The 55,185-nt window shown below is 72.2% G+C and carries 53 protein-coding genes, 5 tRNA genes and 1 other RNA gene (1 of these 59 cut by a window edge); 27 read left to right on the top strand and 32 right to left on the bottom strand.

Annotated features, from left to right (window positions below):
- A protein-coding gene (locus tag ABT070_RS18830; protein ID WP_351761678.1) for a DUF2637 domain-containing protein crosses the window boundary here: on the top strand, nucleotides 1-561 show its 3' portion. Its footprint begins 210 nt before the window's first position; only the last 561 of its 771 coding nucleotides appear in the window; the start codon falls outside the window, past its left edge; its stop codon occupies nucleotides 559-561.
- A 117-nt stretch (nucleotides 562-678) separates the two neighbouring features.
- Nucleotides 679-1,050 carry a VOC family protein gene (locus ABT070_RS18825; protein WP_351761676.1) on the top strand — a complete coding sequence of 124 codons (372 nt, stop codon included), beginning with the start codon at nucleotides 679-681 and terminating at the stop codon, nucleotides 1,048-1,050.
- Between the two features lie 88 nt (nucleotides 1,051-1,138).
- On the opposite strand, the gene ABT070_RS18820 is transcribed toward ABT070_RS18825, so the two are convergent.
- Complete coding sequence (locus ABT070_RS18820; protein WP_351761673.1) at nucleotides 1,139-1,636, bottom strand: MarR family winged helix-turn-helix transcriptional regulator; 498 nt, start codon at nucleotides 1,634-1,636, stop codon at nucleotides 1,139-1,141.
- Between the two features lie 138 nt (nucleotides 1,637-1,774).
- Here ABT070_RS18820 and ABT070_RS18815 point away from each other — a divergent pair, with 138 nt between their 5' ends.
- The 9 genes from ABT070_RS18815 to ABT070_RS18775 all read left to right on the top strand — a co-directional run bounded on the left by ABT070_RS18815 (nucleotide 1,775) and on the right by ABT070_RS18775 (nucleotide 12,471).
- On the top strand, nucleotides 1,775-2,200 hold the full coding sequence (locus ABT070_RS18815) for an HGxxPAAW family protein (protein ID WP_351761670.1): 426 nt from the start codon (nucleotides 1,775-1,777) through the stop codon (nucleotides 2,198-2,200).
- Nucleotides 2,121-2,996 (top strand): DUF2797 domain-containing protein, encoded by an 876-nt coding sequence (locus ABT070_RS18810; protein WP_351761668.1) that lies wholly within the window; start codon nucleotides 2,121-2,123, stop codon nucleotides 2,994-2,996. Before ABT070_RS18815 ends, ABT070_RS18810 begins: the two co-directional genes overlap by 80 nt.
- Before the next feature lie 130 nt (nucleotides 2,997-3,126).
- Nucleotides 3,127-3,501 carry an antibiotic biosynthesis monooxygenase family protein gene (locus ABT070_RS18805; RefSeq protein WP_351761665.1) on the top strand — a complete coding sequence of 125 codons (375 nt, stop codon included), beginning with the start codon at nucleotides 3,127-3,129 and terminating at the stop codon, nucleotides 3,499-3,501.
- A gap of 156 nt (nucleotides 3,502-3,657) precedes the next feature.
- Nucleotides 3,658-4,398, top strand: a complete 741-nt coding sequence (locus tag ABT070_RS18800; RefSeq protein WP_020131327.1) for a response regulator transcription factor — start codon at nucleotides 3,658-3,660, stop codon at nucleotides 4,396-4,398.
- Complete coding sequence (locus ABT070_RS18795) at nucleotides 4,395-6,020, top strand: sensor histidine kinase (protein WP_351761663.1); 1,626 nt, start codon at nucleotides 4,395-4,397, stop codon at nucleotides 6,018-6,020. Before ABT070_RS18800 ends, ABT070_RS18795 begins: the two co-directional genes overlap by 4 nt.
- Before the next feature lie 14 nt (nucleotides 6,021-6,034).
- Nucleotides 6,035-7,588, top strand: a complete 1,554-nt coding sequence (locus tag ABT070_RS18790; protein ID WP_351761661.1) for a bifunctional glycosyltransferase family 2/GtrA family protein — start codon at nucleotides 6,035-6,037, stop codon at nucleotides 7,586-7,588.
- On the top strand, nucleotides 7,585-9,828 hold the full coding sequence (locus ABT070_RS18785) for an ArnT family glycosyltransferase (RefSeq protein ID WP_351761658.1): 2,244 nt from the start codon (nucleotides 7,585-7,587) through the stop codon (nucleotides 9,826-9,828). Before ABT070_RS18790 ends, ABT070_RS18785 begins: the two co-directional genes overlap by 4 nt.
- 153 nt (nucleotides 9,829-9,981) lie before the next feature.
- A complete protein-coding gene (locus ABT070_RS18780) occupies nucleotides 9,982-11,466 on the top strand; it encodes an MFS transporter (RefSeq protein WP_351761656.1) in 1,485 nt (494 codons plus the stop codon).
- A 240-nt stretch (nucleotides 11,467-11,706) separates the two neighbouring features.
- Nucleotides 11,707-12,471: a TetR/AcrR family transcriptional regulator gene (locus tag ABT070_RS18775; RefSeq protein ID WP_351761653.1), complete on the top strand. Its 765-nt coding sequence runs from the start codon at nucleotides 11,707-11,709 to the stop codon at nucleotides 12,469-12,471.
- A 163-nt stretch (nucleotides 12,472-12,634) separates the two neighbouring features.
- On the opposite strand, the gene ABT070_RS18770 is transcribed toward ABT070_RS18775, so the two are convergent.
- From ABT070_RS18770 to ABT070_RS18755, 4 genes are all read right to left on the bottom strand, one after another.
- Nucleotides 12,635-13,105, bottom strand: coding sequence for a PPOX class F420-dependent oxidoreductase (locus tag ABT070_RS18770; RefSeq protein WP_351761650.1), 471 nt, complete (start codon nucleotides 13,103-13,105; stop codon nucleotides 12,635-12,637).
- 49 nt (nucleotides 13,106-13,154) lie between these two features.
- Complete coding sequence (locus ABT070_RS18765) at nucleotides 13,155-13,976, bottom strand: YceI family protein (RefSeq protein ID WP_351761647.1); 822 nt, start codon at nucleotides 13,974-13,976, stop codon at nucleotides 13,155-13,157.
- Between the two features lie 78 nt (nucleotides 13,977-14,054).
- Complete coding sequence (locus ABT070_RS18760; protein WP_502990168.1) at nucleotides 14,055-16,517, bottom strand: MFS transporter; 2,463 nt, start codon at nucleotides 16,515-16,517, stop codon at nucleotides 14,055-14,057.
- A gap of 94 nt (nucleotides 16,518-16,611) precedes the next feature.
- Nucleotides 16,612-17,139 (bottom strand): MarR family winged helix-turn-helix transcriptional regulator, encoded by a 528-nt coding sequence (locus ABT070_RS18755; RefSeq protein ID WP_351761643.1) that lies wholly within the window; start codon nucleotides 17,137-17,139, stop codon nucleotides 16,612-16,614.
- Nucleotides 17,140-17,606: 467 nt separating this feature from the next.
- Between ABT070_RS18755 and ABT070_RS18750 the strand changes: the two genes are divergently transcribed.
- Nucleotides 17,607-17,804, top strand: coding sequence for a hypothetical protein (locus ABT070_RS18750; RefSeq protein WP_054242212.1), 198 nt, complete (start codon nucleotides 17,607-17,609; stop codon nucleotides 17,802-17,804).
- A 218-nt stretch (nucleotides 17,805-18,022) separates the two neighbouring features.
- Here the strand turns inward: ABT070_RS18750 and ABT070_RS18745 are convergent, their stop codons facing one another.
- From ABT070_RS18745 to ABT070_RS18725, 5 genes are all read right to left on the bottom strand, one after another.
- The gene (locus ABT070_RS18745; RefSeq protein ID WP_351761640.1) at nucleotides 18,023-18,817 is read right to left on the bottom strand and encodes a hypothetical protein; all 795 of its coding nucleotides are present in this window, start codon (nucleotides 18,815-18,817) and stop codon (nucleotides 18,023-18,025) included.
- A 54-nt stretch (nucleotides 18,818-18,871) separates the two neighbouring features.
- Nucleotides 18,872-19,783: an RNA polymerase sigma factor SigF gene (locus ABT070_RS18740; protein ID WP_351761638.1), complete on the bottom strand. Its 912-nt coding sequence runs from the start codon at nucleotides 19,781-19,783 to the stop codon at nucleotides 18,872-18,874.
- A gap of 304 nt (nucleotides 19,784-20,087) precedes the next feature.
- Nucleotides 20,088-21,008 carry an RNA polymerase sigma factor SigF gene (locus ABT070_RS18735; RefSeq protein ID WP_451101109.1) on the bottom strand — a complete coding sequence of 307 codons (921 nt, stop codon included), beginning with the start codon at nucleotides 21,006-21,008 and terminating at the stop codon, nucleotides 20,088-20,090.
- Nucleotides 21,009-21,215: 207 nt separating this feature from the next.
- Nucleotides 21,216-21,509, bottom strand: a complete 294-nt coding sequence (locus tag ABT070_RS18730; RefSeq protein ID WP_171398159.1) for a Dabb family protein — start codon at nucleotides 21,507-21,509, stop codon at nucleotides 21,216-21,218.
- A 17-nt stretch (nucleotides 21,510-21,526) separates the two neighbouring features.
- Complete coding sequence (locus ABT070_RS18725) at nucleotides 21,527-21,697, bottom strand: hypothetical protein (protein WP_351762218.1); 171 nt, start codon at nucleotides 21,695-21,697, stop codon at nucleotides 21,527-21,529.
- Nucleotides 21,698-21,888: 191 nt separating this feature from the next.
- Between ABT070_RS18725 and ABT070_RS18720 the strand changes: the two genes are divergently transcribed.
- Entirely contained in the window at nucleotides 21,889-22,203 is a 315-nt protein-coding gene (locus ABT070_RS18720; protein WP_351761633.1) for a PLD nuclease N-terminal domain-containing protein, read from the top strand.
- On the opposite strand, the gene ABT070_RS18715 is transcribed toward ABT070_RS18720, so the two are convergent.
- From ABT070_RS18715 to ABT070_RS18700, 4 genes are all read right to left on the bottom strand, one after another.
- Nucleotides 22,198-22,282, bottom strand: a tRNA-Ser gene (locus ABT070_RS18715). The two genes, ABT070_RS18720 and ABT070_RS18715, sit on opposite strands and share 6 nt — an antisense overlap.
- 57 nt (nucleotides 22,283-22,339) lie before the next feature.
- Complete coding sequence (gene tadA, locus ABT070_RS18710) at nucleotides 22,340-22,771, bottom strand: tRNA adenosine(34) deaminase TadA (protein WP_171398157.1); 432 nt, start codon at nucleotides 22,769-22,771, stop codon at nucleotides 22,340-22,342.
- A 50-nt stretch (nucleotides 22,772-22,821) separates the two neighbouring features.
- Nucleotides 22,822-23,370, bottom strand: coding sequence for a tRNA adenosine deaminase-associated protein (locus tag ABT070_RS18705; protein WP_351761631.1), 549 nt, complete (start codon nucleotides 23,368-23,370; stop codon nucleotides 22,822-22,824).
- A 345-nt stretch (nucleotides 23,371-23,715) separates the two neighbouring features.
- On the bottom strand, nucleotides 23,716-23,919 hold the full coding sequence (locus tag ABT070_RS18700) for a hypothetical protein (RefSeq protein ID WP_351761629.1): 204 nt from the start codon (nucleotides 23,917-23,919) through the stop codon (nucleotides 23,716-23,718).
- A gap of 168 nt (nucleotides 23,920-24,087) precedes the next feature.
- On the opposite strand from ABT070_RS18700, the gene upp reads away from it, so the two are divergent.
- Nucleotides 24,088-24,723 carry a uracil phosphoribosyltransferase gene (upp, locus tag ABT070_RS18695; protein ID WP_351761628.1) on the top strand — a complete coding sequence of 212 codons (636 nt, stop codon included), beginning with the start codon at nucleotides 24,088-24,090 and terminating at the stop codon, nucleotides 24,721-24,723.
- A 99-nt stretch (nucleotides 24,724-24,822) separates the two neighbouring features.
- On the opposite strand, the gene ABT070_RS18690 is transcribed toward upp, so the two are convergent.
- Together ABT070_RS18690 and ABT070_RS18685 are read right to left on the bottom strand one after the other, a co-directional pair.
- Nucleotides 24,823-25,458 carry a LytR C-terminal domain-containing protein gene (locus ABT070_RS18690; protein ID WP_351762199.1) on the bottom strand — a complete coding sequence of 212 codons (636 nt, stop codon included), beginning with the start codon at nucleotides 25,456-25,458 and terminating at the stop codon, nucleotides 24,823-24,825.
- A gap of 157 nt (nucleotides 25,459-25,615) precedes the next feature.
- Nucleotides 25,616-25,912, bottom strand: coding sequence for a type II toxin-antitoxin system VapB family antitoxin (locus ABT070_RS18685; protein ID WP_004943146.1), 297 nt, complete (start codon nucleotides 25,910-25,912; stop codon nucleotides 25,616-25,618).
- A gap of 105 nt (nucleotides 25,913-26,017) precedes the next feature.
- Between ABT070_RS18685 and ABT070_RS18680 the strand changes: the two genes are divergently transcribed.
- Nucleotides 26,018-27,580 carry a helicase HerA-like domain-containing protein gene (locus ABT070_RS18680; RefSeq protein ID WP_351761625.1) on the top strand — a complete coding sequence of 521 codons (1,563 nt, stop codon included), beginning with the start codon at nucleotides 26,018-26,020 and terminating at the stop codon, nucleotides 27,578-27,580.
- Nucleotides 27,581-27,598: 18 nt separating this feature from the next.
- Here the strand turns inward: ABT070_RS18680 and ABT070_RS18675 are convergent, their stop codons facing one another.
- The 4 genes from ABT070_RS18675 to ABT070_RS18660 form a co-directional block, all read right to left on the bottom strand.
- Nucleotides 27,599-27,721, bottom strand: coding sequence for a hypothetical protein (locus tag ABT070_RS18675; protein ID WP_351761623.1), 123 nt, complete (start codon nucleotides 27,719-27,721; stop codon nucleotides 27,599-27,601).
- 79 nt (nucleotides 27,722-27,800) lie between these two features.
- Entirely contained in the window at nucleotides 27,801-28,109 is a 309-nt protein-coding gene (locus ABT070_RS18670; protein WP_351761620.1) for a hypothetical protein, read from the bottom strand.
- 301 nt (nucleotides 28,110-28,410) lie between these two features.
- Nucleotides 28,411-29,013 (bottom strand): HhH-GPD-type base excision DNA repair protein, encoded by a 603-nt coding sequence (locus ABT070_RS18665; RefSeq protein ID WP_351761617.1) that lies wholly within the window; start codon nucleotides 29,011-29,013, stop codon nucleotides 28,411-28,413.
- A gap of 24 nt (nucleotides 29,014-29,037) precedes the next feature.
- Nucleotides 29,038-29,781 (bottom strand): siderophore-interacting protein, encoded by a 744-nt coding sequence (locus ABT070_RS18660; protein ID WP_351761615.1) that lies wholly within the window; start codon nucleotides 29,779-29,781, stop codon nucleotides 29,038-29,040.
- Nucleotides 29,782-29,858: 77 nt separating this feature from the next.
- Between ABT070_RS18660 and ABT070_RS18655 the strand changes: the two genes are divergently transcribed.
- From ABT070_RS18655 to ABT070_RS18635, 5 genes are all read left to right on the top strand, one after another.
- Nucleotides 29,859-31,925, top strand: coding sequence for a penicillin acylase family protein (locus ABT070_RS18655; protein WP_351761613.1), 2,067 nt, complete (start codon nucleotides 29,859-29,861; stop codon nucleotides 31,923-31,925).
- Nucleotides 31,918-32,574 carry a GNAT family N-acetyltransferase gene (locus ABT070_RS18650; RefSeq protein WP_351761610.1) on the top strand — a complete coding sequence of 219 codons (657 nt, stop codon included), beginning with the start codon at nucleotides 31,918-31,920 and terminating at the stop codon, nucleotides 32,572-32,574. The genes ABT070_RS18655 and ABT070_RS18650 overlap by 8 nt, the downstream gene beginning before the upstream one ends.
- Nucleotides 32,571-33,056 (top strand): cupin domain-containing protein, encoded by a 486-nt coding sequence (locus ABT070_RS18645; RefSeq protein WP_351761608.1) that lies wholly within the window; start codon nucleotides 32,571-32,573, stop codon nucleotides 33,054-33,056. The genes ABT070_RS18650 and ABT070_RS18645 overlap by 4 nt, the downstream gene beginning before the upstream one ends.
- Complete coding sequence (locus tag ABT070_RS18640; protein ID WP_351761605.1) at nucleotides 33,053-33,817, top strand: SDR family NAD(P)-dependent oxidoreductase; 765 nt, start codon at nucleotides 33,053-33,055, stop codon at nucleotides 33,815-33,817. The genes ABT070_RS18645 and ABT070_RS18640 overlap by 4 nt, the downstream gene beginning before the upstream one ends.
- A gap of 164 nt (nucleotides 33,818-33,981) precedes the next feature.
- A complete protein-coding gene (locus ABT070_RS18635) occupies nucleotides 33,982-35,949 on the top strand; it encodes a copper resistance CopC/CopD family protein (protein ID WP_351761603.1) in 1,968 nt (655 codons plus the stop codon).
- Between the two features lie 30 nt (nucleotides 35,950-35,979).
- Here the strand turns inward: ABT070_RS18635 and ABT070_RS18630 are convergent, their stop codons facing one another.
- Both ABT070_RS18630 and ABT070_RS18625 read right to left on the bottom strand, forming a co-directional pair.
- Nucleotides 35,980-36,471 carry an acyl-CoA thioesterase gene (locus ABT070_RS18630; protein WP_351761600.1) on the bottom strand — a complete coding sequence of 164 codons (492 nt, stop codon included), beginning with the start codon at nucleotides 36,469-36,471 and terminating at the stop codon, nucleotides 35,980-35,982.
- Nucleotides 36,472-36,585: 114 nt separating this feature from the next.
- Nucleotides 36,586-37,758: a macrolide family glycosyltransferase gene (locus tag ABT070_RS18625; RefSeq protein WP_351761597.1), complete on the bottom strand. Its 1,173-nt coding sequence runs from the start codon at nucleotides 37,756-37,758 to the stop codon at nucleotides 36,586-36,588.
- A 331-nt stretch (nucleotides 37,759-38,089) separates the two neighbouring features.
- On the opposite strand from ABT070_RS18625, the gene ABT070_RS18620 reads away from it, so the two are divergent.
- A complete protein-coding gene (locus ABT070_RS18620; protein ID WP_351761594.1) occupies nucleotides 38,090-39,406 on the top strand; it encodes a wax ester/triacylglycerol synthase domain-containing protein in 1,317 nt (438 codons plus the stop codon).
- Between the two features lie 335 nt (nucleotides 39,407-39,741).
- On the opposite strand, the gene ABT070_RS18615 is transcribed toward ABT070_RS18620, so the two are convergent.
- A complete protein-coding gene (locus ABT070_RS18615) occupies nucleotides 39,742-39,963 on the bottom strand; it encodes a hypothetical protein (RefSeq protein ID WP_028807083.1) in 222 nt (73 codons plus the stop codon).
- Nucleotides 39,964-40,546: 583 nt separating this feature from the next.
- A tRNA-Ser gene (locus ABT070_RS18610) sits at nucleotides 40,547-40,634 on the bottom strand.
- Between the two features lie 71 nt (nucleotides 40,635-40,705).
- Between ABT070_RS18610 and ffs the strand changes: the two genes are divergently transcribed.
- The 6 genes from ffs to ABT070_RS18580 all read left to right on the top strand — a co-directional run bounded on the left by ffs (nucleotide 40,706) and on the right by ABT070_RS18580 (nucleotide 50,148).
- An RNA gene (ffs, locus tag ABT070_RS18605) (signal recognition particle sRNA small type) lies at nucleotides 40,706-40,804 on the top strand.
- A 71-nt stretch (nucleotides 40,805-40,875) separates the two neighbouring features.
- Complete coding sequence (locus tag ABT070_RS18600) at nucleotides 40,876-43,266, top strand: DNA polymerase III subunit gamma and tau (RefSeq protein WP_351761591.1); 2,391 nt, start codon at nucleotides 40,876-40,878, stop codon at nucleotides 43,264-43,266.
- Between the two features lie 182 nt (nucleotides 43,267-43,448).
- Nucleotides 43,449-44,711, top strand: a complete 1,263-nt coding sequence (gene purD, locus ABT070_RS18595) for a phosphoribosylamine--glycine ligase (protein WP_351761588.1) — start codon at nucleotides 43,449-43,451, stop codon at nucleotides 44,709-44,711.
- 335 nt (nucleotides 44,712-45,046) lie between these two features.
- Nucleotides 45,047-47,356 carry a collagen-like domain-containing protein gene (locus tag ABT070_RS18590; protein WP_451101132.1) on the top strand — a complete coding sequence of 770 codons (2,310 nt, stop codon included), beginning with the start codon at nucleotides 45,047-45,049 and terminating at the stop codon, nucleotides 47,354-47,356.
- A 285-nt stretch (nucleotides 47,357-47,641) separates the two neighbouring features.
- Nucleotides 47,642-49,153, top strand: a complete 1,512-nt coding sequence (locus tag ABT070_RS18585) for a N,N-dimethylformamidase beta subunit family domain-containing protein (RefSeq protein ID WP_351761582.1) — start codon at nucleotides 47,642-47,644, stop codon at nucleotides 49,151-49,153.
- Nucleotides 49,154-49,248: 95 nt separating this feature from the next.
- Entirely contained in the window at nucleotides 49,249-50,148 is a 900-nt protein-coding gene (locus tag ABT070_RS18580) for a phosphoribosylaminoimidazolesuccinocarboxamide synthase (protein WP_351761579.1), read from the top strand.
- 37 nt (nucleotides 50,149-50,185) lie between these two features.
- Here ABT070_RS18580 and ABT070_RS18575 read toward each other — a convergent pair.
- The 8 genes from ABT070_RS18575 to ABT070_RS18540 form a co-directional block, all read right to left on the bottom strand.
- A tRNA-Gly gene (locus ABT070_RS18575) sits at nucleotides 50,186-50,261 on the bottom strand.
- A 23-nt stretch (nucleotides 50,262-50,284) separates the two neighbouring features.
- Entirely contained in the window at nucleotides 50,285-50,893 is a 609-nt protein-coding gene (locus tag ABT070_RS18570; RefSeq protein WP_351761576.1) for a response regulator, read from the bottom strand.
- Nucleotides 50,890-52,143, bottom strand: a complete 1,254-nt coding sequence (locus tag ABT070_RS18565) for a sensor histidine kinase (RefSeq protein WP_351761573.1) — start codon at nucleotides 52,141-52,143, stop codon at nucleotides 50,890-50,892. The genes ABT070_RS18570 and ABT070_RS18565 overlap by 4 nt, the downstream gene beginning before the upstream one ends.
- A 65-nt stretch (nucleotides 52,144-52,208) precedes the next feature.
- Nucleotides 52,209-52,952: an ABC transporter permease gene (locus ABT070_RS18560; protein WP_351762197.1), complete on the bottom strand. Its 744-nt coding sequence runs from the start codon at nucleotides 52,950-52,952 to the stop codon at nucleotides 52,209-52,211.
- 80 nt (nucleotides 52,953-53,032) lie between these two features.
- Nucleotides 53,033-53,986, bottom strand: coding sequence for an ABC transporter ATP-binding protein (locus ABT070_RS18555; protein WP_351761570.1), 954 nt, complete (start codon nucleotides 53,984-53,986; stop codon nucleotides 53,033-53,035).
- Between the two features lie 269 nt (nucleotides 53,987-54,255).
- A tRNA-Gly gene (locus ABT070_RS18550) sits at nucleotides 54,256-54,328 on the bottom strand.
- An 80-nt stretch (nucleotides 54,329-54,408) separates the two neighbouring features.
- Nucleotides 54,409-54,480: transfer RNA gene (locus tag ABT070_RS18545), tRNA-Gly, on the bottom strand.
- A 153-nt stretch (nucleotides 54,481-54,633) separates the two neighbouring features.
- Nucleotides 54,634-54,951 carry a histone-like nucleoid-structuring protein Lsr2 gene (locus tag ABT070_RS18540; protein WP_062644605.1) on the bottom strand — a complete coding sequence of 106 codons (318 nt, stop codon included), beginning with the start codon at nucleotides 54,949-54,951 and terminating at the stop codon, nucleotides 54,634-54,636.
- Between the last annotated feature and the right edge of the window lie 234 nt (nucleotides 54,952-55,185).

The following is a 55,185-nucleotide window of genomic DNA, read 5'->3' as shown; positions in this document are numbered from 1 at the left end:
GTGCCGCCACCTCGCAGTGAGTCCTCGTCCGGCGTCGACTTCAGCGATCCGATGGAAGGCCTGGCGCAGATCACCGCGCAGCTGCCGCCTCCCCGACGCTCTTCCGCCGGGCACCGGAAGATGCGAGGTGGAAAATTCCGCCGCAAGTGGTTGCAGACCGGCAGCTTCGTCATCGTCGCACTCGTTGCCGTCATCGTGGCGATGGTCAGCGTCTTCGGCGGCATGGTGGCTTACGCGCCACTCCAGAACATCACCTCCAAAACCGGAGGTGGAATGGTCTCGTCGTGGCCCCTTCTCGTCTACGGCCCCTGGATGGTGGCCTCTCTCTCCATCCTCAGGACCGCCCTGCATCAGCGCCGAGCTGTGCACTCGTGGTTCATCGTTCTGCTCTTCTCCTCCGTCGCGATAATGCTGTGCGTCGCGCAGGCGGACAAGACCTTCACCGGTATCGCGGGGGCTTCCTTGCCCGCTCTCGCGTCCCTCGCGTGCTTCCAGCAACTCGTCCGGCAAATCACCTTGACCCTGCCGCCGCGACAGGGCACGCGCCGCCACCGCCAGTAGCGTCCGGGTCCGGCGGTATTTCGATCGGCGTCCTGCCCGATACGCCCTCTGCTCTGCTCGGCTCTCTTTCCTGCTCGTGTCTGTTCGTGAGGTGCGAGGGGAGGGACACTGTCCGGCATGCCTGTTTCGTTGCATCACATCGTGATCGACGCTCATGATCTGCCCGGCCTCGCCCGCTTCTGGGCCGGGGTGTTGAGGTGGCGGATCCTGTCCGAGCGGGAGCGGGAGGTGGTGATCGGGGCGGACGAGACGTCCCCGGTGGGGATCTGCTTCATGCCGGTGTCGGACCGCAAGGTCGTCAAGAACCGGCTGCACCTGGATCTGACCTCCGCGGCGGAGGACCGGGAGGCCGAGATCGAGCGCATCCTCGCGCTCGGCGCTCGTAGGGCGGACGTCGGCCAGAGCGGTGACGAGTCGTGGACCGTGCTGGCCGATCCGGAGGGGAACGAGTTCTGCGTGGTGCGCCCGAAAGAGAACCTCGTTCGGTAGACGACGGCTCCCCGTCCCGTACGCGCGCCGGTGCTGATCGGGGCGCCGTTCGGTCCTGCCGTACGGAGGCGAAGGGCGGCGGCCGCAATCAGCTGTCGTGGAGGCGGAGTTCCTCCCGGTAGGTGTGGGCCAGCGTGGTGGCGCGGGTGAACCAGTCCGTCAGGACGGCGGTCTCCTGGGGGGAGTAGTCCGCGAAGAGGGCGTCGAGGCGGGCGTAGTACGGCTCGTAGAGGGCGTGGACGCGGGCGACCGCGGAGGGGATCGCCTCGACGCGGACCCGGCGGCGGTCCTCGGGGTCGGGGCGGCGGGTGACGTAGCCGGCGCGTTCCAGGCGGTTGAGGATGCCGGTCACGGCGCCCGTCGTGACGTGGACGCGGGTCGCGAGGTCGCCGGCGGTGAGGAGGTTCTCGCCGGCCTGGATGACGTAGGCGAAGCAGGTCAGGTCGGTGACGCTCAGGCCCAGGCGCTGGGCCATCTCCTGCTGGCCGACCATGCTGGCCGCGATGAGGTCGTCCATCGCCGCGAGCGCTTGCGCGGGGGTGGCGGCGGGGCGGCCGTGGTGCGGCGGTGTCGGCTCGGCTGGCATCTCGGGGCTCTCTTGTTCCTGTGTTCTGGCGCGGCGGTCCGCGGACGTGGGTTTGTGCTGGGTCCTTGTTATCCGCTTTCGGTTTCTCTTACCCTCTAAGAGGTTCAGTACTGCAACTTCTTAGAGGGTGAGGGAAGCGTGGCGGGTCATCTGTACGACGAGGGGCACACGGTCGCCGGCTGGACCGGCGTCGGCATCGTGACCGTCGGGACCGCCCTGGCGGGGGTGGGGGTGTGTGCCGTCTCCGGGGTCCTGCTGGCCGGCGGGCTCGTGATCGTGGGGCTGGGCGCGCTGGTCACCTGGGGGCTGCATCTCACCGGGTGGGGCAAGCCGCCGGGGGTGCGGCCGAGGGCGGAGTGGGGGATGCGGGTCCGGGATCCGTGGGCCCGCGGCGGGCATCCCGGGTGTGTCGGATGCCGGCTCGCGGGGCGCTCGCCCAAGGCCCGGCCCGTGGTGTCAGTGCCTGGGCCTACCGTGGTGGGTGATGGCACAGGCATGGAAGTGCGCGGGGCTGCGGTGGTCGGCGGAGGGGCCGGAGCTGAGGTGGGACGGGGGGCGTCGTAGCCCGCTGTCCTGGGGGAAGCGGGTCTCCTTCGCGGTGGTGGAGGGGGGTGTGCGGGAGTGCGCGGGGGCTCGCGGGCACGCCTGCCCCTGGCGGGTGGTTGTACCGGCGAGGAGCGCGGGCGGGCGGTGCGAGGAGTGCGCGCGGCTGGACCGGGCGCACTCCGTCGCCGCGGACCGGGTCGCCGACGACCCGCGCCCGTACCGGGTGTACCTCGCCTGGTTCGGTCCCGGTCTGGTCAAGGTCGGGATCACGGCGGTCGAGCGGGGCTCGGTACGGCTGCTCGAACAGGGCGCCGTCTGCTTCAGCTGGCTCGGCAGCGGGCCGCTGATGGCCGCCCGGCGTACCGAGGAACTGCTGCGGGCCGCGCTGCGGGTGCCGGACCGGATCCCGTACGCCGAGAAGCGGGCGGTGCGGGCCGCGCTGCCGGAATCGGAGGGGGAACGGGCCGAGGAGATACGCGAGGTGTACGCGCGGGCCGTGGAACTGGGCGGCTGGCCCGATTCGTTGGAGCGTGCGCCCTTCCGTCCGGTCGATCACGTACGGGCGTTCGGGCTGACCGGGGCGCCGGCCGCCCTCGGGGAGATCGGTGAGCTCGTCCCCGGGGGCGCGGTGAGCGGGGAGCTCGTGGCCGCCGCCGGGCCCGATCTGCATCTCGCCGCTCCGGGCGGGGTGGTCGTGCTCGACACGCGGTTGATGAGGGGGTGGCGGCTGGTTCCGGTGTCCGGGGGCGAACCCGCCTTTCCCGTACGGCACTTCGAGGTCGGGGCGGACCATCTTCAGGACGGGCTGTTCTGAGGGGCGGCGCGGCGGGCAAAGGGGTGTGTCCGGGCAAAAGGCGCGGCCGGGTAAAGAGTTGGATCCCGCCGGGATCCCTTTCGGCAAGGAGGCTGGACCCGGGCGGGGCGCACGGCTGATCGTGGGCGACATGAGCGAACAGCGCATTGCACCTGTTGCCGCGTTCCAACCCCCCTACTACGCCGTGGTCTTCACCTCCCTGCGCACCGAGGGGGACGCCGGGTACGGCGAGACCGCCGAGCGGCTGGGCGAGCTGGTGAAGGACGTCCCCGGGTTCCTGGGGGAGGACTCGGCCCGCACCCCCGGCGGACTCGCGATCACCGTCGCCTACTTCCGCGATCTCGACGGGATCGAGCAGTGGCGGGCGCACGCCGAGCACCGGGCGGCCAAGGAGCACGGACGGGCGCACTGGTACGAGCGGTACTCCCTGCACATCGCCAAGGTGGAACACAGCCACGGCTTCGAGCGGACGTCCCAGGCGATTCTCACGGAGCCCGTGTCCTGAGGGCCGCACAGTGTGTCGTACCGGACATACGACCCCGCGAAGCCGACAGGGAGCAAGGGCTTCCCAGGTGTTGCCTGAGAGGCGCCTGTGCGTTTCTCAGGGAAATCACAGATTAGTGAAAGAGTGCTCTCAGGGGACCCGGCCAAGGTGTTCACCATGACCACGACCTCGCCCCAGGGGCGCACCGAACTGCTGAGGCCGGACGGGAGCCCCGTCCGAGTGCTTGTGGTGGACGACGAGCTGTCGATCACCGAACTGCTGTCCATGGCCCTGCGCTATGAGGGATGGCAGATCCGGAGTGCGGGAGACGGCACGGGCGCCATCCAGACCGCGCGGGAGTTCCGCCCCGACGCCGTCGTCCTGGACATGATGCTGCCCGACATGGACGGGCTGACCGTCCTGGGGCGCCTGCGTCGTGAACTGCCCGAGGTCCCGGTGCTGTTCCTGACGGCCAAGGACGCGGTCGAGGACCGTATCGCCGGCCTCACCGCCGGCGGCGACGACTACGTCACCAAGCCGTTCAGCCTCGAAGAGGTCGTGGCCCGGCTGCGTGGGCTGATCCGGCGCTCCGGCGCGGCCGACCGGCGCTCCGACTCGGTGCTCGTCGTCGGGGACCTCACCCTCGACGAGGACAGTCACGAGGTGTCGCGGGCCGGGGACAACATCCACCTGACCGCCACCGAGTTCGAGCTGCTGCGCTTCCTCATGCGCAACCCGCGGCGCGTGCTCAGCAAGGCCCAGATACTCGACCGCGTCTGGTCGTACGACTTCGGCGGCCAGGCCAACGTCGTCGAGCTGTACATCTCCTACCTGCGGCGGAAGATCGACGCGGGACGGGAACCGATGATCCACACCCGGCGTGGCGCCGGGTACCTGATCAAGCCCGCCGTGTCATGAGCGGGCGACGACGGCCGCGTGCGCAGAAGAGACGAGCGGGACAGCCGCGCACCCTGCGGACGCGGCTCGTCGTCGTGTCCGTGACCCTGATCGCCGTGATCTGCGCGGTGATCGGCACCGTGACCACCCTGGTGCTGCGGGACCACCTCTACGGGCAGCTGGACGGCTCCCTGAAGGAGGCCACCATGCGCCTCTCCGGCGGCCCCGCCGGAGGACCCGGTGGCAAGGACGTGGCCAAGAACAGCAACAGCAACGCGCCCCAGAAGCAGATGACGCTCGACGAGTTCGTCAGCCAGGGCCCCGGGCCGCAGCGTGCCCTCGCCGCCCAGGTCGAGAACGGCTCGATCACCAGCGGCCAGGTCGGCGAGAAGAAGAACGACGACAACAACATCCCGCGGATGGACCCCGAGGACCTCACCGAGGCCCAGATCAAGGTGCTCGGCTCGGTCGCCCAGGACGGGAAACGGCACAGCGTCGAGATCCCCGGTCTCGGCACCTACCGGGTCCAGTACATCAACGGCAACAACGGTGACTACTACGTAGGCATCCCGACCTCCGACGTCGACAACACCATCAACACCCTGATCCTCGTCGAGATCAGCCTCACCGTCGCGGGCCTCATCGCCGCCACCCTCGCGGGCACCGTCATGGTCGGTGTCGCCACCCGGCCCCTGCGCAGGGTCGCCGCGACCGCCACCCGGGTCTCCGAACTCCCCCTGCACACCGGTGAGGTCAATCTCAGCGAGCGGGTCGCCGAGGCCGAGACCGATCCGCACACCGAGGTCGGGCAGGTCGGGGCCGCGCTCAACCGGATGCTGAACCACGTCCACGGCGCCCTGCACGCCCGCCAGGAGAGCGAGATGCGGGTCCGCCAGTTCGTCGCGGACGCCAGTCACGAGCTCCGTACGCCGCTCGCCTCCATCAGGGGCTACGCCGAGCTGACCCGGCGCGGCCGGGAGGAGGTCGGGCCCGACACCCGGCACGCCCTCGGGCGTATCGAGTCCGAGGCCGGCCGGATGACCTTCCTCGTCGAGGATCTGCTCCTGCTCGCCCGGCTCGACGCGGGCCGCCCCCTGCAGTTCGAGCAGACCGACCTGGTCCCCCTGGTCATCGACACCATCAGCGATGCCCGCGCCGCCGGACGTGACCACGTCTGGCGCCTCGAACTTCCCGACGAGCCCGCGCTCGTCTCCGCCGACGCGGCACGCCTGCAACAGGTCCTCGTCAACCTGCTCGCCAACGCCCGGACGCACACCGCGCCCGGCACGACCGTCACCGCACGCGTGCAGCGCCGTGGTCCGTGGCTGTGCGTGGACGTCCAGGACAACGGTCAGGGCATCCCGGCCGATCTGCTCCCGCATGTGTTCGAACGTTTCGCCCGCGGCGACTCGGCGCGCTCCCGTACCACCGGTTCGACCGGTCTCGGGCTCGCCATCGTGCAGGCCGTGGCGACCGCGCACGGCGGCGCCGTGACGGTGGACAGCGTGCCCGGGCAGACCGTCTTTACGGTGCATTTGCCGGCTCTTGCCCCCGCCGTTCCCCAGCCGTCCCCCGAAACGAACTGGCAACTCGACTCACAGGTCGAGCACAGTGCCACCACATGGGTGCAACAGGGCGCCTGACGAAAGTCGATGCCATGCGAACCGACTCTTCTCCCGGCACCCTGCCGGCGCGGGAGCACCTCCCGGCCGCCACAGCCGGTACGCCTGTCCTGGACGTAGTGATCCCCGTCTACAACGAGGAGAAGGACCTCCAGCCGTGCGTCCAGAGACTGCACGCCCATCTGACGCGTACGTTCCCGTACTCCTTCCGCATCACGATCGCGGACAACGCGTCGACGGACACCACCCCCCTGGTGGCGCAGCGCCTGGAGGCGCGCATCCCGGAGGTCAGGAACTTCCGGCTCGAGCAGAAGGGCCGCGGCCGAGCGCTGCGGACCGTCTGGTCGGCCTCGGACGCCCCGATCCTCGCGTACATGGACGTGGATCTGTCCACCGACCTCAACGCGCTGCTGCCGCTGGTGGCACCGCTGATCTCCGGCCACTCGGACCTGGCGATCGGCTCCCGGCTGGCCCGTAGCTCCCGCGTGGTGCGCGGGCCGAAGCGGGAGTTCATCAGCCGCGCCTACAACCTCATCCTGCGCGGCTCGCTCCAGGCCCGCTTCTCGGACGCGCAGTGCGGGTTCAAGGCGATCCGGCGTGATGTCGCACAGATCCTGCTCCCCCTGGTGGAAGACACCGGCTGGTTCTTCGACACTGAGATGCTGGTGCTCGCCGAACGTGCCGGCCTCCGTATCCACGAGGTGCCGGTCGACTGGGTCGACGACCCGAACTCCACGGTGCACATCGTGAAGACGGCGACCGACGACCTGAAGGGGGTATGGCGCGTGGGCCGGGCGCTGGCCACCGGTTCGCTCTCCCTGGACCGGCTGACCAGGCCGTTCGGCGACGACCCCCGCGACCGCGACATCATGGACGTACCCAAGGGCCTGGCCCGCCAGCTTGTCGGCTTCTGTGTCGTGGGTGGCCTCTCCACCCTCTTCTACCTGCTGCTCTACACCGTGTTCCGCCAGTTCGGCGGATCCCAGCTCGCCAACGCGCTGGCGCTGCTGGTGTCGGCCGTCGCCAACACCGCCGCCAACCGCCGGCTCACCTTCGGGGTGCGCGGCCGCGGCGGGGCCGTCAAGCACCAGGCCCAGGGTCTGGTCGTCTTCGGCATCGGTCTCGCGCTGACCAGCGGCTCGCTCTTCGCCCTGAACACGGCGACGTCCAGCCCCGCGCACTCCACCGAGCTGGCGGTGCTCATCGCCGCCAACCTCGCGGCGACCGTGCTGCGCTTCCTGCTCTTCCGCGTCTGGGTGTTCTCCGACCGGCGCGAGGGCGACGAGCCGGCGAACGGCGTGACGGCCGCCCCCCGCGCCTCCGCCCCCGGCGTCTCCTTCCCCCACGCCTCCTCACCGACGTACCCGACCGGCGCTGCGCAGCCCGGCGCTCCGCAGGCCGGCGGCCCGTCCGTGCCGCACCCCCAGACGCAGCCGCTGCCGCAGCGGCACATCGTGCACCCGCACGACCACAACACGACCACCCAGTTCCGCGCCGGCGAAGCCGCGGACGGCACCTGGAGGGACGCGACCATGCAGATGCTGCCGGTGCGCCGCCCCCATGACACCGACCCGGGGGACGCCCGATGACCACCGACCTCGACCCGACGACGACCTGGGATCCGCCGCCGACCGCGGCGCCGGTCGGCACGAACCCCGACGCCCGGGAGACGGCCGTCCCGTCCCCCGAATCGGGTGAGCCGAAGCAGCCCCTGCACCGCAGACTGTGGCGCGGCCGCCCCGAGGACCCCCGCTGGGCGCGCCCGGCCTTCCTCGGCCTGCTGGCCGCCACCCTGCTGCTCTACCTGTACAACCTGAGCGCCTCCGGCTACGCCAACTCCTTCTACTCCGCGGCCGTCCAGGCCGGCAGCCAGAGCTGGAAGGCCCTGTTCTTCGGCTCGCTGGACGCGGGCAACGCCATCACCGTCGACAAGCCCCCGGCCTCGCTGTGGCCGATGGCGCTGTCGGTCAAGGTCTTCGGCCTGAACTCGTGGGCGATCCTCGTCCCCGAGGTGCTGATGGGTGTCGGCTCGGTCGCCGTCGTGTACGCCTCGGTGCGCCGCCGGTTCAGTGCCGCGGCCGGTCTGATCGCGGGCGCCGTGCTGGCGCTGACGCCGGTCGCCGCGCTGATGTTCCGGTTCAACAACCCGGACGCGATGCTGGCCCTGCTGATGGCCGTGGCCTGCTACATGGTGGCCCGCGCGCTGGAGGACGGCCGGACGAAGTGGCTGGTGTGGGCCGGGGTCGCGATCGGTTTCGCGTTCCTCGCCAAGACCCTCCAGGCGTTCCTGATCCTGCCGCCGCTGGCGATCGTGTACGCGGTGTGCGCCCCGGTGGGCCTGAAGAAGCGGTTCGGCCAGCTGGCCGTCGCCACCGGCGCGCTGATCGTGTCCGGCGGCTGGTGGGTGGCGATCGTCGAGCTGTGGCCGGCCTCCTCCCGCCCGTACATCGGCGGCTCGCAGAACAACTCCTTCCTGGAGCTGACCTTCGGCTACAACGGTCTCGGCCGCCTGAACGGCGAGGAGACCGGCAGCGTCGGCGGCGGCGGTGGCGGCGGAGGCACCGGCCAGTGGGGCGAGACCGGCTGGGACCGGATGTTCAACTCCGAGATCGGCGGCCAGATCTCCTGGCTGCTGCCGGCCGCGCTGATCCTGCTGGCCGGCGGTCTGGTGGCCACGCGGAAGCTGAAGCGGACGTCGGCGACCCGCGGTCTGTTCCTGGTGTGGGGCGGCTCGCTGCTCATCACCACGGTCGTCTTCAGCTACATGGCGGGCATCTTCCACCAGTACTACACGGTGGCCCTGGCCCCCTACATGGCGGCCGTGATCGGCATGGGCGCGGGTCTGCTGTGGGAGAAGCGGTCCGAGCTGTGGGCCTCGATCACCCTCGCGGCCTCGGTCGTCGCCGCGGCGTCCTGGTCGTACGTCCTGCTCAACCGCACCTCCGACTACCTGCCCTGGCTGAAGTGGCTGGTGCTGATCGGCGGCCTGGCCGCCGCGCTCGGCCTGACCTTCGCGGGCCGGATCGACCGCCGGCTCGCCCTCGCGGCGGCCTCCGTGGGCCTGGTGTCCGCGCTGGCCGGACCGACGGCGTACACCATCAGCACCCTTCAGGAGGGCCACACCGGTTCCATCGTGACCGCCGGTCCGTCCGGCGCGAGCATGATGGGCGGCGGGGGCCCGGGCGGTGGCGGTGGCCGAGGCGGCTTCGGCGGCGGCCAGAACGGCAACGGCAACACGCAGAACCAGGGTCAGGGTCAGGGCCAGAACCAGCAGGGCGGCGGCACCGGCGGCTTCCCCGGCGGGGGCATGCCCGGCCAGAACCAGCAGAACGGCAACGGCGGCACCCAGAACGGCAACGGCGGCACGCAGGGCCAGGGCCAGGGTCAGAACCAGCAGGCCGGTCCCGGCGGCCAGACCGGCGACGGCGGCGGCATGGGCGGCGGTGGCGGTGCCGGCGGTCTGCTCAACGGCGCCTCGGTCACCGACGAGGCCAAGAAGCTGCTGGAGGCCGACTCCGGCGAGTACACCTGGGCGGCGGCCGCGATCGGCGCCCAGAACGCCGCGAGCTACCAGCTCGCCACGGGTGACGCGGTGATGGCGATCGGCGGCTTCAACGGCACCGACCCGTCCCCGACGCTGGCGCAGTTCAAGCAGTACGTGACCGACGGCAAGATCCACTACTTCATCAGCAGTGGCTCCGGCGGCGGTATGAGCGGCAGCAGCAGCGGCACGTCCTCGCAGATCAGCACCTGGGTCGAGGCCAACTTCAAGAAGGTGACGGTCGGTTCGGCCACCTTCTACGACCTGACGCAGAAGGCGAGCAGCTGAGGCACCGCGGGTGAGCGCCTGAGTGCGTGAGCGGGTGAGGAAGGGCGGTGACCACGGTCGCCGCCCTTCCTCGCGTCCGCTCCCGATGCCCCCACCTCATGTCCCGAACAACTTTGTTGTACAGCGTATGGGGGAAGTTCTACGGTGTAGAACATGACTACGTCCCCGTCCCTCCCGGGCAGTTCCCCAGGACACCCCCAACGCTGGCTGATCCTCGGCGTCATCTGCCTCGCGCAGCTCACCGTGCTGCTCGACAACACCGTCCTGAACGTCGCGATCCCCTCGCTCACCCGGGAGCTGGACGCGGCCACCTCCGACATCCAGTGGATGATCAACGCGTACTCGCTGGTGCAGTCCGGTCTGCTGCTCACCGCCGGCAGCGCCGCCGACCGCTACGGCCGTAAGAAGATGCTGGTCGCGGGCCTGGCGCTGTTCGGCGCCGGCTCCCTGGCGGCCGGCCTCTCGGACACCACCGCCCAGCTGATCGCGGCGCGGGCCGGCATGGGCGTGGGCGGGGCGCTGCTGTTCACCACCACCCTCGCCGTGGTGATGCAGGTCTTCGTGTCCGAGGAGCAGCCGAAGGCGATCGGCATCTGGGCCGCGGTGAACTCGCTGGGCTTCGCGACCGGTCCGCTCATCGGCGGCTTCGTGCTCAACCACTTCTGGTGGGGCGCGATCTTCCTGATCAACCTGCCGGTGGCGGCGCTGGGTCTGGTGGCCGTCGTCGCCCTGGTCCCCGAGACGAAGAACCCGCGGGGCGACCGTCCCGACCTGCTCGGCGCCTTCCTGTCCACCGTCGGCATGACCTCGCTGGTCTTCGCGATCATCTCCGGCCCCTCGCACGGCTGGACGTCGTCGCGGGTCCTGGTGAGCGCGGGGCTGGCGGTCGCCGTCCTCGCCCTGTTCGCCCACTGGGAGTCGAGAGTCCCGTATCCCATGCTCGACCTGGCCTTCTTCCGCGACCGACGGTTCACGGGCGCGGTCGCCGGCGCGGTGCTGGTCACCTTCGGGATGGGCGGCGCGCTGTTCCTGCTCACCCAGCAGCTTCAGTTCGTCCTCGGTTACGGCCCCCTGGAGGCGGGCCTGCGGACCGCGCCGCTGGCGCTGGCCGTGGTGGCCCTCAACTTCACCGGACTGTCGGCGAAGGTGATGGCCAGGCTCGGCGGGCCGGTGTCGGTGCTGGTGGGGATGGCACTGGTGGCGGCGGGCCTGACGGCCGTCGCCACGCTCGCCTCCGGCGGCTACTCGGGGATGCTGGCCGGGCTGCTGCTCATCGGGGCGGGAACGGCGGTCGCCAGCCCGGCGATGGCGTACGCGATCATGAGTTCGATCCCGCCGGCGAAGGCGGGGGTGGGCGCGGGGATCAACGGGACGCTGGCCGAGTTCGGCACCGGGCTGGGGGTCGCCGTGCTCGGCGCCGTGCTGAACGCGCGGTTCGCGGCGGTGTCCCTGCCGGTCGCGCTGGCGGCGGCGAACTCGGTGGCGGAGAAGGCGCGGGTGATCGACTCGTTCTCGTCCGGGTTGGAGGTCAGCCTTCTGATCGGGGCGGCCGCCGTGCTGCTCGGCGGGGTGGTGGCCGCGGTCCTGTTGACCCGGGCGGAGCGCGTGGGGGAGCCGCGGGTGCCGGCCGCCCGGTGAGGAGCGGGGCTCCGCCGAGCCGAGCCGCGCCCGGTGCCCGGCCCGGTGCCCGGCCCGGTGCCGAGGCCGGTGCCGAGGCCGGTGCCGAGCCCGAGCGGTTCGGCGGCGCGGTTCCTCGGGACGGTTCGTCGGGGCGGCTCGTCGGGGTGGCGGAGCCGCATGTCAGGGCGGTCCCCCGCGCCACGGCGGCGGACCGCGGCCTAGCATCTTCCCCAGTTACCGGAAGGAAGGTGCCTTGCCATGGCCGAGACCGCCAGGGGCGCCGCGCATCACAGTGTGTGGCTGGAAGGCAAGGCGCGTCGGCGTGGCCGCGGCGGGGGGCAGCCCTCCGGACTGGACCGGGACCGGATCACCGAGGCCACCGTGCGGCTGCTGGACGCGGAGGGCCTCGCCAAGTTCTCCATGCGGCGGCTGGCGGCCGAGCTGAACGTGACGGCGATGTCCGTGTACTGGTACGTCGACACCAAGGACGACCTGCTCGAACTCGCCCTGGACACCGCCTTCGGCGAGCTGGCGGCGCTGCCCGACCCGACGGACGAGGACGCGGACTGGCGTGAGCAGTTGCGCGCGCTGGCCACGGAGTACCGCGGGCTGCTGGTCCGTCACCCGTGGCTGTCCCCGCTGGCCGGCAACTACCTCAACATCGGCCCGAACTCGCTCGTCTTCTCCCGCACGGTCCAGCAGGTCGTCCTGCGCACCGGCCTGCCCGCGCACGGCATCACCGGCGCGATCTCGGCCGTCTTCCAGTTCGTGTACGGCTACGGCACGATCGAGGGCCACTTCTTCGCGCGGGTCGCCGACACCGGTCTGACCCCGGACGAGTACTTCCGGCAGGCCATGACGGCGACGGCGGGCGCTCCGCAGACCGCCGAGATCATCGAGCAGTCGAAGACCCTCATGGCGGCCCGCGGCGGCGACACGGTCGAGGAGATGATGAGCCGCGACTTCACCTTCGCCCTGGACCTGCTGATCGCGGGCATCGAGGCCATGGTGAAACGCGGCTGACCCCCGGCCTCTTCTGGCCCGCCAGCACCAGGGCCCCGGCCCGCCAGCACCAGGGCCCCGGCCCGCCAGCACCAGGGCCCCGGCCCGCCAGCACCAGGGCCCCGGCCCGGGAGCACCAGGGCCCCGGCCGGGCCGCCCCGGGCTCCTGGCCGGGGGCCCGGCCCTACTGGTCGGTGACCAGGCGGGCCGGGAAACCGCCGGTGGCGATCGGGCCCCAGCGGTCCGGCGTGACCCGGATGATCGACTTGCCCTGCTTCAGCATGGCCCGGCGGTACTCGTCCCAGTCCGGGTGTTCGCCGGCGATGTTGCGGTAGTACTCCACGAGCGGCTCGACGGAGTCGGGCGTGTCGATCACCTCGGCCGTGCCGTCGATCTGGACCCACGGCCCGTTCCAGTCGTCGCTGAGCACGAGGACGCCGACCCGGTCGTCCCGCTTGGCGTTGCGGGTCTTGGCCCGTTCGGGGTAGGTGGAGACGACGATCCGCCCCGAGTCGTCGACCCCGCAGGTCAGCGGCGAGGCCTGGGGGCTGCCGTCGGCGCGCCGGGTCAGCAGGATCGCGCGGTGCCGGGGCCGTACGAAGTCCAGCAACTCGTCCAGGGAGACCTTGGTGTTCGTCGCGATGTTCGGTGCCATGGAGCCAGCGTAGGCGCAGCGGCGCCCGTTCCGGCCGACCCTGCCGTGCCTACGCCCGGGGCAGCGCGTCGCCCTGCACCGCCTGGACGTCCAGCTCCACCTTCAGGGTCGTGCCGATGGCCGCGATGCCCGCCTGGACGACCTGGTTGTAGTTCATCGCGAAGTCCTCGCGGTGCAGCTCGGCCGTCGCCCGGAAGGCCGCCCGGGTGCCGCCCCAGGGGTCGGGGCCGGTGCCCAGGTAGGCGAGGTCCAGGTCGACGGGGCGGGCGACACCGTGCAGGGAGAGTTCGCCGTGCACGGTCCAGCGGTCCGGGCCCGCCGGGGTCAGACCGCCGGAGCGGTAGGCGATCTCCGGGTACGTCTCGACGTCCAGGAAGTCCGCCGAGCGCAGGTGGGTGTCGCGCATGGCGTTGCCGGTGTCGATGGAGGCCGCCCGGATCACCGCCTGCACGCGGGACTCGGCGATGTCGTCCGGGGCGACCTCGATCGCCGCCGAGAACTCCGTGAACCGCCCGCGCACGCTGGAGATGCCCAGGTGCCGGACGACCGCGCCGACGGCGGAGTGCGCCGGGTCGACGGTCCAGGGCCCGGGCGGGGGCAGTTCCGTGCCGCCCTGCCGGGCCAGGATCACGCTCCCCACCTCGGCGCGTCCGCTCGCCGTCACGATCGCGCTGGAGGCCGCGGGCGCGTACCCGACGGCCGTGACGATGACGGTGTACGCCCCCGGTGCGAGCGCGGTCGCGTCCCGTACGGCTCCTTCCGCGTCCGCCTCGGCGCGCAGCACCTGGCCGCCCGCCGTGTCGGTCACCGTGACGACCGCGTGCGACACGGCCCACCCGTCCCGCGTACGGATCTTCGCGGTCAGTCCCATCTCATGTACTCCTCGAACTGGAACCGGCCCGGTGCGGGGCGAACCCCCGCACCGGGCCGGAGCCGATAACTGTCGGAACTACTCGCCGGGGTGGGCGAGTTCGATGTCGTGGCCGTCGACGCCCGCGCCCGCCACGGTGAGCGCGGTGGCCACCGGCGGGTAGCCGGTCGCGATGACCGTGTACTCGCCGCCGTCGAGGTCGGCGAAGGCGTACGCCCCGTCCACACCGGTGGTGGCGGTGCCGACCACGTTGCCCGCCGCGTCCACGAGCGTCACGCGCGCGTCGGACAGCGGACCGTACGGCGCCCGGACGACCCCCTGGAGCTGGGCGCCCGCCTCGAGGACGACGTCCGCGCGGGTCACGCCCGTCGCGCCGATCTCGACGGGCAGGGCGCGCGGCCGGAACCCGACGGCGTTCACCGCGACGGTCACGGCGCCCGGCACGAGCTCGGCGAAGGAGAACTCGCCCTGCTCACCGCTGGCCGCGGTGGCCAGCAGATCGCCGCGCACATCGGTGACGATCACCATCGCGTCCTTGACGAACTCGCCCGACCCGGCGGCGCGCACGACACCGCTGAGTCCGCTGGTCCCGCTGAGCAGGACGTCGTACGCGACCGGCTCGCCGTTCACGACGATCGTGGACGCCTGCGGCTGGAAGCCGTCGGCGGAGGCGATCAGCACGTACGAACCCGTGCCGGGCGCGTCCAGTCCGTAGGAACCGTCGGCCTGCGCGACCGAGCGGCCGAGCTGGCGGCCGGCGAGCGAGATCAGCGTGACGGCGGCCTGCGGGACGGGCGCGCTCTCCGCGCCGCGGACGAAGCCGTGCACGGGGATGCCGACCGAGGGCGCCTGGAGGGGTTCGGCGGTGGCGACGGCGGCGAGCCGCTGCGTGCCCTGGGTGCCGGCCTCCCGGCCGGGCTCGGCAGCCGCCTCGGCGACCGCCCAGCTGGGGACGTGCTCCTCGGCGGGAGCGGTGGCCGCGGCCGGAGCGGTGGCCGCGGCCGGGGTCTCCGCCTCCGCCGAGGCCGCCTGCGCCAGCGCGCCCTTGGTCCGCAGCGGGACCTCCTTGATGAACAGGGTGATCAGGAAGGCGAGCAGCGCCAGGACGGACGCGATCAGGAAGACGTCCGCGATGCCGTGGCCGTACGCGCTCTCCATGACCGTGCGCAGCGGCGCGGGCAGCTTGTCCATGTCCGGGATCGAGCTGGAGGAGCTCGAACCGGAGGCGAGGGAGGCGTACTTGGGGCCGAGGTCGGTGATGCCGTCCTTGGCGTAGTCGGTGATCCGGTTGGCCATGACGGCGCCCAGCGCCGAGACGCCCATCGCACCGCCCAGGGACCGGAAGAAGGTGACGGTGGAGCTGGCGGAACCGAGGTCCTTCGGCTCGACCTGGTTCTGCGTCGACAGCACCAGGTTCTGCATCATCATGCCGACGCCGAGGCCCAGCAGGGCCATGAAGACGGCGGTCTTCCAGTAGTCCGTGTCGTAGCGGATGGTGCCCAGCAGACCGAGGCCGGCCGTGATGAGCACACCGCCGCTGACCAGCCAGGCCTTCCACTTGCCGGTCTTGGTGATGAACTGACCGGAGACGGTGGAGGAGATGAACAGTCCACCGATCATCGGGATCGTCATGACGCCCGACATGGTCGGGGACTTGTCCCGGGCCAGCTGGAAGTACTGGGCGAAGAACACCGTGCCGGAGAACATCGCGACGCCGACGAACATCGAGGCGATGGAGGACAGGGTGATGGTGCGGTTGCGGAAGAGGCGCAGCGGGATGATCGGCTCGGTGGCCTTCGACTCGACGAGCACGAAGATCAGCCCAAGCGCGATCGAGCCCGCGACCATCGCGTACGTCTGCCACGACAGCCAGTCGTACTTGTCACCGGCGAAGGTGACCCAGACCAGCAGCAGCGACACCGCGGCGGAGATGAAGAACGCGCCGGCCCAGTCGACCTTCACGTCCCGCTTCACCGTGGGCAGGTGCAGGGTCTTCTGGAGCACGATCAGCGCGATGACGGCGAAGGGGACGCCGACGTAGAAGCACCAGCGCCAGCCGAGCCAGCTGGTGTCGGTGATGACCCCGCCGAGCAGCGGACCGCCGACGGTGGCGACGGCGAAGGTCGCGCCGAGGTAGCCGGAGTAACGGCCGCGCTCACGCGGGGAGATCATCGCCGCCATGACGATCTGCGCGAGGGCGGACAGACCGCCGACGCCGACGCCCTGCACGACACGGCAGGCGATCAGCATGCCGGGGTTCTGCGAGAGACCTGCGGCCGCGGACCCGAGCACATAGATGACGAGCGCTATCTGGACGAGCGCCTTCTTGGGGTACAGGTCGGCGAGCTTGCCCCAGAGCGGGGTGGTCGCCGTCATCGACAGCAGGGTGGCGGTCACGACCCAGGTGTAGGCGGACTGGCCGCCGCCGAGGTCGCCGATGATCTCCGGCAGGGCGTTCGAGACGATCGTGGACGAGAGGATCGCCACGAACATCCCGAGCAGCAGCCCGGAGAGGGCCTCCATGATCTGCCGGTGGGTCATCGGAGCGGCCTCGGCGGAGCCGTGGGACCCTCCGCCGTGCTTCGCGTGAGCCCGCACACCGGCTGGTGTGGTCGTTGCCATGGGCTTCCTTTTCCTATGTTGCTTGTGCGGGTGTACGGGTGGTCTGTGTGTGTTCGCTTACGGGAACGGGAGGCGGCGGCGCGGGCGGGGCCGGCGGCCGGTGCGTGACCGTGCGGCAGTCGCCGAAGCTGGCGCGCAGCCGGGTCAGCAGGGCGATGAGCCGGCCGACCTCGGCGTCGGTCCAGTCGCCGAGCCGTTCCGCCAGCAGCTCGGTGCTCCGGCGTGACAGCTCGACGAGCATCGCGTGGCCCTCGGGGGTGAGGTGCAGGATGCGGGAGCGCTTGTCCGCCGGGTCGGGGGAGCGTTCGATCCAGCCCCGGTCGGCGAGGTGGGCGGCGTGTCGGCTGGTCACGGACATGTCGACGGCGAGCAGCTCGGAGAGAGCGCTCATGCGCATGTCGCCATGGCGGCCGAGGAGTGCCAGTACACCGGCCGAGCCGGCGGAGCAGTCGGGCGGCAGGATCCGCCCGAGGTCACGCTTCACCGCCCCGACGGCGGTGAGCTGACGCACCAGCTCCTCGTACTGCGCCTGCCCTGCCATCACACCTCCCAGTTTGTTGCTTAGGGCAACCATAGGAGCGGTTGGTTGCTACAGGCAAATAAAACGCCCGTGAGGCCCGCAAAAAGTTGGCAAAGGCAAGTATTGCGAGGGTAAATGTGCAGGTGAGGCCATTGAGGGACCCGGCCGACAGGGTCGGCGCCGCCCGGACGGAGGGGTGAAGGCGGCCGGTACGGGCCTGATCCGTTCCCGGCGTGCGACGAACCACCCGGCCGGACCGGGCCCCGCGATGTCGCTGCCGGATGCCCGTGTATGCCCCGCAAGGTGGTCGCCGGATGCCCGACGAGGCGGCCGGCGAGGCGGTCGGCAACGTGGCCGGCGAGGTGTCCGGCGGGGCGGCGGGCGCGCCTCGGGCCTCAAGTGGCCGGTCGGGCCAGGAGGGTTCCGGCCGTCCGGACTTCCCACCCCCACTTGGGCCGCCCCGCGCGTTTTCGCTAGTGTCTCGGCCCATGGCTAACACGCAGGGCCCCCAGGGCAACCACGACCCCGCCGGCAGCACCCAGATGTTCCGCGCGTTCGTCGACGACGGCGCCCCCCGGGCCGCCCAGCCGGCTCCCACGCAGTCCGGGCCTCGCATCGGCCTGATCGTCGGCATCGTCGCCGCGGTCGTGATCGTCGCGGCGGTCGCCTGGCTGGCGCTGAAGTAACCGCCCGCCCGCACCGGACGGGGTGACGGGGTGACCGGGCGCGTCAACCGCCGTACGTCACGGCGGGACCGGCGCGCACGCCCCCGTCCCTTCGCATGTCCGGCGCTCGTACGTCCGGTCGCCGTATGTCCGGTTCTCCTGCGCCCGGTCCTCGTGCGTCCGGTTCTCCTACGTCCGGTCCTCGTACGTCCGGTTCTCGGACGTCCGCCGTCGCCCGATCACTCCCACCGGACCGACACGTCCCGCGTCTCGATGTGCATGCCCAGCGGTACGCGCCACGCGTCGACGCAGACCGTCCAGGTCTTCTCCCCGCGCGCTCCCGCGGCGATCGGTGTCGGGAGCGCGGCCGTCGATTCACGGGTCGCCCAGTCGATGCCGAGCAGGTCGACGACATGGGTCCCGAAGGTGACCGTGCCGGAACGCACCGCGCTGCCGCCGGAGTTGCGGAACGCGAGGGTCACCTCCTCGCACCACCGCTGATCCGTGCCCGCGCGGACGGGATCGCTCACCGCGAGCGAGGCCGGTCCGGCGGGCGCGGTGCTCGGCGGGGCCGTGGGCGCCGGTGAGGGGGTGTCCGCGGGCGAACCGCCCGCGGAGGATCCGGAGGAGCCGCTCTCGGCGCCCGGCGCTTGCGAGGCGTCAGGGGCACCCGTGACGCCCGTGACGCCCGGGGCGGTGGTCGATGGAGTGCCGGACCCGGTGCCGCCTCCCGCTGTGCCCCGCGAGCCGTTTCCGGCCGTTCCTCCGGCCGAGCCTCCCGGACCTGGCGTGTCCGCGGGGGAGCCGCTCACGTCGTCCAGCGGGAAGAGCCGCACCCCGCCCGTCGGATCCGCCGGGTCGCCCGTGCGCGTATCCGGGAGCGCCGTGTCGCCCGCTCCGCCGATGGCGACGTAGCCGCCCGTGTGCCCGTCTCCCCCGCAGCCGGCGGACAGACCCGCCGCCAGCACGACGGCGGCCGCCGACGCGCCCCATACGGCGCCCCGGCGGCCACGTGCCCGTGTCGGACTTCGCATCGCGCCAGTGTCACTGACGCTCCGTCAGGAGGGAAGTCCCCGGCCCGGGTCCGGTCAGTCGGAGATCAGGCCCTCGCGCAGCTGCGCCAGGGTCCGGGTCAGCAGGCGGGAGACGTGCATCTGGGAGATGCCGACCTCCTCGCCGATCTGGGACTGGGTCATGTTGGCGAAGAAGCGCAGCATGATGATGCGGCGCTCGCGGGGCGGGAGCTTGGCCAGCAGCGGCTTCAGCGACTCGCGGTACTCCACGCCCTCCAGGGCCGTGTCCTCGTAGCCGAGGCGGTCGGCCAGGGAGCCCTCGCCGCCGTCGTCCTCCGGCGCCGGGGAGTCCAGCGAGGAGGCCGTGTAGGCGTTGCCGACCGCGAGGCCGTCGACGACGTCCTCCTCGGACACGCCCAGTACCGCGGCGAGTTCGGCGACCGTTGGGGAGCGGTCCAGCTTCTGGGAGAGCTCGTCGCTGGCCTTGGTGAGGGCCAGTCGCAGCTCCTGGAGGCGGCGCGGGACGCGCACCGACCACGAGGTGTCGCGGAAGAAGCGCTTGATCTCGCCCACGACCGTCGGCATGGCGAACGTCGGGAACTCCACGCCCCGTTCGCAGTCGAAGCGGTCGATCGCCTTGATCAGGCCGATGGTGCCGACCTGGACGATGTCCTCCATCGGTTCGTTGCGCGAGCGGAAGCGAGCCGCCGCGTAGCGCACGAGGGGGAGGTTGAGCTCGATGAGGGTGTCCCGGACGTACATGCGCTCGGGGCTGTCCTCGGCGAGGGTGGCCAGTCGCAGGAACAGGGAGCGGGACAGGGTGCGGGTGTCGATGGCCCCTGTGGTCGTGGGAGCCGGGGCCGGAGCGGCCTCGGGGGCCGTGACGTCGTCGAGCACGTCGAGCACGGCGGGCTCGACGGGCGCGTTGGGTGCTGACTCGCTCTTTGTGAGCGTGAGCACCTTCGAGCTGCCCTGATCTGCGGACATGCCACCCCCTTTGGGTCGCGGGACGGTCGCGGCGAACATTCCCGCTTGAGGAACGTCAGCCTTCACCTGAATACCGGCGCCGAAGCCCCGGCAAACGCGCTTCCGGCAGAATGTCACATGTCGGCAACACGCTGTAGTGACATGTCGACATGTGAGTGACGAATCAGCCCTGGAAAGAGGGGGTATGACGGCTTTTCAGCGCAGATGCGTCGGGAAGGGGCCGGGTGAGCGATTCGCTCTCAACGGTGACGACTCGCTCAGGCTTCCGAGCCCTGATCGAGTGACGTGTCGTTCGGGTCCCGCGTCACGCCTCGATGCGGTTCGCCGAGCGGAGTCGCTGGAAGCTACGCGCGAGTAGCCGGGACACGTGCATCTGGGAGACGCCGAGTTCCGCACTGATCTGGGACTGCGTGAGGTTGCTGTAGTAGCGCAGCAGGAGGATGCGCTGCTCGCGCTCCGGGAGTTGGACCAGGAGGTGGCGCACGAGGTCGCGGTGCTCCACGCCGTCCAGCGCCGGATCCTCGTAGCCGAGACGGTCCAGCAGGCCCGGCAGGCCGTCGCCCTCCTGCGCCGCCTCCAGCGAGGTGGCGTGGTACGAGCGGCCCGCCTCGATGCAGGAGAGCACCTCGTCCTCGCCGATGCGCAGCCGTTCGGCGATCTCGGCCGTCGTCGGTGTGCGGCCGAAGGCGGTCGTCAGGTCCTCGGTCGCGCTGTTGACCTGTACCCACAACTCGTGCAGCCGGCGCGGTACGTGGACCGTGCGGACGTTGTCGCGGAAGTACCGCTTGATCTCGCCGATGACCGTCGGCATGGCGAACGTCGGGAACTGCACGCCCCGGTCCGGGTCGAAGCGGTCGATGGCGTTGATCAGGCCGATGGTGCCGACCTGGACGACGTCCTCCATCGGTTCGTTGCGGGAGCGGAAGCGGGCGGCCGCGTAGCGCACGAGCGGGAGGTTGGCCTCGATGAGCGCCCCGCGCACCCGGTTGTGCTCCGGCGTGCCCGGCTGGAGCTCCTTGAGCTCGCCGAAGAGCAGTTGGGTGAGCGCCCGGGTGTCGGCTCCCCGGCGCCGCTCGGGCGGCTGGGCGGCTTCCGGAGGGGCTTCCTGGACGGTCTCCGGGACGACCTCCCGAACGACCTCCGGGAGGGCTTCCAGGGCAGGCGCGGGGGCGGGTGCCGGGGGTGCCTCTTCCTGAGGCGGCGCAGTACTGGCCGACACGGTCAACGCCACCTCTTCGTCAGGTCAACATCGGTCAACTCATCCGTCAAAAGCGGTCATAGCATCACAAGACATGTGCACTGTGTGCAAGCACCCCATTACGCCGTGTTGAAGGAGAAGTTCAGCCGATCACCCCACCGCGGACGTGCGAAAGCCCCCCGCTGTTCCGGCGGAGGGCTCCGTACTGTCGGGAAGGGCTGCCGGACGGGCGGCTCAGAACTCGTAGTCGGCGACCACCCAGGTGGCGAACTCGCGCCACAGGGCGACGCCCGCCTGGTGGGCCGGGTGCTCGATGTACCGCTTCAGGGCGTCCGCGTCCTCGACCGCCGAGTTGATCGCGAAGTCGTAGGCGATGGGCCGGTCGCTGATGTTCCAGCCCAGCTCCCAGAAGCGCAGCTCCTCGATCCGGCCGCCGAGTGCCCGGAAGGCCGCCTCGCCCTGCACGACCCGGGGGTCGTCGCGCTCGACACCCTCGTTGAGCTTGAAAAGGACCAGGTGGCGGATCATGGGCACTCCCGTGCGTGCTACTCGGCCCCGTCGGCGAGCCAGGTGAAGAAGTCGCCGACGGCCTTGGCGGCGTCCGATATGCCCTGGAAGCCTATCTGGACGTAGTCCGCCGCCTTCGCCGGGTCCGTGATGATCACGTAGAGCACGAAGACCACGAGTACGTAGACGGCGATCTTTTTGGCGTTCACCGCCACCTGGCCTCCCCTGTATGGCCCACCCGGGCCCTGTTGACGGCGGCGAGTGTAACCGTAAGTGCGATTTTCACACCGCTTTTGAGCACTCACGGCGCGTTCGTGAACCGTTCGCGGGCCCTCGTCCGATGAGGGGGTGAACGCCGGTGCGTGCCGGACGGAGTGGAAGAGAAGGGAAGGGGAGCAACATGCTGGGACTGCTGGAACCGCTGGCCGTCGCCCCGATGGTCCTCGTGGCGGTGCTGTGCGTGGGGGCGCTGCTCGACTGCGTCCGTACCCCCGAAGAGCGCGTCCGGTACGCGCCGAAGCTGTTCTGGCTGTTCTTCCTGCTCGGCGCCCCGGTCGTCGGCGGCCTCGCCTGGCTGTACTTGGGCAAGCGACCCGAGCCACGCGAAAGCCCGGAGCCCACGAACAGCCCCGAGCCCACGAAGGGCCCGGAGACCGCCGAGAACGCACCGAAGGGCCCGGCTCACAGAGCCGGACCCTTCGTCCAGAAGCGGTAGCGGAGGGATTTGAACCCTCGGTGACTTGCGCCACACTCGCTTTCGAGGCGAGCTCCTTCGGCCGCTCGGACACGCTACCGAGGGAGACCTTACAGCAAGGCCGGGCCCGGTTTGAAATCGGTATTCGCGGGGTGGATCACCGGTCGCGGAAGAACTCCGTGAGAAGCCCCGCGCACTCCTCGGCGAGGACGCCTTCGACGACCTCGGGGCGGTGGTTGAGCCGTCGGTCGCGGACGACGTCCCAGAGGGAGCCGGCCGCGCCCGCCTTGTCGTCGCGGGCGCCGTAGACGACCCGGTCCACCCGGGACTGCACCAGCGCGCCCGCGCACATCGTGCACGGTTCGAGGGTCACGACGAGCGTGCAGCCGGACAGCCGCCACTCGCCCAGCGCGGCGGCCGCCCGCCGGACGGCGAGCACCTCCGCGTGGGCCGTCGGATCGCCGCCGGCCTCACGTTCGTTGTGGCCCCTGGCGAGGACCGTCGTACCGTCCGGGGCCAGCACGACGGCGCCGACCGGGACGTCTCCGCCCCGGGCGGCCAGCCGTGCCTCGTCCAGGGCGAGCCGCATGGCGGGCCGCCAGCGGTCGCGCACGGGATCCGGCGTCGTTCCTGGTGCGGTCAGCGGACGGTCTCCAGGACCTCCGAGGCGCCCAGCGCGTCGGCGATCTCGGTGACGGCGTCCGCGGACAGCGACCTCAGCTCCTTCTCGCCGACGCCGAGGTCGTCGAGGATGCCGGCGTCGCCGACCGGGCCGTGCGGCACGGCCTCGGCCGAGCCGTTCACGGTGCTGACGGCGCCCTCGTCCTCGTCGTCGTCCTCGCTCTCGTTCTCACCGTCCTCGGTGCCGTCGAGGTCGAGGGCGTCCAGGTCGTCGTCGTCACCCGGGTCCCTTCCGAGCAGTTCGTCGGTGAGCAGGATCTCGCCGTACGAGCTGCGGGCGGCGGCGGCGGCGTCGGAGACGAAGATGCGAGGGTCCTCCTCGCCGTCGATGCGGACGACCCCGAACCAGGAGTCCTCCTGCTCGATCAGCACGAGGACCGTGTCGTCGTCTGGAGAGGCCTCCCGGGCCAGCTCCGCCAGATCCGACAGGGTCTCCACATCGTCGAGCTCTGTGTCGCTCGCTTCCCACCCGTCTTCGGTGCGCGCGAGCAGTGCGGCGAAGTACACCGTGACTCTCCCACTGGTCTTAGGCGTGCCGGTTGGGGGTCCCCCCGGCGGAGGTTGCGGGCGGAGAGAGCTCAGGCTCCGAGCCCCACCCACTCGGAATCGTGGCAGAAACAAGGCGTCCAGGGGACGTCTTCGGCTCCCTGTGTCCGGTGGTTTTGATCGCACGCCCACGAGTACGTCCATGAGCACGTCCATGAGACGTCCGTGAGTGACTCACCAGCGCTCTCGTTGCCGCCACCAGCGGATCGTACGCGGCTTTGCCGTGCGCCCACGCACGTCCGCCCCACGTGACACCCGTGACGGTGGCGATCTTCCCCGTATGCCCCAAGTCCCGTACGGCTGCGGCTACCAGCGGAAGGTGCGCATGCGCATCGCGTGGCGCAGGCGGGCGGTCTTGGCGCGGCGCGGCTGGACCCGGTCGCGCAGTTCGCGGGCCTCGGCCAGCTCGCGCAGGAACCGGGCGCGGCGCCGACGGCGCTCGGCGTCGGTCTCGTCCGGCCGCGCCTTGTTCGGCGAGTCGTCGTCGGGCAGGTTGGGCAGCTCAGGCATCAGCACACCACTCCGGGTACCCCGGTCTGTCTCCTTACCTTTCTCCCACTTTCCCTCCGACGGGCGGTTTGACGCCAGCCATCGGCCCAACCCGGGGGAAAGCCGAGGGGAAGAGGTTGACTGTGAGTGGGGACGCCGGGCGGGTTCGGCCCGGTTACTGTTGTGGACATGCGTCTCCACGTCGTCGACCATCCCCTGGTCGCCCACAAGCTCACCACGCTGCGCGACCAGCGCACGGACTCCGCGACCTTCCGCCGGCTGGCCGACGAACTGGTCACCCTGCTCGCCTACGAAGCCACGCGTGACGTGCGCACCGAGCAGGTCGACATCAAGACGCCGGTCTCCCCGACCACCGGCGTGAAGCTCTCCTACCCGCGCCCGCTGGTCGTGCCGATCCTGCGCGCGGGCCTCGGCATGCTCGACGGCATGGTCCGGCTGCTGCCGACCGCCGAGGTGGGCTTCCTGGGCATGATCCGCAACGAGGAGACGCTCGAGGCGTCCACGTACGCCACGCGTATGCCGGAGAACCTCCTCGGCCGCCAGGTGTACGTCCTGGACCCGATGCTGGCCACCGGCGGCACGCTGGTCGCCGCGATCCGCGAGCTGATCCGGCGCGGTGCCGACGACGTGACGGCCGTGGTGCTGCTCGCGGCCCCGGAGGGCGTGGAGCTCATGGAGCGCGAGCTCGCGGGCACCCCGGTCACCGTCGTCACGGCGGCGGTCGACGATCACCTCAACGAGCACGGCTACATCGTCCCGGGCCTGGGCGACGCGGGTGACCGGCTGTACGGCGCGGCCGAATAACCCGGGCGAGCCGGACCGCGCGTCACTGTCGAGAACGTCCGGCCGGCCGGACGGATTGCCCGACGGCCGGATGGCCGGAGACGGCGGGAAGGGCTGCTGCTAGCAGCCCTTTTTCGTGGTCGCCGTCGGCAGCGGCGCGGCCAGGGCCGTCAGCGCCTTGACCGAGGCCGCCTGGCTGGTCAGCGCCTTGAACTGGTTGCCGATGATCAGGTCGAGGGTCGTGCCCGCACGGGCGGCGTCGGTGCGCCGTTCGGCGGTGGTGAGCTGGGTGGCGAGCACCGGCAGCGAGGTGTTCAGCGAGGCCGCGGGGCCGAGCAGTATCCCGGTGCCGGCGACCTTCTTGTCGTACTGCTTGGTGGCGTTGCCCACCTCGCCGATCTTGAAGCCGCGCTTCTTCAGCTCGTCCGCGGTGGTCTTGGCGAGGCCGCTGCGGGTGGTGGCGTTGAAGACGTTCACGGTGATCTGCGCGGGCTTGGGCGCCGAGCCCGCGACAGCGGCAGCGGCGGACGCGGAGGCCGCGGGGCTCGCCTTGGTCGTCTTCGTCGAGCAGCCGGAACCGGCGGCCGTGGCCGTCCCTCCGCCGCCCGTGAAGACGTCGATGAGCTGAAGGGTGCCCCAGCCGGCCACGCCGAGCACGGCGCCGCAGGCGACGACCACGACAGCCAGCCTGCCGCGTCGTCGATGGGGGCGCATGCGGGGGTATTTGTCCCCCGTGATCCGGTACTTGCCACCCATGCCGGGGGGAGTCAGCATGCTCATGGGCGCAGCGTAGTGCGCCGGGGCGGCCGTGACGAATAAACGATCATCCGACACCGCTCGAGGCGCGGGAAAGTACCCGAAAGGGTCAACGCGCGAGGTCGACCGGGGGCGGGAGCGGGGTCCTGGCGGAGGGTCAGTCCAGCTCGAGCACGCGCGCGTGCAGTACCTGTCGCTGCTGGAGTGCCGCCCGCACCGCGCGGTGCAGCCCGTCCTCCAGGTACAGGTCGCCCTGCCACTTCACGACGTGCGCGAAGAGGTCGCCGTAGAACGTGGAGTCCTCCGCGAGCAGGGTTTCCAGGTCGAGCTGCTGCTTGGTGGTCACCAGCTGATCGAGGCGGACCGGGCGCGGCGCGACGTCCGCCCACTGCCGGGTGCTTTCCCGGCCGTGGTCGGGGTACGGCCGGCCGTTTCCGATGCGCTTGAAGATCACACGGAAAGCCTACCGGTCCAGACGTTCCGGGCGCAGCCATGGAGACGGAGTGCGACGCTGGAAAAGACGTGATGAACGGGGGTAAAACGGAACGAGGGTCTGCCGATGAGTGGGTCGACGAGCGCCGCTGACATCGCCGCCGGGTACGCGTTCACCGGGCCCGCCCTCGACCTGGGGGCGCTGCTGTGGGACGGGAAGTGTCTCCCCGAGGCCCCCGTCCGCATCCCCCTTCCCATGCTGAACCGGCACGGACTGGTCGCGGGCGCCACCGGCACCGGAAAGACCAAGACGCTCCAGCTGATCGCCGAACAGCTCTCGGCGCAGGGCGTGCCGGTCTTCCTCGCCGACGTCAAGGGCGATCTGTCCGGGGTGTCGGCGGCGGGGGCGGTGAGCGACCGGGTGCGGGGGCGGGCTGCGGAAGTCGGCCAGAAATGGACGGCGACCGGCTTCCCGGCCGAGTTCTACGCTCTCGGCGGCCTCGGTCACGGCATCCCGCTGCGGGCCACGATCACCAGCTTCGGCCCGGTGCTGCTGGCCAAGGTGCTCCAGCTCAACCGCACCCAGGAGCAGTCGCTCGGCCTGATCTTCCACTACGCCGACCAGAAGGGTCTGGAGCTGCTCGACCTCAAGGATCTCCGGTCGGTCGTCGCCTTCCTCACCTCGGACGAGGGCAAGGCGGAGCTGAAGGGCATCGGCGGGCTGTCGACGGCCACGGCCGGGGTGATCCTGCGCTCGCTGACCGCCTTCGAGGCGCAGGGCATGGCGAGCTTCTTCGGTGAGCCGGAGTTCGACACGGCCGAGTTCCTGCGCACGGCCGCCGACGGCCGGGGTGTCGTCTCGGTCCTGGAGCTGCCCGCCGTCCAGGAGAAGCCGCAGCTCTTCTCGACCTTTCTGATGTGGCTGCTGGCCGACCTCTTCCACGACCTGCCCGAGGTCGGTGACGCCGACCGGCCCAAGCTCGTCTTCTTCTTCGACGAGGCGCACCTGCTCTTCAACGACGCCTCGAAGGCGTTCCTCGACTCCATCACGCAGACCGTCCGGCTGATTCGCTCGAAAGGGGTCGGCGTGTTCTTCGTCACGCAGACCCCGAAGGACGTACCCGGAGACGTCCTCGCCCAGCTCGGCAACCGCGTCCAGCACGCGTTGCGGGCTTTCACGCCGGACGACCAGAAGGCCCTCAAGGCCACGGTGAAGACGTTCCCGAACTCCGCCTACGACCTGGAGGAGCTGCTCACCGGACTCGGTACCGGCGAGGCCGTGGTCACCGTGCTCAGTGAGAAGGGCGCTCCGACGCCGGTGGCCGCGACCCGGCTGCGTGCCCCGGAGTCGCTGATGGGGCCGGTCGACGGCGCCGCCCTCGACCGGGCGGTGCGGGAGTCCCCGCTCCACGAGCGGTATGCACAGGCTGTGGACAGAGAATCCGCGTTCGAGAAACTGGCGGCCCGGCCCACCGGGCGGCCGGAGTCACCGGAGCCGCCGGAGCCGTCGGAGCCGTCGGAGGGTTCCCGGACCCGGGAGTCCGAGCCACGGCGGCCCGAGGCGGACCGTTCCGTCGTCGAGCAGGTCGTCGGCAGCGGCATGTTCAAGTCCCTGGCCCGTTCCGTCGGCACGCAGATCGGCCGGGAGATCACCCGCTCGCTCTTCGGCACGGCCCGGCGGAGGCGGTAGTCCGCCTCCGCCGACCGGTCAGCGGTCCCGGTGCTCCGGGGCCTGTCGCGGTTTCGCTTCCTTCACCTGCGGTTTCGGTGCGCTGCGCGCGGCCTCCGCGCGCAGCAGGGCGCGCAGGATCGCGTACGGGTCTGTGGGCATGACTCTTTCCCTCGCATGTTCCTCGCGTGAGCGTGATCGCCGAGCGGCTGATCGCCGGCGGGCCTGGGAACGGCGTCCGTCAGCAGCGCAGGACCACGGTGCGCAGGGCGTGCAGGGCGTACGACGGCCGGTGCGGCGCGGGGCGCGGCCGGTCCGCGGGGGCACCGGGCGCGGGGTCGGGGAGGGGCGCCGGGCGTCGCAGGGCGGCGGGGCGGTGGGCGCAGGGCGCCGGCCGCAGCGCCGTGTCGAGGACGTCGTACTCGGCGACCTCGGCGGCGACGGGTGCCGCGGCGACCTCGGTGGCCGCGCCCGGCACCAGCAGGGCGAGCAGCAGCACGAGCGTCCGCAGCCAGGTGCGGCTGCGGGGGAGGCGTGCCGTGGGGCTCATGGGAGGTCATCTCCCCGCGACACGCCCTGGGTTCAGCATGCCGGGGGTCGGATCCGCCCGTTCGGCGGACAGCCCGTGATCGCGCCGCCGAGCGCGCCTCTGCCGTCGGCGATTGGTTCACGCGGTGTGCGGCACGACCCGCCGGGCGGCGCGGGAGAGGGAGCGCGGGGCCCTCGACGGGCGACTCGGGCCCGTGGCCGTGCCGCCGCTCGGGCCCGCGGCCGTACCGCCGCTCGGGCGCGGGGTCGTGCCGGCGCTCGGGGCGCGGGGCGTCGGCCCGCGCACGTGCGGGCCGACGGGCCTACTTCTTCGCGGCCCTGTCCGCCTTCTCGGCTTTTGCCGCCGCCTTCATCTCCTGCTTGTGCGCGCGCACCTTCGTCAGCGACTCGGGGCCGGTGATGTCGGCCACGGACCGGAAGGACTTCGGCTCGCCGTAGGCGCCGGCCGCCTTCCGCCAGCCCGTGGGCCGCACACCGAGCTGCTTGCCCAGCAGCGCGAGGAAGATCTGCGCCTTCTGCGTGCCGAAGCCGGGCAGTTCCTGAAGCCGCCCGAGCAGCTCCTTGCCGCTGCTCACGTCCTTCCAGACGGCCCCGGCGTCCCCGTCGTAGTGCTCGACGAGGTACTGGCAGAGCTGCTGGACGCGCTTGGCCATGGACCCGGGGTAGCGGTGCACGGCCGGCTTGTCGGAGAGCAGCGCGGCGAAGGCCTCGGGGTCCTGGGCGGCGATGTCGTGCGCGTCCAGGTCGTCGGCGCCGAGGCGGTCGGCGATCGTCCGGGGTCCCTTGAACGCCCACTCCATCGGAACCTGCTGGTCCAGCAGCATCCCGACCAGCGCGGCGAGCGGGGACCGCCCGAGGAGCTCGTCGGCCTCGGGGTCCTGGGAGAGGTGAAGGGTGACGTCCATGCGTCGATGATCCCGCCTGGGCCGTCAGCTCGCGCGCCAGTACCCCAGGGCGTGCAGCCGCTCCCTGGGCACGCCCAGTTCCTTGCGCAGATAGGCCGACAGCGTCCTGGTGGTGCGGGTGTCGCAGGCGATCCAGACGTACGGGTCGGGGGTGGCCGTCAGGAGCGCGGGCAGTTCGGCCTTCACCCGCTCGACGAGGTGGTCGCCCGAGTCCATCCGGGGCACGTGCCGTATCTCGTGGCGGGCGGGGTCGGTCCGGAAGGGGAGGCCGTCGAGGCCGTCGGGCGAGCCCTCGAACCAGACGGTCGCCGGGGCGGAGCCGAGCGCTCCCGCGCCCTCGCCGAGCAGGGAGTTGATCGCGGGCAGGGAGGCCGGGTCGCCGATCACGAGGACGTGCGAGGGGGCCGGGGCGGGCGGTTCGAAGCCGGTGCCCTGGACGGTCGCCTCGATGGTGTCGCCGGGTTCGGCCGCCCGTGCCCAGTCGCTGGCAGCGCCCTCGTGCAGCGCGAACTCCAGGGCGAAGGCGCCGGTCGCCGGGTCGGGGTCGACCAGGGTGTAGGCCCGCTGGTGCGGCCGGCCCGCGTTCTCGAACCAGAGCCGGATCCAGATCGTCGGGTGGACGCCGGTGGCGGCGAGCAGCCCGCCGTCCGACAGGCGCAGCCGGCGGTACTCGCCGGTGACCTCCTCCACGCCCGTCACCGTGAGCGTGAAGTCCTTCGCCCGCATCAGTCTGAGGACCGTGCCCTCCCAGCCCCGCCCCTGCGCCATGGCCTCTTCACCCCTCGCGTACGATTTCGGCACAACTACTTAGGCAAGCCTAACCTAAAGCCAAAAGGGGCCAGAGGGTGACCACCGAGATCTACCGTGACGCCTGGGGCGTTCCGCATCTGCGCGCCGGCAGCGCCCACGCCCTCGCCCGCCTCCAGGGATCGGTCACCGCCCGCGACCGCGCCTGGCAACTGGAGGTCGAACGGCACCGGGCGCGCGGCACCTCGGCGTCCTTCCTCGGCCCCGAGGCCCTCCCCTGGGACCGGTTCGTGCGCCGCGCCCGCCTCGACGACACGGCCAGGCGCTGCTTCGACGAGCTCGGGAGACAGGACCCGGAGACGGCGGACTGGGTCCGGGCGTACGTCGACGGTGTCAATGAAGGGCTGGCCGCCTGCGACGCCCCCGAGTTCGCCCGGGTCGGCCTCGCGCCCGGCCGCTGGGAACCCTGGACCCCGCTCGCCGTCTGGCTGGCCACGCACATCCTGTTCGCCGGGTTCCCCGCCAAACTCTGGCGCGAGGAGGCCGCCCGGCACCTCGGCCCCGAGGCGGTCGGCCTGTTCGCCACCGACGGGCCCGGCACCTCCGGCAGCAACGGCTGGCTGGTGGACGGGGCGCGGACGGTCACCGGACAGGCGGTCATCGCCGGCGATCCGCACCGCTTCATCGAGGACCCCGGCGTCTACCAGCAGATCCGTCTGGCCTGCGACGAGTTCGACGTCGTCGGGCTCGCCGTCCCCGGTGTCCCCGGCATCGCCCACTTCGGCCACACCGGCACGGTCGCCTGGGCCATCACCAACGCCATGGCCGACTACCAGGACCTCTACCGCGAACGGCTGCGCCGCACCGGCGCGGGCGTCGAGGCGCTCGGCCCGGACGGCACCTGGCGGCGGGTCGCCCGGCACACCGAACTCGTACGGGTGGCGGGCGAGGAGACCGTCGAGGTGGAGGTGCTGGAGACCGAGCGGGGCCCGGTGATCGCGGGCGGCCCGGAAGGCCTCGACGACGGCACCCCGCTCGCCCTGGCCCTGCGCCACCCGCCCCGCGTCACCGCCGACCTGGGCTTCCGGGCGCTGCTCCCGCTGCTCCGGGCCCGGAAGGTCGCCGACGTGGACCGCGCCTTCGACCTCTGGGTCGAGCCCGTCAACGTCGTCCAGGCCGCCGACACCGAGGGCGGCCTGCTGCACCGGGTCGCGGGCCGGGTGCCGCAGCGCGCGGAGGTCAACGGCACCCGGCTGGTGCCCGCCTGGGAACCCGGTCACGAGTGGACCGGCTGGCGGGAGATGCCCCGTGCGGGACTGACCGACGGCATCGCGGTGATGGCCAACCAGCGGGGCCCCGCCGGGGAGCTGGGCGTCGAGTTCGCCCCGCCGCACCGCGCCGACCGCATCCGGGCGCTGCTGGCCGAGCGTCGGCAGTGGTCCGCGGCCGGCATGCCGGCCGTCCACACGGACACCTACCTGGCCTCCGCCGCGCCCCTGCTGGACCGGCTGTCCGCCCTCGACGACCTGACAGGACCGGCCGCCGGGCTCCGCGACCGCCTGCTGCGCTGGGACCGCCGGATGGACGCCGACAGCCAGGACGCGGCCCGGTTCGCGGCCCTGCGCAGCGCCCTGGTCCGCCGGCTCGCCGCCCACCCGGCGTTCGCGGCCCTCACCACCCCGCCCGCCTACCCGGAGGTCTTCCTCCCCTGGCTGGCCCTTCTCCCGCGCATCGGCTTCGCCCTCGAACACCTCCTGCGCGCCGAGGAGCTGTACGGCGTCGACCGGGCGGCACTCGTGCGGGAGGCCGTCGAGGAGGTCGCCGGTGAGCCCGCCGCCCGCTGGGGCGACACCCACCGCCTGGCCCCCTGGCAGGCGCTGCCCGATCCCGAGCGCCAGGCCCCCGCGCTCGCCGGCGACCACGACTGCGTGCTGTGCACCTCGGCCGTGCCCGGCTGGACCGACCTCGCCGCGCGCGGCCCGGCCGCCCGTTACGTCTGGGACCTGGCCCGCCGCGAGGACAGCCTCTGGGTCGTCCCGTACGGCGCGTCCGGCCTCCCCGGCCACCCCCACCACCACGACCAGCTCCCCCTGTGGCTCAAGGGCGAACTGGCCCCGGTCGTCACCGACTGGGCACAGCTGAAGAAGGAGAGCGACGATGAGTGACAGCCGGGACAGCCGGGACAGCCGGGACAGCCGGGACAGCCGGGACAACCGGGACAGCAGGGACGTCCACGTGCACGAGCAGGTGATCGACGGGTTCGGCACCGTCGGCATCCGCCCCCTCGACGCCGAGCGCGACGCGGACGTCGTCCACGGCTGGGTGAGCGAGGAACGGGCCGCGTTCTGGGGCATGAACGGACTGACGCGGGACCAGGTCGCCGAGATCTACGCGCACATGGCCGGCCTCGACACCCATCACGCCTTCCTGACCGAGCTGGACGGCGACCCGGTCGCCCTCCTCCAGACCTACGAGCCGGCCGAGGACCGGGTCGGCGAGTGCTACCCGGTCGAGCCCGGGGACATCGGCGTCCACGTGCTCATCGCGCCGGCCGGCGGGCGCGGGGCGCGGCCGGGCTGGTCGGCGGCGCTGCTGAGCGTGTTCGCGTCGTACGTGCTGGTCGGCCTGGACCGGACGCGCGTCGTGGTGGACCCCGATGTGCGCAACGGGAAGGCGGTCGCCCGCTTCCTGAGGCAGGGCTTCGAGCAGGGGCCGGTCGTCACGCTGCCGGAGATCGACCTGCCGGACGTGTACCTGCCGGAGAAGAAGGCGCAGCTGGCGTTCCTGCGCCGGGAGGTAGCGTTCCCCGGGTGACCTCACCGCTCACCCCCGAAGACCTCGTAGCGCACTACGACCTGGAGCCGATCCCCCGCGAGGGAGGCCTGTTCCGCCGTACCTGGGCGGGTCCGGAGGGGCCGGACGGCCGCCCCGCCGGCTCCGCGATCGTCGCGCTGCTCACCGCCGACGACTTCTCGGCCCTGCACCGCCTGCCCACCGACGAGGTCTGGCACTTCTACCTCGGCGACCCGCTCGTGCTGCTGCTCCTCGCCCCCGACGGCACCTCCCGTACGGCCGTGCTCGGCCCGGACCTCCTCGGCGGGCAGCAGCCGCAGCTCACCGTGCCCGCCCGCACCTGGATGGGCGCGCGGGTGGCCGCCGGGGGCGCCTGGACCTTCTTCGGCTGCACGATGGCCCCCGGCTTCACCTACGGGGACTACGAACACGGCGACGCGGCCGACCTCACGGCGCGTCACCCGGACCGGGCCGCCCTCATCACGGGACTGTGCCGTCCATGACGTTGCTGGCGGGCCGGGTGGCCCTGATCACGGGTGCGGGCGGCGGTATCGGGCGCGGCATCGCGCTGCGGTTCGCCCAGGAGGGCGCGGCGGTGGCGCTGCACTGCCGTACGGGGACCGGGGCGGCCCACGCGCTCGCCGAGGAGATCGCCGACGGGACCGGGGCACGGGTCCTCGTCCTGCCCGGCGCCGACCTGACCGTCGAGGACGAGTGCCGCGGGGTGGTGGCCCAGGCCGCCGAGTGGGGCGGCGGACGGCTCGACGCGCTGGTCAACAACGCGGGCGTACAGCCGGTGCGGGAGCTGCCCGGGATGTCGGCGGCCGACTGGCGGGCGGTCGTGGACACCAACCTGACCAGCGTGTTCGCCTGTACGCAGGCGGCGGCGGAGGTGATGCGGGAGCGCGGGGGGAGCATCACGCACATCGCCTCCGTCGAAGCGGCGCGGCCGGCTCCCGGGCACGCCCACTACGCCGCCTCCAAGGCCGCCGTCGTGATGCACGCGCGGGCGGCGGCACAGGAGTACGGGGCGGCCGGCATCCGCGTGAACTCGGTCTCGCCCGGGCTGATCGACCGGGAGGGACTGGCCGAGGCGTGGCCCGAGGGGGTGCGGCGGTGGCGGGACGCGGTCGCGGTCGGCCGGCTGGGCCGCCCGGAGGACGTCGGCGACGCCTGCGTCTTCCTGGCCTCCCCGCTCGCGTCCTGGATCACGGGGCACGACCTGGTGGTGGACGGCGGGGTGTCGGCGCGGCCGACGTGGTGAACCGGATGCCCCGTGCATGCGTACGTATCTCCGAGCACACGAGTGTCGGGTCTCAGGCAAGGCGGAGCGGTGACGTGAGCGAAGGGCGAGATGGCGGACGACACGAAGGTGGGCGACGCGGCGGCCGGGGACACGGCGGCGGCCGAAGGCAACTTCAAGGGCTGGTGCTGCTGGGCACCGTGCTGGTCCTGCTCCTCCTCGGCGGCGGACCGGCCTCGGCGCACGCGGCCCTCCGCAGCGCCGACCCCGCCGACGGAAGCGTCGTCGGAACGGCCCCCGGCTCCATCACCCTCACCTTCACCGAGTCCGTAGGCCTGCTCGACGACTCCTTCCGCGTCTTCGACCCCGACAACCGGCGGGTCGACACGGGCGCGGCGGGCCACGCGGACGGCCGCGCCGACACCGCGCGGGTCAAGCTCCCCGCACGGCTCGGCACCGGCACGTTCACGGTGGCCTGGCGCGTGGTGTCGGCGGACAGCCACCCGATCGCCGGCGCCTTCACCTTCTCGGTGGGCACCCCGTCCGCGATCCCGCCGCCCCTGCCCAGCACCTCCGTGGAGAACCCGGCCACCGCAGGCCTCTTCAACATCGGCCGCTACGTCGCCTACCTCGCCGCGGCCCTCCTCATCGGCACGGCCGCCTTCGTCGCCGTCTGCCGCCCGCCGGACGTGCGGCCGCTGCGCAGGCTGCTGCTGGCCGGCTGGTGGGCGCTGGCCGGATCGACGGTGTTCCTGCTGCTGCTCCGCGGCCCCTACGAGACCGGCACCGGTCCCGCGAAGGTCCTGGACCCGTCGGGTCTGACCCGCACCCTGGGCACCCGGCCGGGCCTGGCCCTGGTCGCGCGCCTCGCGCTGCTCACGGCGGCCGCGGCCTTCCTCCTGTGGCAGCGCAGGGCCCTGCGGGAGGGCTCCGCGGGCAAGCAGCCGCAGCCGTCCCGCGCGGCCCTGCCGGCCGGTGCCGCGCTGGCCGTGGGCCTGGCCCTGACCTGGGCATCCGCCGAACACGCGTCGGCCGGTATCCAGGTACCTGCGGCGATGACGTCCACGGTGCTGCACCTGCTGGCGATGGCGGTGTGGCTGGGCGGCCTGGCGGCCCTGCTCACCCTGTTCTACCGCGCGTCCGTCCCGTCGCGCGTGGTCGGCCGCTTCTCGCAGCTGGCGGGCTTCTCGGTGACCGTCCTGGTGGTGACGGGCGTCTACCAGTCCTGGCGTGGTCTCGGCTCGGTGTCCGCGCTGACGGACACCACGTACGGGCGGGTCCTGCTGGCCAAGCTGGTCGCGGTGACGCTGCTGCTGCTGGCGGGGGCCCGGTCCCGGCGGACGGTGACAAGGGAAAGGACGGCGAGGAGCGTGACGGTGGAGACCGCCGAAAAGCAGGGAGAGCAACAGGGGGAGCAGCAGAAGGAGCACGAGGACCACGCGGAGCGGGAGACGCGGGAAACGCGGGAAACACAGGAGGCACGGGTACCGGAGCCGGTGGGCGGCCGGGCCGAAAGCGCGGTGGAGGGCCGGACGGGAGGCCGGGCGGACGTCTCGGCCGACGTCTCGGCCGACGCCCCGGTGGGCGGCCCGCGGCTGCCCGGGAAGCCCCGGCCGCCGGCCGGCGGGACCCTCACCCCGGCCGAGGACGCCCAACGCCGGGCGCTGCGCCGCTCCGTACTGGCCGAGGTCGTCGTCTCCGTCGTCGTCCTCGTCTTCACGACCGTCCTGACGGGCACCCTGCCCGGCCGGGCGGCGGCCGAGGCCGCGACGGCGGAACAGTCCGCCGGGCTGCCCGTGGCCTCCGTGACCAACGTCCCCTTCACCATCGGCTCCGACGATCCCGGCGTCCGTGGCGTCAGCGGCAAGGTGCAGGTCACCCTCGATCCGGGCCGGGTCGGCGACAGCGGCCTCCAGGCCGTGGTCTACGGCCCCGACGGCGGCTTCGTCAGCATCCCCGAGCTGCGCATCTCCTTCAGCCTGCCCGACCAGGACATCGGCCCCCTCGACGCCAAGGTCACCGACCGGGGCGGCTACTGGGCCGCCGACAAGGTCAATCTGCCGATGCCCGGCACCTGGGAGATGAAGGTGACGGTACGGGTGTCGGACACCGACCAGGTGAGCGTGTCGGAGCCGGTGGAGATCGTGCGCTGAGACAGCGGCCGCCCTTTGCCGGGCGGCCGGTCAGCGCGCCGGGTCGGGAGTGGCGTGACGGGCCGCGAGGGCACGTTCCTCCTCCTCGAGCCGGCGGGAGCAGCGGGCGTCCGGATCGTAGGCGACGGCCGTGCTCACACAGGTGCAGAACACCTGGGCGTCGCGGGTGACGCGGCTGGTGACGCGGAAGGTCGAGCGGCGCAGGTCACCGATGGTCGTGGTGATGGTGACCGGCTCCGGCTGGAGGACGAGGGGTTCCGTGTAGTCGAGTTCGTGGCGGGCGTAGACGAACCTCGGGCGGATCTCCTGCCCGGGCAGTCCGGGGCGCAGATAGAACATGTCCATGTGAGCGTCCTGGATCATCTCCAGCAGTCGGACGTTGTTCACGTGGTTCATGGAGTCCAGGTCGCTCATGCGTACCTGGCGGAGATAGAGGTGCGGCCGGCACTCCGGCACCTCCAGGGGCGGGCGCCCGGTAGCGGTGCGGCGGATGTCGGACGCCAGGGCGTGGGTCAGGGTCAAGGTGTCACTCCTCGGAACATCGGAACAGGGGCCCCGGCCTCCTGGCCGGTACGCGGTACCGGTGCCGGGGCTGCAGGGACTGCGGTGTCTGCGGTGCCTGCGGGGACAGCGGGGCTACAGGGCCCGCTCGATCAGGTCGGCCGCGGCCCTCGCGCCGCCGGCCGCCGCGATCTCCCGGCGCATGGCGGACACGCCCGCGCGGATGTCCCGGTCGGACGAGACGCGCAGGACGGCCTCGCGCAGCGCCTCGGGGGTGACGCTCTCGCGCGGCAGGTGGACGCCCAGCCGGAGGCGTTCGATCCGGTCGGCGTTGACCCGCTGCTCGGCCATCTGCGGGACCGCCACCAGCGGGACGCCGTAGTGCAGGGCCTCCATCGTGCCGCCCATTCCGGCATGGGTGACGAAGGCGTCCGCGTGCGCGAGCACCGCCAGCTGGGGCACATGGGAGTGGGCCTCGACGTTGGCGGGCAGCGGCCCCAGCCCGTCCGGCGGGACGGCGCCGACGGACATGACCACATGCCAGGGCAGCTCGGCGAACGCCTGGACGCAGGACCGGTAGAACTCCGGCCGCCGGGTGAACTGGGAGCCCAGCGACACCAGCAGGACCGGCAGGTCGGGCCGCGGCGGCTGCCAGGAACCCTGGTAGGAGCGGTCCCCGAGCGCCGGTCCGACGTACGCGACGCGCTGGGCCGCGACGGTGTCCGCCCTGCGCTGGAAGGTCCGGGGGAAGAACGCGACGGCGTGTTCGGGCCGCACGAGGTCCTGGATCCGCGCGGCTTCGATGCCCTGGTCGGCGAAGGCGGCCGCCAGCCGCGCGAAGCCCGGCAGCTGCGGGAGGCCGGGCACGCCGAAGAACTCGGGGACGATGCCGTCGTAGGCGAGATGGGTGGGCGACGCCACCACGGTCGGCAACTGCCACCGTGCCCCCAGCAGCAGGCCCGCGAAGGCGTAGATGTCGCACAGCACCAGGTCCGGACGGTCCTTGCCGAACGCCCGGGTCAGCGCGGGCAGGGCCGCCAGCGCCACCTCGACGACCCGCGCGAACCCCTCGCCCATGTCCTCCGGCGCGTCCGAGCCGTCCCCCGCGTCCGGGTAGAGCACGGGCTCGGCGCCGGCCGCCTTCACCTGGTGCATGAAGTCCTCGGTGACGGCGTAACTGACCCGGTGCCCCCGCCGGACGAGCTCCTCGACGACCCCCAGGGTCGGATTCACGTGCCCGTGCATCGGAACGTTGAACACGGCGATGTGCGCGGGGATGTGCGCGGGATTCGGATGAGTACCAGGCACGACACACAACTCCTGTCCGGCACGGAGCCGGGGCGGGGGACTCGGGAACGGGACGCCCGAACGGCGGACGCGGAGTCCCGATTAAAGGCGCACCGACACCGTTCGTGACCGCAAACCTGCGGCAGTGTCACCCCATCAGGGAGCCTCCACGGCCGTGCGTTGACACCTGCGGAACACCTGAGAGGTACCTGGCGGGACGTCCGGTGACGCGGCGGACGTGACCGCCGGTCCGATCGGCCGTTGGGGGTACAGGACGTCGTCCCCCAGCAGCCGGCCCACGACAGGACCGGCCCGGCCCACGACACGGACGGCCCACGACAGGAGCAGTCTCATGCCCGGATCGCATCTGCCCTTGATGGAAGAGGGGATGGCCCGCTGGCCGTTCGGCCCGCCCAACGCCGGCATCGCCCTGGACCTCGCGGGCGCCCCGCCGTCGTTGGACGAGCTGCGGGCGCTGGTGGAGGAACGCTGGAAGGCGCTCCCCAGGCTCACCCAGACCCTGGTCGCGCCCGGCGGCGCCCGGACGGGCCTGGCCTGGTGGACCGGCCGGCACCGCTGGGCGCGGCGGGACGGCCACGACCTGGCCCAGCAGATCGGCAGCGCGGACCTCACCCTCCGGGACGCGGTCCGCCAGTGGTTCCACACCCCGTTCCCGGCCGACCGGCCGCCATGGAGCCTCCACCTGCTGCGCGGGACGAGGGAGGGGGAGTTCTCCCTGCTGTTCCGGATGCACCACAGTCTGCTCGACGGCCGTTCCCTGACGACCCTGCTGCGCGCCCTCTTCGACGACGGCGGGCCGCTGGACGGCACCGCGTCCCTGGCGGTGCCCGGCCCCCGGCGACGGACGGTCCGCCCCGGCCCCACGGGCGGCGGCCCGCCGGGCCTGCTCACCACGGGCCGCGCGGTGCCCCTGCCGCACCGGGGCCCGCGGGAACCCGCCTACACCGTCGTACGGCTGCGCGCCGACCTGCTGCGGGCCGCGCGCGCGGCCGTCTCCGTGGGCGCGGCGGGCTCCGCGCGCCCGGCGACCACCAACGAGGTGTTCCTGGCGACGGTCTCCGGGGTCCTGCGCGCCTGTCTGGCGGCCTCGGATCCCGATTCCGCGTCGGCGCCCTCCGCCGGCGGGGACCGGGATCCGGCTGCGAGGCAGGTGTGGCTGTCGGTCCCGGTCGACGAACGGCCGGACGACTGCGGTGAGTTCCTCGGCAACGCGTTCGCCAACGTCCGGGTCCCGGCGCCGGTGACGCTCGCCGACCCGGCGGCCCGGCTGACCGCGTGCACCGGTCTGCTGACCACCGTCACCCGGCCCCGGCGCACCGCCGAGAAGCTGGTCGAGGGCACGCTCGCGGCGGTTCCCGGGGCGGCCCTGGCGCTGGTCGGCGGAAAGATCTTCGCGCCCGCGTACGCGCCGGCGGCCTGCTCCTACGTCCATCTGCGCGAGCAGGGCCAGACCCTGGCCGGACGGCCGCTGCGCCACCTCACCATCGTCCCCATGGTGCCCCCGGCCGACACGGCCACCTTCGCGCTGGGCGGCTGCACCAAGGGCCACACGCTGAGCGTCGCCACCAACTCGGGCAGCCAGGACGCGGGCCTGCTGGCGGAGGCGTTCCTCGACGAGCTGACGCTGCTCGCCGAGGGGGCCGGCTGACCCGTCGGTTCCGCACATGTCGAAGGGCCCCACAGCGAACGGTGGGGCCCTTCGGCATGCGCGGAACCGTGGCGGCGCGTGGCCGCCGACTAGCTCGCCCGGCGTGCCGTACCCATGGCCGAGAGGGATGCCTGCGCATCCTCGATCAGGAAGATCTCGTCCTCCCCGAAGTCCGGGGCCTGGAAGGGGTTGGTCGTCGGAGGCGGCGATGCCGCGGTGGCATAGCGAGTCGCCCCTTCCGGAGCGGAGAACAGCGAGGTCGGGTCGATGAGAGGTCTCCCATTCGTTACAGGGCCGTGGCGGGACCTGGCGTGCCGTGACCGGGCACAGCGGTCCTACAGCTTGCTCATCTTGGTGTACGGGCTCAGGATCCGCATTTGCGCCGAACCGAAATCCACGAGTGCCGCGATTCCGTCCTCGATGCCGATCACACGCCCGAGGCCGTACATGTCGTGCGTGACCTGGTCGCCCACCTCGAAGTGCTTGGGGGACGGCGCGGCCGGGGCCTTGAAGGGACTGGTGGGCAAGTAACGCTTCGGTGCCGATGGCTTTGTCATTGACTCCAGTATGGGCCTGGATGCGCCGCTCGTAGCGGCCGTCTTTCTCCGCTGTTCGTCACAGACCCGCACAGCGATCACCGCCTCGGCCGGAACCCGGGCAGCCACGCGCCTCTGACCTGGGCCTTCGCCGACAAGCCCACGGAAGCGCCCGCCGTACCCCACCACAGACCGTTACCTTCGGATCCGCACTTTGCGCGCCTGGACACCCCGTGCGTGGCGACATCCGATGCATGGCGCTCCGGCTTCCCGCGCTCCACGGCCTTCCACCGCGAGGCTCCGCCTCGGCCGGCCGCGAGGACCGGCCTCAGCCGACGGCGAGGATCAGGCCCCGAGGCCGGCGAGGAGGATCAGGACGCCCGTGGGGTCGGACGAGGCCGCGGCCGATGTGCTGGCGATCATGAGCATGACGGGCAGCACGGCAGGCGGCCGGAGCGACTGTCCCCGGATCGGCGGACCGGGCGGAAACCGCGTCGGAAACCGCAGCGGAGACGCAGCGGAAAATGCGGCGGAGACGCGGCGGACAACGACGAAGGGCCCCACCTTGCGGTGGGGCCCTTCGACATCGTGCCCGGTGAGGCACTGGCGGAGGATACGAGATTCGAACTCGTGAGGGGTTGCCCCCAACACGCTTTCCAAGCGTGCGCCCTAGGCCACTAGGCGAATCCTCCGCGGCAAACAATACAAGACGTTGAGGAGTGCTCGCGAACTCGTTCCCCCCGCTCAGATCCTGTAGCCTGTGCGCAGCCCCTCACGCGGCGCTATCTGACTGAACTCCCCCAGGGCCGGAAGGCAGCAAGGGTAGGTCGGCTCTGGCGGGTGCGTGGGGGGCGCTTGCGTTCACGGGCGGGGGCCGGGCTCCGGGTCCGCGCGTGGGGCCCGATGTCAGCGGTCGCCTATAACCTCGTATGCGTGTCGTCTCTCGCGCTGTACCGCCGCTATCGCCCGGAGTCGTTCGCCGAGGTCATCGGGCAGGAGCATGTCACCGGTCCGTTGCAGCAGGCGCTACGGAACAACCGGGTCAATCACGCGTACCTGTTCAGCGGGCCGCGTGGGTGCGGGAAGACCACCAGCGCGCGCATCCTGGCCAGGTGCCTGAACTGCGAGCAGGGGCCCACGCCGACCCCGTGCGGGGAGTGCGAGTCGTGCAAGGACCTCGCCAGGAACGGCCCGGGGTCCATCGACGTCATCGAGATCGACGCAGCTTCGCACGGTGGTGTGGACGACGCCCGTGACCTGCGGGAGAAGGCTTTCTTCGGGCCCGCCCGCAGCCGCTACAAGATCTACATCATCGACGAGGCCCACATGGTCACGCCGGCCGGCTTCAACGCGCTCCTGAAGGTCGTGGAGGAGCCGCCGGAGCATCTGAAGTTCATCTTCGCGACCACCGAGCCCGAGAAGGTCATCGGGACCATCCGGTCGCGGACCCACCACTACCCGTTCCGCCTCGTGCCGCCGGGCACGCTCCGGGACTACCTCGGCGAGGTGTGCGGGCAGGAGGCCATCCCCGTCGAGGAGGGCGTGCTGCCGCTGGTCGTACGCTCCGGAGCGGGTTCCGTGCGTGACTCCATGTCCGTCATGGACCAGCTCCTCGCCGGCGCCACCGACGTGGGTGTGACGTACGCCATGGCCACCTCCCTGCTCGGGTACACGGACAGCTCGCTGCTCGACTCCGTCGTCGAGGCCTTCGCCACCGGTGACGGCGCCGCCGCCTTCGAGGTGGTCGACCGGATCATCGAGGGGGGCAACGACCCCCGCCGCTTCGTCGCCGACCTGCTGGAGCGGCTCCGGGACCTCGTCATCCTCGCCGCCGTCCCGGACGCTGCCGACAAGGGGCTCATCGACGCCCCCGCCGACGTGATCGAGCGCATGCAGGCCCAGGCCGGCGTCTTCGGCGCCGCGGAGCTGAGCCGTGCCGCCGACCTCGTCAACGAGGGGCTCACCGAGATGCGGGGCGCCACCTCGCCCCGTCTCCAGCTCGAACTGATCTGCGCGCGCGTGATGCTGCCCGCCGCCTACGGCGACGAACGCTCCGTCATGGCCCGCCTCGACCGCATCGAGCGTGGCGTGAACTTCTCGCCGGGCGGCGGTGCGCAGGTGGCGCCCGGTGCGCCCGCGATGCCGACGATGGGTTACGTGCCCGGACCCGAGGCGCACGGCGGTGCCGCCACGACCGGTGGCGCGCCCATCCCGCCCGGTGGCGGAGCGGCCGCCGCCCGCGCCGCGGTACGGGGCCCAGGCCCGGGGCAAGGTCCCGGTCAGGGTCCCGGTCAGGCACCTGGTCAGGCGCCTGACCGGTCAGCCGAGCCTGCCGCGCACGCTCCCGCCGCGCACCCTCCCGCCGCGTCCGCGCCCGCCCAGCCTCCGGCCGCCCCGCCCGCGACCGCCCCGGTCCACACACCCGCTCCCGTCGCGGCCTCCGCCCCGCCGGTGGAGGAGGCGCCGGCCGCGAGCCTCCAGGCTCCTGCCCAGCCCGCCCCCGGCGCCTGGCCCACCGCCACCGCCGCGGGCAGCGGGCGCCGCCCCGGCGGCTGGCCCACGGCCGCGCCCGCGGGCAGCGGCGGCCGGCCCCCGGCGGCAGCGGCCCCCGCTCCGGCCGCCTCGGCCGCTCCCCCGGCCCCGGCAGCCACCCCCGCGCCGCCCGCGCCCGGCGGGTACGCGCCTCCCGCCGGTGGTCTCGACCCGCGCATGCTCTGGCCGAACATCCTGGAGGCGGTCAAGAACCGCCGTCGCTTCACCTGGATCCTGCTCAGCCAGAACGCCCACGTGGCGGGCTTCGACGGCACGACCCTCCAGCTCGGCTTCGTCAACGCCGGCGCCCGCGACAACTTCACGAGCAGCGGCAGCGAGGACGTGCTGCGGCAGGCGCTGGCCGAGCAGTTCAGCGTGCAGTGGAAGATCGACGCGATCGTCGACCCGTCCGGCGGCTCGGCGCCCCCGCCGACCGGCGGCTTCGGTGGCGGCGGCGGTGCGCCCGGCGGCTACGGCAGCCCCGGGGGCCACAGCAGCCCCGGCGGCTACGGCGGTGGCGGCGGTGCGCCGGCCCCGTCGGGCATGCCCCAGGCACAGGCCGCTTCCGGCGCCCCTGCTCCGTACGGGTCCCCGTCGGCATCGGCGTCGGCCCCCGCCCACACGGCCTCCGCCCCGGCGCCGTCCCGTCCGCCCGCCCCGGAACCGGTGGCCCCGGAGGACGACACCCCCGAGGACGACGACCCCGACCTCAACGAGTCCGCTCTCTCCGGCTACGAACTGATCGTGCGCGAGCTCGGAGCGACGGTGGTGGAGGAGTTCACCAACGAGTAGCGGGAGGCAACGAGCAGAGGGAGACACGGACGTTCCCTCGGCGACGCCGTTTTCCATGCCGTTCCCCCTGTTCCCCTGCGCCCGTTGCCCGGATCGCTTGGAGGAACGCACGACATCCCCGCCTCCCGGCTTTCGGAAGCCCGCACAAAACGCCCCCGCCCCCGCCCGTTAGGCTGACCCCCGTGAACGTCCTCGTCATCGGCAGCGGCGCCCGCGAACACGCCCTGTGCCACTCCCTGTCCCTCGACCCCGCCGTCACCGCGCTGCACTGCGCCCCCGGCAACGCCGGCATCGGCGAGGTCGCCGAGCTGCACCAGGTCGACGCCATGGACGGCGCGGCCGTGTCCGCGCTGGCCGTCGAGCTCGGCGCCGAGCTGGTCGTCGTAGGCCCGGAGGCGCCGCTGGTCGCCGGGGTCGCCGACGCCGTGCGCGCCGTGGACATCCCGGTGTTCGGCCCCTCGAAGGAGGCCGCGCAGCTCGAGGGCTCCAAGGCGTTCGCCAAGGACGTGATGGCCGCGGCCGGCGTACCGACGGCCCGCTCCTACGTCTGCACGACCCCCGAGGAGGTCGCCGAGGCCCTCGACGCCTTCGGCGCCCCGTACGTCGTCAAGGACGACGGTCTGGCCGCCGGCAAGGGCGTCGTCGTCACCGACGACCTGGAGGCCGCCGCCGCGCACGCGGCCGGCTGTGAGCGCGTCGTCATCGAGGAGTTCCTCGACGGCCCGGAGGTCTCCCTCTTCGCGATCACCGACGGCGTGAGCGTCGTCCCGCTCCAGCCCGCCCAGGACTTCAAGCGCGCGCTCGACGGCGACGAGGGTCCCAACACGGGCGGCATGGGTGCCTACTCGCCGCTGCCCTGGGCCGACCCGAAGCTGGTGGAGGAGGTCCTGGAGACCGTTCTCCAGCCGACCGTCGACGAGATGCGCCACCGCGGCACCCCCTTCTCGGGACTGCTCTACGCGGGCCTCGCCATCACCGGCCGCGGTGTCCGGGTCATCGAGTTCAACGCCCGCTTCGGCGACCCCGAGACGCAGGTCGTCCTGGCCCGTCTGAAGACCCCGCTGGCCGGCGTCCTGAAGGCGGCCGCCACCGGCGACCTCGCCGACCTGCCGTCCCTGCGCTGGAGCGACGACGCGGCCGTCACCGTCGTCATCGCCTCGCACAACTACCCCGGCACCCCGCGCACCGGCGACCCGATCTCCGGCCTCGCCGAGGTGGCCGCCGAGGACGCCCCGCACGCGTACGTCCTGCACGCCGGGACGAAGTACGACGGTGCCGACCGCGACACGGTCGTCAGCGCCGGCGGGCGCGTGCTGTCCGTCACCGCGACCGGCACGGACCTCACCGAGGCCCGCGAGCGCGCCTACAAGGCGGTCGAGCGCATCGGGCTCGACGGTTCGCAGCACCGCACCGACATCGCCGCGAAGGCGGCCGCGGACGCGTAGGCACGCGCCGAGGCAGGCATCAGCAGGGATCTCTCAGGCCCCGGGCCACCATGGAACTCCGTACGGAGGACCCGTGGAACCCGGGGCCTGATCGTTGCCCAACGTCGTCCACCTTTCCCCAAAGCCATTCCATCGTGTGAGCGCTGAGCTATCCGGCTGACGTGGGCCGGAGCGCCAACTAGGGTGCGGCGCAAGCGTTCCGGTGCTCGTTCCGGCACTTGGCCCACCGGCATTGCGATGTCGGTGGTCGGTGCCACAGTGGGGGAGTGACCACTGCGAAGACAGCCGGGGGAACCAGGACCGTAGGGAGGGGGTGAGGTCCGGCCGTGACCGGTATGGGAGTGGAGATGGGCGCGCAGGCCGCGCGGGCCCGGGCAATGGCGGTGCTGCGCATCCGCAGCCGGGCGCTCGCCGTCGCGCTGCTGCCCGCGGCCGCCGCGGTGATCCTGCTGGCGGGCGGTTCCACCGGGCACTTCGTGGGCCCGGGGTGGGACGCCGCCCGCTGGGCCGTGTCCGCCGTCGCGCTCGTCGTACTGCTGGCCGCCGGTGTCATCGGCCTGGTCGTCGCCCGCGCCCGCCCCGCGGTCAGCCCCACCGTCGGCATCGCCGAGGAGGCGGCCCCCGATCTGTACCGGCTGGTCCGCGACCTCGCCGACCGTCTCGACGTCCCCGCGCCCTCCGCGATAGCGCTCACGCCGGACTGCGACAGCTGGCTGGAGGACCGCACCCACCCGGCCCACGGCCCCTCCCTGTCCCGCGGCGGCGACGAGATAGCCGGCCCGGGCGGCTCCAACGGCCCCCTCCACCGCCGTACGGCGGCGGCACCCGTCCTCGTCATCGGTTCCCCGTTCCTGTGGTGGATGCGCGTCGGCGAGCTGCGCGCCGTGCTGGCCCCGGTCGTCGCCGGTACGGGCCCCTCGGCGCACCCCGACATAGCCGCGGCCCGGCGCTTCGTGCGCGGGCTGGACGCCGCGGTGGCCGTCTGCGCCTACCGCGGTGACCGGTATCCCGTACTGCGCCCGGCCTGTTCGGGCATCGGCTGGGTCGCGCGCCTGATGCTGCGCGGCTGTCAGATCCACGCCGGCGAGATGGAGCGGGGCGTCGCCGCCGCGGCCTCCGAGCGTGCACAGGCTGTGGACTACGGGCTGCGCATCGTCGCCCAGGAGCAGGTGGGCCTGGCCTACGCGGGCTGGGACCGTCTCCTGACACGGGTGGCGCTGCCCGCCTGGCGGATGGGCCGCTGGCCCTCCCGGCTGGACGCGGGCGTCGTCGCCGCCCTCACCGAGCTGTCCCGGCGCGACCGGCTGGCCGAGGGGTTCGCCTCCCGCCTCGGTGAGCGCCCCGCCTGCGACCTTCTCGAAGAGCCCGGCACGATCGACGAGGCCGCCTCGCTGCTCGCCGCCCGCCTCTTCCACGGCGGCCCCGCGGACCCGGGCCCGGACTGGTCGCCGGTGGCCTGGGAGGACTACCCGGACGAGGTGGTCGACCGTAAGTGGCGTACCGACGCGGCCCGGCTCCACCGAGTCCTCGACGCCCTCGGCGTCCGCCGCACCTGCGACCCGACCAGCACCACCCACTCCGGCGGCCCCCACTCCGGCGGCCACAGCGGTCCCACGCTGGCCCGGGTCCTGGACCACCTGACGGACAGGCCGACCGACAGGCCCGAGGACGCGGAAAGCCCCCACCCGGCAAGCCCGGCCGCCGACCGGACAGCCCGGGCGGCCGAGCCGAGCACACCCGCGCTCCCCGCATCCAGCCCGGCCCCACCCCCCATCGCCCCCCCGGGCCCCGGCAGCCTCACCGCCCCGACCGACTCCGGCAACCTCCCCGGCCCCACCGGCCCCACCGGTTCTGAGGGCCTCACCGACGGGACCGACCACCTCGGCCTCACCGCCCCGACCGGCCCCGGCAGCCTCCTTGGCCCCGCCGGCCCCACCGGTTCCGACAGCGTCACCGACGGGACCGACCACCCCGGCCTCACCGACGGGACCGGTCCCACCGGTTCTGAGGGCCTCGCCGACGGGACCGACCGGACGGGCCCTGCCGACCGGACGGGTCCTGCCGACCGGACGGGTCCTGCCGACCGGACGGGTCCTGCCGACCGGACGGGTCCTGCCGACCGGACGGGTCCTGCCGACGAGACCGGCCCTACCGGTCTCCCGGCTACGCCGGCCCCCGCCTTCGAGCCCGCCTTCCTCGTCGATGACGAGGACCCCCCGCCTCCGAACCCCCGCAGCGCGGCCCTCGCCGCCGGGCTCGGGGTCGAGGTGGGGCGGGAGGAAGCCGCAGCCGCGGCGGCCGCGCCCCCCGCTCCGGCCGGTTCCCCGGTGCCCGGGCAGGGCCCCGACATGGCCCTCTGGGACGAGGGCGCGCTCCCCCTGTTCCCGCTTCAGCCGCCGCGCACCGACCGCGAGCTCCTGGCCGATCACGTCACGGCGATGGTCTGCTGCGCCGCGATGGACACCGTCGGAGCCGTTCCGGGGCTCGACTGGCTCGACGGCCCGACCCTCCTGGTCGACGGTGAGCGCGTGGCCGATCTGGCCCCCCGGGTGCTGAGCCTCGTGGAGGACGGCGACGCGGTTCCCCTGCGCACCTGGCTCGTGGAGCTCGGGATACGCCCGGAGAAGCCGGTACGGCTCGGCTGAGCGCGTCGAAGCGGCGGCCGCCGCCCGCGCCGCCCGTCTCCAGCCGCCCCCGGGTGACTTCCGGCAGTCCCGGCAGTCCCGGCAACCCATCGGCCAAGCCCTAACGGAGCTCTATATTCCACTTTCGGCCAATTCGCAACGAATCGTGACTGCCTGCGCGCGTTATGTGATGTGCTGGGACCGATCGAGCCCATGGCAAGGGCTGGCGACATAGGACAAACGCGCAGGGCGGTCACGTACGGCGTACGCACGAGCCACCACGGGGGCACACGGGAGGGGAGCACCATGGGACCCGGACCAGGACCGGAACACATCCGCCGATGGGAGTCGGGAGCGCTGGCCCACGCCGTGACGGACCCCTTCGGACAGGGCCCCGTCCCCTGGCTGCGTGGCAGCGAGACGTACTTCGACGACACCGGCCAGGTCGTCCCCTGGTACGTGGACGCGGCCCCCGCACCCGCCCGGGGCGCCTCCCGCGTCCCGGCCCCCCGCACCGCGCCCTCGGCCGGCGGCCCCCGCTCGGCCGACGACGTGCGCCGCCAGATCAAGGGCTTCGTCTCCACCGGCGCGGTAGCCCCCGGCGATGCCGTCGACTTCCACATCACGGTTGACCCGCCCCAGGAATTCAGCGTCGACATCTACCGCATCGGCCACTACGACGGTGACGGCGCCGCCAAGATCACCACCAGCCCGCGCCTCTCCGGCATCGTCCAGCCCCCGCCGCTGACCGCCGACCGCACGGTCTCCTGCCACCACTGGTGGCTCTCCTGGCGCTTACAGGTCCCGTCCTACTGGAACGTCGGCGCGTACGTCGCCGTCCTCACCACCGTCGACGGCTACCGCTCCCACGTCCCCTTCACGGTCCGCGACCACCGGCCGGCCGATCTGCTCCTGCTGCTCCCCGACGTCACCTGGCAGGCCTACAACCTCTACCCCGAGGACGGCCGCAGCGGCGCCAGCCTCTACCACGCCTGGGACGACGACGGCCGTCTCCTCGGCGAGGCCGACGCCGCGACCACGGTCTCCTTCGACCGCCCGTACGCCGGCGCCGGCCTGCCCCTCCATGTCGGCCACGCCTACGACTTCATCCGCTGGGCCGAGCGCTACGGCTACGACCTCGCCTATGCCGACGCCCGCGACCTGCACGCCGGTCACATCGACCCCACCCGCTACCGCGGCCTGGTCTTCCCCGGCCACGACGAGTACTGGTCGACGAGCATGCGCCGCACCGTGGAACTCGCCCGCGACAGCGGCACCTCACTGGTCTTCCTGTCCGCCAACTCCCTTTACTGGCAGGTGGAGTTGGGTCCCTCCCCGTCCGGTGTCCCCAGCCGCCTGCTGACCTGCCGCAAGCGCAAGGGGCCCGGCAGGCCCGTCCTCTGGCGGGAGATCGACCGCGCCGAGCAGCAGTTGGTCGGCATCCAGTACGCGGGCCGGGTGCCCGAGCCGCATCCACTGATCGTCCGCAACGCCGATCACTGGCTGTGGGAGGCGACCGGCGCGTGCGACGGCGACGGCATCGAGGACCTGGTCGCGGGCGAGGCCGACCGCTACTTCCCGCGCACCCCGCTCCCGCCGCACGAGGACCGCATACTCCTCGCCCACTCCCCGTACCCCGACAGCGAGGGCGTCCTCCGCCACCAGGAGACCTCCCTCTACCGGGCCCCCTCCGGCGCGCTGGTCTTCGCCTCCGGCACCTTCGCCTGGTCCCCGGCGCTGGACCGCCCAGGCCATGTGGACCCCCGCGTCCAACGCGCCACGGCCAACCTCCTGGACCGCATCTGCAAACGCGACTGACCCCCGCACGTGCCCGGTCGCCCCACCCGCTGTCCTTGACCGATCCCGATGTACGGGACAATCGACCCACTAGGACAGAACCACGGGGAGGAACCGTGTCCGGATTCGTAGAAAAGCCCGAGCCCCTTCAGGTGCCGGGCCTGGTGCATCTGCACACCGGCAAGGTGCGCGAGCTGTACCAGAACGAGGCGGGCGACCTCGTGATGGTCGCCAGCGACCGCACCTCCGCCTTCGACTGGGTGCTGCCGACCGAGATCCCCGACAAGGGCCGTGTCCTCACCCAGCTCTCCCTGTGGTGGTTCGACCAGCTCCGCGACCTGGTCCCCAACCACGTCCTGAGCACGGAACTGCCCGCCGGCGTCCCCGCCGACTGGGCCGGCCGCACCCTGGTCTGCAAGTCGCTCCAGATGGTGCCCGTCGAGTGCGTGGCCCGCGGCTATCTCACCGGCTCGGGCCTCGCCGAGTACAAGGAGTCCCGCACGGTCTGTGGCCTCGCCCTTCCCGAGGGACTGGTGGACGGCAGTGAACTCCCCGCGCCGATCTTCACCCCGGCCACCAAGGCCGCCGTCGGCGAGCACGACGAGAACGTCTCCTACGAGGAGGTCGCCCGTCAGGTCGGCGCCGACACCGCCGCCCAGCTCCGCCAGGCGACCCTCGCCGTCTACGGCCGCGCCCGCGACATCGCCCGCGACCGGGGCATCATCCTCGCCGACACCAAGTTCGAGTTCGGCTTTGAGGGCGAGAACCTGGTCATCGCCGACGAGGTCCTCACCCCGGACTCCTCCCGCTTCTGGCCGGCCGACCAGTGGCAGCCCGGCCGCGCGCAGCCCTCGTACGACAAGCAGTTCGTGCGCGACTGGCTGACCTCGGCCGAGTCCGGCTGGGACCGGGCGAGCGAGCAGCCCCCGCCGCCCCTGCCGCAGCACATCGTGGACGCGACCCGCGCGAAGTACATCGAGGCCTACGAGCGCCTGACGGGCATCAGCTGGGCCTGACGCGAAAGGCCCCGGTCGATGACCGGGGCCTTTGCGATGGAGCGGACGACGAGGCTCGAACTCGCGACCTCAACCTTGGCAAGGTTGCGCTCTACCAACTGAGCTACGTCCGCAGTGCGCCGTGGCGCGAGGCCAACTATACCCAACCCCGCTCCCGGGCGAGCCGCACCGCCGCGTGCCGGTTCTCCGCCCCGAGCTTGGAGACGGCCGACGACAGATAGTTCCGTACGGTCCCCTGGGAGAGCGCGGCCCGCTCGGCGATCTCCGCGACGGGCGCCCCGTCGGCGGCGAGTTCGAGCACCTCCGTCTCACGCGAGGTCAGCGGCGAGTCACCGGCGGCGATCGCGTCGGCGGCCAACTCCGGGTCGACGTACCGGTTCCCGGCGTGCACGGTACGGATGATCTCCGCGAGCCGCTGTGCGCTCACCGTCTTCGGGACGAACCCGCGCACACCCGCCGCGAGCGCCCGCTTGAGATGTCCGGGCCGGCCGTGGCTGGTGACGATCAGTGCCTGGCAGTCGGGCAGTTCGGCGCGCAGGGATGTGGCGACGTTCACACCGTCGGTGCCCGGCATCTGCAGATCCAGGACGGCGACGTCGGGCCGGTGCGCCAGCGCCATCGCCAGCGCCTCCGGTCCGGTGGCCGCCTCGGCGACGATCAGCAGGTCGTCCTCCAGGGAGAGCAGCGCGGCCAGCGCCCCCCGGATGAGATGTTCGTCGTCGGCGAGCAGCACCCGCACGGTCATGAAACGACCTCTCTCACAGCAGCCTTTCCGCTCAACGGAACCTCGGCGACGACCCGGAAGACGCCCGCCCCGACGAACCCGGCCTCCAGCGTCCCGTCGACGCCCCGCAACCGCTCCCGCAGCCCGGTCAGCCCCGACCCGTCGCCGCTTTCGGTGCCGGAGGACCCGGCGCCGTCGTTCTCCACCGTCAGCACCACGCGTCCCTCCGGCATCCGCAACACCACCGAGCAGCGCCCGGCGTCCCCGTGCCGCAGTACGTTGGTGGTGGTCTCCCGCACCACCCAGCCGAGCGCCGACTGCACCTCCGCGGGCAGCCCGGCGGCCTCCCCGCTCACCTCGCAGACGATTCCGGCCGCCCTCAACACCCCTTGAGCACCGGCGAGTTCGACCCCGAGGTCCGCCTCCCGATAGCCCCGCACGACGGCGCGCACCTCCCGCTGCGAATCCTGCGCTATGCGCTGGACCTCGATCATCTGCTCCACGGCCTCCGGCCGCCCGCGCCGGGCCAGCTGCACGGCCAGCTCGCTCTTCAGGGCGATCACCGCCAGGTTCCGCCCCATCACGTCGTGCAGATCCCGCCCGAACCGCAGCCGCTCCTCGGCGACGGCGAGCCGGGCCTCGACCTCCCCGGCCCGGTCAGCCTCCCAGAGCACCGCCAGGTTCCAGGCGCTGCAGCGGCAGGCGAACAGCGAGAAGCAGGTCGCGAAGGCGGTCAGGAACCCGACCATGAAGACCCCCGCCGCATCCGGTTCGGCCCAGCCGAACACCGCCATGAGGGCCACGGCGAGCAGTGCGGAGTCCCGCAGGAACCGTGGGATGGGCACCACGAGCCCGTAGAGCATCCCGAAGGGCAGCAGCGCGGCTCCTATGCAGAGCCGGGTCGTCACCGGGTCGGCGCCGCCCACCACGGTGAGCGCCAGGGCCAGCGCCAGCCCGAGGGCCAGCAGCCCGGCCGCGGGATACAGGGCCCGCGGCGGGAGCTCGGCCCGGTGCAGGTAGTGGTCGAGGACGGGCCGGGTGAGCCGGTTCGCCTCGATGCACTGGAGGGCGGCCGCCAGCAGGAGCAGCCCGCCGACGAGCAGCGGCGCGGGACGCCGCTCCAGCCCGCCCACCAGAGGCAGCGCGAGCCAGGCGAAGGGGAAGAACCAGGTGGTGAAGTACCAGGTGCCCAGGGTCTGCAATTCGACCCGCTCGGCCTTGCTGCGGTCCCGCCAGTGGCGCCGATGCCACCCCCGAATGCGGCCCAACATCCTTGCCCTCCCCTATCCTTCAGCCCGCCACGATCCGTACGTGCCCCGGCTCGGTCCGGGCGGGGTCAGCGCCGGGGCTCCCACCGGAACCACCGCCGTACAGCAAACACCGCCAGCAGGGTCCAGGCCAGTGCGGTCGCCAGGGCGCCCAGGGCCTCGTACGCCGACAGAGTCCCGGTCCAGCCGCCGCGTATCAGGATGATCACCGGGGACAGCGGCAGCAGTTCGCAGACGGAGGCGAGCCGGTCGGGCAGCATTTCCAGGGGGACGGTCACGCCGGAGACGGTCATCGACAAGAGCACCAAGGGCATCGTGGTGACCTGCGCGCTCTCCACGGTCCGGGTCACCGTCGCCGTGGCGGCCGCGAGCGCCGCGCACATCACCAGGCCCAACAGCAGCCCCAGGACGGCGAGATACGGCGCCTCGGGGGCCGGCACGTCGAGCAGGAGCGTGGTGCCGGCCACCAGCACCAGGGACTGCACCAGCCCCGTGACGACGACGGGCAGCGCCGCCCCGCCGAGGATCTCCGGGTCCCGCAGCTCGCCGGTACGCAGCCGCTTCAGCACGAGCTCCTCGCGCCGGGCGGTGTAGATGGCCGCCAGTGCCGAGTACACGCCGAACAGCAGCGAGAAGCCGATCGCGGCGGGCAGCAGCACCAGGCCGACGCTGAGCCCGACGTCCTCCACGTCCATGTCCTCGACCACCGACGCCAGGCTCACCGGCAGCACCAGCGGGAGGAACACGGCCGCGATGATCGTGCTCTTGCTCCGCCCGAGCAACGTCAGCTCGGCGCGCGCGAGGGCGGCCATCCGGCTCGCGGGAGTCGTGACCCGACGGCCGACCGCACGACCGACCGCACGGCCGGCCGGATCCTTCACCGTTGCCCCGCTCATGCCGCGACCTCCTCGGTCTCGTCCCTGTTCGACGCCTCCCGGGCGATTCCCAGGAACGCCTCCTCCAGCGAGGCCGAGCGCACGTCCAGCCTCCGCAGCGCGACCTGGGCCCGCTCGGCCCACACCAGGAGCCCGGTAGCCGCCCGTTGCAGCTCCCGGGTGCGCAGCCGTATGAGGCGCCCGTCGACCTCGTGACCGCACACACCCAGCTCGCCCAGCGGAGGCAGGTCGCCCACGAAGTACCCCTCGGGCAGTTCGAAGGTGATCCGGGACGGCTGGGCGCCGGTCACCTCGTCGGGGGTCCCGGCGGCCGCGATACGGCCCTCGTGCAGGATGGCCAGCCGGTCGGCGAGGTTCTCCGCCTCCTCCAGGTAGTGCGTGGTCAGCAGCACCGTCGTACCGGCGTCACGCAGCGCGCGCACCAGGTCCCAGGTGTCCCGGCGGCCCTCGGCGTCCAGGCCGGTCGTCGGCTCGTCCAGGAACAGCACCTCGGGTTCTCCGAGGACCGCGAGCGCCAGGTCGAGGCGCCGCCGCTCGCCCCCGGACAGCTGCTTGATCCGGACGTCCGCCCGCCCGGCGAGCCCGACCAGCGCCAGCGCCTCCTTGACCGGGCGGGCGCCGCTCACGCAGCCGGCCCACATGCGCGCGGTCTCGGCGACGGTCAGCTCGGAGGGGAAGCCGCCCTCCTGGAGCATCACGCCGGTGCGCGGCCGGACGGCGGCCCGCTCGGCGTGCGGATCGTGGCCCAGCACTCTGACCCGCCCGCCGTCGGGGCGCGCGAGCCCCTCCAGCAACTCGACCGTCGATGTCTTTCCGGCGCCGTTGGTGCCGAGCAGCGCGAAGATCTCACCGCGGCCGACGTGGAAGGAGATCCCACGGACCGCTTCGAACCCGCCCCCGTACACACGCCGGAGGTCGGTGACCTCAATCACGTGTTCATTCGTGTCCATGCCCCAAGCCTCCCCGCGGGCGGAGGCCGGCAGCAGTGCGAGGTGTCACCACTCCGCATGACAAATGTCAGACGGACACTCGCGTCGTGCCCACGCTCGGGGATCACGCACGGCATCACGATCGAGGCTCACGCACGGGATCACGATCGAGGCCCACGCACGGGGCGCGTTCACGGCCTACGCAGGCGCGCGTTCACGGCCTACGCACGAGGCACGCGTTCAGGGCGCACGAAAAGACCCCGGTCCAGTGGACCGGGGTCTTTTTCCTGAGCGGACGACGAGGCTCGAACTCGCGACCTCAACCTTGGCAAGGTTGCGCTCTACCAACTGAGCTACGTCCGCATTGCCTCCGACCGGCTTTCACCGATCGGCGCGAGCACTACCCTACCTGATCCACAACAGTGGTCAGGCAGGTGATGCAGAGCGGGTGACAGGGATCGCACACTGCGCCTTCCCCCTGGAAGGGGGATGTTCTACTACTGAACTACACCCGCGTGTACTCCGTGAGCTGGGCTTTTCGGCCTTGCCCCTCGGCGTGCTCCAGACTCTAGCTGACCAGGAGGGGTGCAGCGCAAGTCGGTGCGTTCGAGGGGCCGGTGACCGGCCGTCGGCCCGCGGCTCACGGGGAGCCGATCAGCGTGCGCGACTCACTGCGCGTCGGCGAAGGCCTCGTAGACCTTCTTGGGGATGCGGCCGCGCGCCGGCACCTCCAGCTTGTTGGCCTGGGCCCAGGCCCGTACGGCGGCGGGGTCGGGGGCGACCTCCGTCTGCTTGTACGCCTTGCCGGACCTCGACCGCTTGCGGCCGGCGTCGACGTAGGGCGCGAGAGCCTTACGCAGTTTCTTGGCATTGGCTTCATTCAGGTCGATCTCGTACGACTTGCCGTCGAGTCCGAAGGCGATCGTTTCCGCCGCTTCCGAGCCGTCGATGTCGTCAAAGAGAGTGACCACGACCTTCTGCGCCACGAATATCGGTCCCTTCGTGCGACAGCTCTGCGATGACGTGCCAAGACGTCACGGAGATGTCGACTGTCCGCCTGTTAATGGGGCAAAGTATCGGCTATTGCTAATTCATTTGTACAGTGCCCGGCATTGCAATGTGAAGCTCGACTAAATCTGCCCGCGTGTCCCAGGGCAATAGGGAACGTTGGCGCACCCCGGATCTTTCCCTGAAATTTTCACGAAGGCACTGGTCCGATA

It is taken from the genome of Streptomyces sp. NPDC002884 (genome assembly GCF_040295245.1).
Classification (GTDB): Bacteria; Actinomycetota; Actinomycetes; order Streptomycetales; family Streptomycetaceae; genus Streptomyces.
The sequence above is the reverse complement of the archived record's forward strand: the minus strand, read 5'-3'. Positions and strand labels throughout refer to the sequence as shown.

Coding starts and splice junctions, on each gene's coding strand:
- ABT070_RS18825 (WP_351761676.1), top strand. CDS start 679: ATGCCTGTTTCGTTGCATCACATCGTGATCGACGCTCATGATCTGCCC.
- ABT070_RS18820 (WP_351761673.1), bottom strand. CDS start 1,636: ATGCCAGCCGAGCCGACACCGCCGCACCACGGCCGCCCCGCCGCCACC.
- ABT070_RS18810 (WP_351761668.1), top strand. CDS start 2,121: ATGGCACAGGCATGGAAGTGCGCGGGGCTGCGGTGGTCGGCGGAGGGG.
- ABT070_RS18805 (WP_351761665.1), top strand. CDS start 3,127: ATGAGCGAACAGCGCATTGCACCTGTTGCCGCGTTCCAACCCCCCTAC.
- ABT070_RS18800 (WP_020131327.1), top strand. CDS start 3,658: ATGACCACGACCTCGCCCCAGGGGCGCACCGAACTGCTGAGGCCGGAC.
- ABT070_RS18795 (WP_351761663.1), top strand. CDS start 4,395: ATGAGCGGGCGACGACGGCCGCGTGCGCAGAAGAGACGAGCGGGACAG.
- ABT070_RS18790 (WP_351761661.1), top strand. CDS start 6,035: ATGCGAACCGACTCTTCTCCCGGCACCCTGCCGGCGCGGGAGCACCTC.
- ABT070_RS18785 (WP_351761658.1), top strand. CDS start 7,585: ATGACCACCGACCTCGACCCGACGACGACCTGGGATCCGCCGCCGACC.
- ABT070_RS18780 (WP_351761656.1), top strand. CDS start 9,982: ATGACTACGTCCCCGTCCCTCCCGGGCAGTTCCCCAGGACACCCCCAA.
- ABT070_RS18775 (WP_351761653.1), top strand. CDS start 11,707: ATGGCCGAGACCGCCAGGGGCGCCGCGCATCACAGTGTGTGGCTGGAA.
- ABT070_RS18770 (WP_351761650.1), bottom strand. CDS start 13,105: ATGGCACCGAACATCGCGACGAACACCAAGGTCTCCCTGGACGAGTTG.
- ABT070_RS18765 (WP_351761647.1), bottom strand. CDS start 13,976: ATGGGACTGACCGCGAAGATCCGTACGCGGGACGGGTGGGCCGTGTCG.
- ABT070_RS18760 (WP_502990168.1), bottom strand. CDS start 16,517: ATGACCCACCGGCAGATCATGGAGGCCCTCTCCGGGCTGCTGCTCGGG.
- ABT070_RS18755 (WP_351761643.1), bottom strand. CDS start 17,139: ATGGCAGGGCAGGCGCAGTACGAGGAGCTGGTGCGTCAGCTCACCGCC.
- ABT070_RS18750 (WP_054242212.1), top strand. CDS start 17,607: ATGGCTAACACGCAGGGCCCCCAGGGCAACCACGACCCCGCCGGCAGC.
- ABT070_RS18745 (WP_351761640.1), bottom strand. CDS start 18,817: ATGCGAAGTCCGACACGGGCACGTGGCCGCCGGGGCGCCGTATGGGGC.
- ABT070_RS18740 (WP_351761638.1), bottom strand. CDS start 19,783: ATGTCCGCAGATCAGGGCAGCTCGAAGGTGCTCACGCTCACAAAGAGC.
- ABT070_RS18730 (WP_171398159.1), bottom strand. CDS start 21,509: ATGATCCGCCACCTGGTCCTTTTCAAGCTCAACGAGGGTGTCGAGCGC.
- ABT070_RS18720 (WP_351761633.1), top strand. CDS start 21,889: ATGCTGGGACTGCTGGAACCGCTGGCCGTCGCCCCGATGGTCCTCGTG.
- tadA (WP_171398157.1), bottom strand. CDS start 22,771: ATGCGGCTCGCCCTGGACGAGGCACGGCTGGCCGCCCGGGGCGGAGAC.
- ABT070_RS18700 (WP_351761629.1), bottom strand. CDS start 23,919: ATGCCTGAGCTGCCCAACCTGCCCGACGACGACTCGCCGAACAAGGCG.
- upp (WP_351761628.1), top strand. CDS start 24,088: ATGCGTCTCCACGTCGTCGACCATCCCCTGGTCGCCCACAAGCTCACC.
- ABT070_RS18690 (WP_351762199.1), bottom strand. CDS start 25,458: ATGGGTGGCAAGTACCGGATCACGGGGGACAAATACCCCCGCATGCGC.
- ABT070_RS18680 (WP_351761625.1), top strand. CDS start 26,018: ATGAGTGGGTCGACGAGCGCCGCTGACATCGCCGCCGGGTACGCGTTC.
- ABT070_RS18675 (WP_351761623.1), bottom strand. CDS start 27,721: ATGCCCACAGACCCGTACGCGATCCTGCGCGCCCTGCTGCGCGCGGAG.
- ABT070_RS18670 (WP_351761620.1), bottom strand. CDS start 28,109: ATGAGCCCCACGGCACGCCTCCCCCGCAGCCGCACCTGGCTGCGGACG.
- ABT070_RS18665 (WP_351761617.1), bottom strand. CDS start 29,013: ATGGACGTCACCCTTCACCTCTCCCAGGACCCCGAGGCCGACGAGCTC.
- ABT070_RS18660 (WP_351761615.1), bottom strand. CDS start 29,781: ATGGCGCAGGGGCGGGGCTGGGAGGGCACGGTCCTCAGACTGATGCGG.
- ABT070_RS18650 (WP_351761610.1), top strand. CDS start 31,918: ATGAGTGACAGCCGGGACAGCCGGGACAGCCGGGACAGCCGGGACAGC.
- ABT070_RS18640 (WP_351761605.1), top strand. CDS start 33,053: ATGACGTTGCTGGCGGGCCGGGTGGCCCTGATCACGGGTGCGGGCGGC.
- ABT070_RS18620 (WP_351761594.1), top strand. CDS start 38,090: ATGCCCGGATCGCATCTGCCCTTGATGGAAGAGGGGATGGCCCGCTGG.
- ABT070_RS18615 (WP_028807083.1), bottom strand. CDS start 39,963: ATGACAAAGCCATCGGCACCGAAGCGTTACTTGCCCACCAGTCCCTTC.
- ABT070_RS18590 (WP_451101132.1), top strand. CDS start 45,047: ATGGGAGTGGAGATGGGCGCGCAGGCCGCGCGGGCCCGGGCAATGGCG.
- ABT070_RS18585 (WP_351761582.1), top strand. CDS start 47,642: ATGGGACCCGGACCAGGACCGGAACACATCCGCCGATGGGAGTCGGGA.
- ABT070_RS18570 (WP_351761576.1), bottom strand. CDS start 50,893: ATGACCGTGCGGGTGCTGCTCGCCGACGACGAACATCTCATCCGGGGG.
- ABT070_RS18565 (WP_351761573.1), bottom strand. CDS start 52,143: ATGTTGGGCCGCATTCGGGGGTGGCATCGGCGCCACTGGCGGGACCGC.
- ABT070_RS18560 (WP_351762197.1), bottom strand. CDS start 52,952: ATGGCCGCCCTCGCGCGCGCCGAGCTGACGTTGCTCGGGCGGAGCAAG.
- ABT070_RS18555 (WP_351761570.1), bottom strand. CDS start 53,986: ATGGACACGAATGAACACGTGATTGAGGTCACCGACCTCCGGCGTGTG.